Origin of the sequence: Pararhodobacter sp. SW119, assembly GCF_017811755.1 — a bacterium.
Lineage (GTDB): Bacteria > Pseudomonadota > Alphaproteobacteria > Rhodobacterales > Rhodobacteraceae > Pararhodobacter.
In genome coordinates this window covers 1-53,870 of sequence record NZ_JADDJF010000022.1, presented here as the reverse complement: position 1 = coordinate 53,870, position 53,870 = coordinate 1, and the positions used below count along the sequence as shown (strand labels likewise).

The window sequence follows — 53,870 nt, the reverse complement described above, 5'->3', positions numbered from 1 at the left end:
TCTAAAGCTGTCCACTTGCCCAAGTCTTTCTCGTACGGAGTTTTCGACTTCTGCTGTCCGGCCTCAAGATCAAAGAAAGTCGGTGGCGGTGGCTCAACCGCGGATGCGGAAACACTGCGGTGCGCACGCATTGACCGAGGCGAAACCCTGTCCGCATGGGCCATCATCGTCGCCAGCATCAGCCACAGTTGATCTTGAAAGGCTTCGGGAATTTGGTGGAGCCGAGGGGAATCGAACCCCTGACCTCGTCATTGCGAACGACGCGCTCTCCCAACTGAGCTACGGCCCCACAGGTTCGGCGCTGGCGGGTGTTCTGCCTTGCGCCGTCGTCGAAGCCGCGATGCACCGCCGCCCGACAGTCGAGGCGCATAGCACCCTGCGATCCGGTGCGCAAGATGTTCGACGATGCGGATCGGCGCGCGGGGCGGGTGTGGCTGCCTGCCACTTGCCGAGGCGACTGTGTCGCAAGCTTCCCGAGCCGTCGGGGCCGCGCGGACATTCGTGGTTTCAGCTTTCGCCACCGATCAGTTCCGTCGAGATCCGTTGCACGATGGGGCGGGCTTCGGCCTCGGACATGCCGGGCTGAAGTCGCGGATCGTAGTGGATGCGCAGCAGGAGCGTATCCAGTGCGGTGAGGAAGGCGTATTCCTCGTTGTCGTTGAACACCGACGGCCGGGCGAGAACGCTGTCGTTGGCGAGCCCCAGACCTTGTGCAATCTCTTCGTGGTAGCAGGCGAGCCGGGTCAGGTCGGGGTGTTCGGCGCGAATGATCGCGACCGCATCGGAATAGGCGTCGTCGTCTTGCCGCGAGAAAGCGAGCACGAGGCAGAAGGTTTCCCTGGGCATGTCGGTGACCAGGCTCAGGGCGGCGGGATCGATCCCGGGGATGAGCGCGCGCAGCCGCGGCGCGATCGCACGCCGCTCGGTTTCCGAGAGCACGAGGATGTGGAAATTGGCGCCGTCATTGCCTCCCGGCGGCAACAATCGCATCGGATGGCGGGTGATCGACGAGATCCGGTTGACCAGAGAAGCGACCTCGGACCGGTCGTTCGCCCGCTTTGCCGCCGACATGGAGGCGCCGAATTCCAGGCGCAAGCGCACGGGTTCCTCCCAGCGGCGCAGGGGGGCGGCGGTCGAGCGCGCGATGAAGCCGCGCGCAGTGCGCAGGTATTCGTCGCGCAGCGCGATCTCGACATAGATATCGGTCAGTCTTCCGACCGACAGCGCCATCTGGTCCGCGCCGGAATCGGTTCGCATCAGGCCGCGTGCGCGGCGATCGGCCTCGATCCGGCGATAGTATGCGGCGAGTTCCGCCGATATCGCATCCTCGGGCGAGGCCTCTGCGGCCGGTTGCGGCGCCGGGCTGGCGGTCGGAGCGGGGGGCATTCCCAGCGTGCCGCAGCCGGCGAGCCAGCCGAACCCGGCAAGGGCCAGAACGCGCCCCGATACCGCGGCGCCATCGGTGATCTGCCGCGCGCGCGGCCGTTCAGCGGCTGTCACGCGCACTGGCTGCGGCGAGCGACTCGCGCAGCTCGGCCTCCATCTTCTGCAGCTCCTGCTCGGCCGCGGCACGCTTGGTGCGCCCGGCATCCGCGATCTGCAGGCTGTCCTCGATCGTGGCGATCAACGCATCGTTGGCGCGTTGCACCGCCTCGATGTCGAAGGCGCCGCGTTCGATCTCCTCGCGCACCTCGCGGTTGGCCTCGCGCAGGTTGTCGGCATTGGCGGTCAAGAGTTCGTTGGTCAGGTCGTTGGCCGCGCGCACCGCCTGCGCCGCATCGCGCGAGCGCTGGATGGTCAGCGCCTGGGCAAGCTGCGTCTCCCACAGGGGCACGGTGTTGACCAGGGTCGAGTTGATCTTGGTGACCAGCGACTTGTCGTTTTCCTGCACCAGCCGGATCGAGGGCAGCGACTGCATCGTGACCTGCCGCGTCAGCTTCAGGTCATGGACCCGCCGTTCCAGATCGTCGCGGGCGGCGCGCAGGTCGCGCAGCTCCTGCGCCCTGAGGATCTTGTCGTTGTCGTCCGCGGCGTCGACCGCCGCTTCGCGCGCGGGGATCGTCTTGGCGTCCAGTTCCCTCAGCTTCTCCTCGCCGGCGGCGATGTAGAGCGCAAGCTCGTGATAGAAGGCCAGCGTCTTCTCATAGAGCAGGTCGAGCGACTTGATGTCCTTCAGAAGCGCCGTTTCATGCCCCAGCAGGGTCTCGGTGATCTTGTCGATCTGTTGCTGAACATCCTCGTACCGGGCGATGAAGTTCGCGATCGGCGCCGCCTTGCCGGTGAGCCGCTCCCACCAGCTGCGCTGGCGCCGCGCGTCCAGTTCGGTGACGGAAAAGCCGCGGATCGTGCCGACCATCTGGCGCAGGGCATCGCCTGCGGGGCCGACGTCCTTGTTCTTGACGTCGGCCAGCATCGCCTGGCTGATCTGCTGCAACTCCAGCTGCGCGCGCGACCCGAAGCCGATGATCGACCCGGTCTCGCCCATGTCGATCTCGCTCATCCGCGTGCGGATCGCCTCGACCTGGCCGGAATCGGCGCTGTCGAGCGTGATCACTTCGGCGGTCGGCTCGGCCAGTTTCAGACCCGCGGCCTTCTCGATGGCATCGGTCAGTTCCTCGGCTTGCCGGCGTACGTTCTCGGTCATCGGGTCGTCCTTTCAGGGGAGGAAGGCTCGGGAAGGGTGGAATCGTCGGGGATCACGGGGCGCAGCCCTTCGCGTTCAAGACGCTCGCGCAGCACCTCCATCTCGATATCCAGCGCCTGTCGGTCGCTGTCGAGCAGGGTTTCGGTCCGCAGCGTGAAGTTCTGCCGCAGATCGTCGAGGAGCGAGAGGTAGGCCGCGCGCGCCTTTGGATCGCGCTCGCGTGCGTAGAGGTCGGCGAACTTGACCGTCGCGTCCCGCGCGCCCAGCAGATAGACGCCCATGTAGCGCCGCGCCGCGGTCAGCCGGCGCGGATCGTTTTCCACCGCGCGCAGCAATTGGCGCACATGGGTCTGGAATTCGGCCAGCCGCTCCTCGACCCCGCGGTCGCGGGCGCGCAGGACCGCGTCGGACATCGCCGAAAGGTGGCTCTCGGCCTCCTCGACCGCGCGGGCGACCCGGTCGGTCTGGAACTGATCCACGCCTTCCAGCCCCTTGTCGCGCAGCGGGTCGGCCCCGAAGGCGGCGAGGTGCAGTCCCGCCCCCAGCGCCGCAAAGATCACCGCGTTCACCAGCCCGCCCCCGGCCAGTCCCGCCAGCCCCAGCCCGAGGCCCATGGCGGCCGCGCCGAAGATCTTGCGCGGGATCGCCGGACGGCGGGCGACGCGGCGCGCGTCATAGGCATCCTGCGCGATCACCCCCTCGCGCGTCAGCCAGGCCGACAGAAGCAGCAGCGCAAAGACGCCGAGGTTGGCCAGCAGGCCCGCCGGGTCGCGAAAGAAGGCGCTGAAGGCGAACAGGAACGGCAGCACGAAAAGAAGGTTCGTGCGCAGTCCGACCGGGGCGCGCCGGGCCGGCGCCACCGGGGCCTTGGCACCGCCGCGTGCTCCCGGGCTGTAGGTTCCGCCGAAACGCCGCGCCATGCTCAGCCCCCCGTCATCCAGACATAGAGAACCAGCGCGATCAGAAGCGCGTAAGACGTTCTCTGCAGTCCCTGTGTCGACACTGGCCCCGGCCTCCTTGACTGCCACCTGAAAACGGATGGCGGCGCTGACGCCATGCCGCGCCGCGCCGCATGGGCTCAACATATATCCCCGCAAGCGGTTCCTTGAAAGGCCCGCCCTTAGCGGCGCGGGCCACTTTCGCGCGGTTTTCGAGGTGTCGTCACCGCCTGATGGCGTTTTGTTCCGTGCGAGCGTGGCTTCTTGCCGTCGCCGGGTGCCGTCGTGGCTTTGTTGCCGTCGCGCGTGTCGTCGTCCCTGCCGCCGGTGCGGCCTCCGTGGCTTTTGGTGGCCCAGGACCGGAATTTCCCCGCCGGTGCCGGCTCAGCACCCGCGTCGGCGGCGCGGCCCGGCCCGGCGGCGCGCGCCGGACTTGGGCGTTTGCGCGGGGCGGTCGTCCCGGTTGCTTTCCCGGCGCGGGGTTCGGCCGGCGGCGGCGCCGGGATATCGAGGCCGAGCTGGTCGCGCAGGACGCGCGGGCGCACCTCCTCGACCGCGCCGGGGGCCAGATCGCCCAGCTTGAACGGACCGTAGCCCGTGCGGATCAGCCGGTTGACGATCAGCCCCACGGCTTCCATCGCGCGCCGCACCTCGCGGTTCTTGCCCTCGCGGATGCCGACGGTCAGCCAGGCGTTCGCGCCTTGCTGGCGGTCGACCGTCACCTGCATGGGCTGGAAGCGTTCCCCCTCGACCGTGAGGCCCTGGCGCAGCGGCTCCATCCGCGCGTTGTCGGGCGTGCCCTTCACGCGCACCCGGTAGCGGCGCAGCCAACCGGTGGAGGGCAGTTCCAGCCGGCGCTTCAACTCCCCGTCGTTGGTCAGCAGCAGCAGACCTTCGGAATTGATGTCCAGCCGGCCCACCGAAACCACCCGCGGCATTCCCTCGGGCAGCGTTTCGAACACGGTCTGGCGGGCCTTCTCGTCGCGGGCCGAGGTCACCAGGCCCAGCGGCTTGTGATAGAGCCAGAGGCGCGGCGGCTCGGGCGCGGCCAGGGGCTTTCCGTCGACCAGGATGCGATCCTGCGGCGTGACATTCAGCGCCGGGCTGTCGATGCGCTGGTCGTTCACCTGCACCCGGCCTTCCGCGATCATCGCCTCTGCCGCGCGGCGCGAGGCGACCCCGGCGCGCGCCAGCACCTTCGCGATGCGTTCGCCGGCAGGGGCGGCTTGGTCGGGGCGGGGCGGAGGGGACATGGGGCACCGGATCGGGAGGGCTTGCGTTGCGCAGGCTTGCGCGGCGGGGGGGCAGCGGGCATCTAGGCCCCATGAACCGTGTCGCCGCCCCCATGTCAATCGCGCTGCTCGAGGCCCGTGCCGCCGCCGCGCGCGGCGAGGTGCCGGTGGGCGCGGTGGTGCTGGACCCCGCGGGCGGGGTGGTGGCGCAGGCTGGCAACCGGACGCGTGAACTGTCCGACCCGACCGCGCATGCCGAGATTCTTGCCCTGCGCGCGGCCTGCGCGGCGGCCAGGTCCGAACGTTTGCCCGGCCATACCCTGTGGGTCACGCTGGAACCCTGCCCGATGTGCGCCGCGGCGATTTCCTTCGCTCGCATCGCCCGGCTCTATTTCGGCGCGTCCGATCCGAAATCCGGCGGGGTGCTGCACGGGGCGCGGGTCTTTTCGCACCCGCAATGCCACCACGCGCCCGATGTCTACGACGGGATTGCCGAGACCGAGGCCGCGGACCTGCTCCGCGCCTTCTTCGCGAACCGCCGGAACGGCTGTGGCTGATTCCGCGCGCGAAACAGGTCGTCGCGGCGCCGCGCGGGTTTTCGCGGGACAGGCCATCTGCGTCCCGAAACCCTTCCGAACGGCCCCGAGGGGGCGAAATCTCGGCAAACTGCCATACGTTTGCCATACACTTGCCATACGCTTGCCATACACATGCTGGCAGGCAGGAATCCTGCAATATCAAGGGCATGGCGCCTATTCGGGCGCGCGCGGCCAGCCCCCTGCGGACGACGCGTCAAGCTTTCGTCAACCTGCACTGCCGCGCCGCCCGCCGGGATCTCGGGGCCGCATCAGGGCCTCGATGGCAGGACGTGAACCCGGCCGCGAACAAGACAGGAACACGCACTTGGCGTTCCGGCCGGTCTGCGCTAGAGTCGCCTGACGCAGAAGCGGGGCAAGAGCATGAGCAGCGGATCGGGGCCCAGCCTGTCGCAACTGGCGATGGCGCGGGCAGGGCAGGGCGCGCAGGCACGGTATTTCGACGGGCTGAACCCGCCCCAGCGACAGGCGGTCGAGGCGCTGGAGGGGCCGGTGCTGATGCTCGCCGGCGCCGGCACCGGCAAGACCCGCGCGCTGACCGCCCGGATCGCGCATCTGCTGGCCACCGGCACGGCGCGCCCGAACGAGATCCTTGCGGTGACCTTCACCAACAAGGCCGCGCGCGAGATGAAGGCGCGCGTCGCGGCCCTTCTGGGCGAGAGTGTCGAGGGGATGCCCTGGCTCGGCACCTTCCACGCCATCGGCGTGAAGCTTCTGCGCCGGCACGCGGAACTCGTTGGTCTGAAACCCAATTTTACCATCCTCGACACCGACGACCAGATCCGCCTGCTCAAGCAGATCATCGCCGCCTTCAACATAGACGAGAAGCGCTGGCCCGCCCGGCAGATGGCGTCGATCATCGACAACTGGAAGAACCGCGCCTGGCGCCCCGAGTCGGTCCCGGCCGAGGAGGCGAGCGCCTACAACAACCGCGGCACCGAGGTCTACGCCGCCTATCAGGACCGCCTGCGCACGCTCAACGCCTGCGATTTCGGCGACCTGCTGCTGCATGTGGTGACCATCTTCCAGACCCACCCCGACGTGCTGTCGCAATACCAGCGCTGGCTGCGCTTCATCCTGGTGGACGAATACCAGGACACCAACGTCGTGCAGTACATGTGGCTGCGGCTTCTGGCCGGGGCGCACCGCAACATCTGCTGCGTGGGCGACGACGACCAGTCGATCTACGGCTGGCGCGGCGCCGAGGTCGGCAACATCCTGCGGTTCGAGCGCGACTTTCCCGGCGCGCAGGTGATCCGGCTGGAGCAGAACTACCGCTCCACCCCGCATATCCTGGCCGCTGCGTCGAAAGTGATCGCCGGCAACGAGGGGCGGCTGGGCAAGACCCTCTGGACCGACCTGGAAGGCGGCGAGAAGCTGCGCCTGATCGGCCACTGGGACGGCGAGGAAGAGGCCCGCTGGATCGGCGACGAGATCGAGGCCGTGGAACGCGGCATGCGCGGCCTCGAGCCCCTGTCACGCAACACCATCGCGATCCTCGTGCGCGCCAGCCACCAGATGCGCGCCTTCGAGGACCGTTTCCTGACCATCGGCCTGCCCTATCGCGTCATCGGCGGCCCGCGCTTCTACGAACGGCTCGAGATCCGCGATGCGATGGCCTATTTCCGGCTGGCCATCACGCCGACCGACGATCTGGCCTTCGAGCGGATCGTGAACACGCCCAAGCGCGGCCTGGGCGACAAGGGGCAGCAGACGATCCAGAAGGTGGCGCGCGCCGCCGACGTGCCGCTGCTGCAAGGCGCGGCGATCGCGCTGCGCGACGGGCTGATCTCCGGCCGGGCCGCGGGGGCGCTGCGCGGCTTCATCGAGAACATGGCCCGCTGGCACGACGCTGTGCGGCAGGGCACGAACCATATCGAGATCGCCGAGCAGATCCTCGACGAATCCGGCTACACGGCGATGTGGCAGAGCGACAAGACCCCCGAGGCGCAGGGGAGGCTGGAGAACCTGAAGGAACTGATCAAGGCGTTGGAGGAGTTCGAGAACCTGCAAGGCTTCCTCGAACATGTCGCGCTGATCATGGACAACTCGTCGGAGGACACGACCGAGAAGGTCACGATCATGACCCTGCACGCGGCGAAGGGGCTGGAATTTCCGGTGATCTTCCTGCCGGGATGGGAGGACGGGCTGTTCCCCAGCCAGCGCAGCATGGACGAACAGGGCCGCAAGGGGCTGGAGGAGGAGCGCCGGCTGGCTTATGTCGGCATCACCCGGGCCGAGCGGCTGTGCACGATTTCCTTCGCCGCCAATCGGCGCGTCTACGGGCAGTGGCAAAGCCAGCTGCCGTCGCGCTTCATCGACGAACTGCCGGCCGAGCATGTCGACGTGTTGACGCCGCCGGGGCTTTACGGTGGGGGCTACGGTGCGGCGGGTATGCGGCCCCCGGCGCAGATCGAGGCCGGGCTGGAGGATCGGGCGGCGCGGGCCGATGTCTACAACTCGCCCGGCTGGAAGCGCCTTCAGGCGCGGACGGCGACGGCGACCGCGCGCGCGCCTAGCCAGCCCGCCGGCACGGACGTGATCTTTCGTGCCGGCGAGCGGGTGATGCATGCGCGATTCGGGACCGGAACGGTGATCGCGGTCGATGGCGACAAGCTGGCCATCGCGTTCGATCGAGCCGGTGAAAAACACATCGTCGCGCGGTTTCTCAGCCCCGCGGAGGGCGTCGATGATGTGCCTTTCTGAAGCGAGAGGTCACCACGGGGCGTCCTGTGACGATGACTGTCCAAATTTGGACGCTTCGCCAAATAATTGATATAGAAGGCTAAAGATCAGAAATTAACCGCAATGAAAGTTTTGGCCAGAGGCCTGCAGAGCGGGGCCGACGCGGGCGCCCGCGGGGAAAGAACCCCAAGACGTCCGGTTGCCGCCGCAGAAGCTTCGGGGGAGCGTTGCGAAAAGAAAAGGCGCGGCTGCCGAGGGAGGAGGAGGGCAACCGCGCCGATGCCGGCCGACCCAGGGAGGAGGAGGGGCCGTACCGTCTTTTCCGAACAGCCGCCAGGGAGGAGGAGGGCGACCGTCCTTACGAAGGACCCAGGGAGGAGGAGGGGCCCAACGTCTGATGTCGAACCACCCGCGGGCGGTTCGGAATTCGTTCAGGCCTTCGGCCCGTAGGCGGCCTCGTAGGCCACGCGTGTGATCATTGAGCGCGAAAGGCCAAGGTCCGACAACTCGCGCGTGCTCAAGGCGTCCAGTTCCGCGTAGGTCTGGCGGAACCGCTGTGCGCTTTGCCAAGTATCGACAACCGCCGGCAGCATCGACCTGACCTTGTCGAACAAGCCTTCCCGACCGGTTGTCTGCGTCAGATACGCCATTTCGAGTGCTCGCTTCCGTTTCAGACGCAGGCCGTTCAGGTTCTTTGTGCGCCGTGTTGCAGTGAAGATGGACCCGATGCTGCATCCGCACAATCCCTAATTGCTGCATTGCAGCTATGCAGCGGTAACATGGTGACGTTGCGTAAATTTTAACCGGAAATCAGCGTGTTCGCTCATGATCTGACCGGTTCTGCCCGGATCGCGAAGGCGCGGAGGTCAGCTAAATGCCCTTGTCCGCCGCGCGAAAGTGCACAGGTATGGGGCAGATCAAGGCGCATGGGACTTCCGGCGCGAAAGTCAAGGAGACGCGGATGCGCACCCCCTCTGAAACCCGGCGTGAAGATGTGCTCGACGCGCTCAGTCTGGTGCAATTGCCGGATGGCGGAAATCTGGTCTCGCGCGATCTGGTGCGGGCGCTGGTCGTCGAACAGGGCGCGGTACGCTTTGTCATCGAGGCCGAATCGCCCGAAGCCGCCAGAACCCTTGAACCCGTGCGGTCCAGGGCCGAGGCCGTGGTGCGCGATCTTCCCGGGGTGGAGCGCGTCAGCGTGGCGCTGACCGCGCATGCGCCCGCCGCCCGCCGCGCCCCGCCGCCGGGAGAGGCGCCGTCGCTGAAGATTGGCCGCCATCCGACGGCAAGCGCCGGCCCGCAGGCCGTGCCGGGCGTCAAGCGGCTGATCGCCATCGGTTCAGGCAAGGGGGGCGTGGGCAAGTCCACCGTATCCTCCAATCTGGCCGTGGCATTGGCGCGGGAGGGCTGGCGCGTCGGCCTGCTGGACGCGGATATCTACGGACCCAGCCAGCCGCGCATGATGGGCGTGACCCAGCGCCCCGCCTCGCCGGACGGCAAGACGATCATTCCGCTTCAGGCGCACGGGGTCACCATGATCTCGATCGGGCTGATGATGAAAGAGGATGACGCGGTGATCTGGCGCGGCCCGATGCTGATGGGCGCGCTTCAGCAGTTGCTCACCCAGGTGCAATGGGGCGAACTGGACGCGCTGATCGTCGACATGCCGCCGGGCACGGGCGATATCCAGCTGACGCTTTGCCAGAAGTTTCAGGTCACGGGGGCAATCGTCGTCTCGACCCCGCAGGACGTGGCGCTTCTGGATGCGCGCAAGGCGCTGCGGGCGTTCCAGACGCTGAAGACACCGGTTCTGGGCCTGATCGAGAACATGTCGACCTTCATCTGTCCGAAATGCGGACACGAGGAGCATATCTTCGGCGAGGGCGGCGTGCAGCGCGAGGCCGAGAAGCTTGGCCTGCCGTTCCTCGGCGCGCTGCCGATCTCGGTCGAGGTGCGACTGTCGGGGGATGGCGGCGTGCCGGTTGCGGCGACCGACAGTCCGGTCGCCGACGCCTACCGCCGGATGGCGCGTCGACTGATCGAATCGAGCGTCTGACTCCCGCGCGCGGGTCTTGCGGCACCCGCCGCCACGGCCTGTCATCCGATCCTGTCTGGAACCGCATGGCACCGGTGCGATTCGGCCGCCCGCAGCGATTCGATGCGTTGCATGTGGGTTTCGCCGGGAATCTGTTGCGGGGTTGCCACAGACTCGCCCTGGATCATGGTTTCGGGGTGGTTAAGGCACTCGAATTGCCACGGTTTCATCTTGTGGTTGTATTCTGGATTCACTCAACATATAGTTGGTGGGGCGAGATGTGGCGTCCCAGATGCTGTGGAACAAAGGGAAGCCGGCAAGAAAATCGTGGTCGGACCATAAATTCCCATTGCGTACCATGAAGTGCCATGTCATCTTCTGGCTATCGGAAAGCGGACAACAAAAAAACGAACCAAGCAGGTTTCATACAGGCACCCCGCAATCCCGAAGACGAAAGATCCGGCGCGCAAGCGAGCAGAAATCCCCCCCCAGGAGGTTTGCGCAAGCCGGGCACCCAGAGATGGGAACGAGGGCGGCGGTTCGGGCAGTGGCAGCAGCCCGGCCGCCGTTTTCATTGGCGGGGCGGGCAGTGAGGCACAGTCGGCGTGTTGCGCAGATTTCGCGGCGAATATCACCAGAAGGTGGATGCGAAGGGCAGGGTGTCGGTCCCGGCCCTTTTTCGGCGTGTGGTCGAGGCGGGCGATCCCGAATGGCGTGACGGTCTGCGGCCCAACCTGGTCATCGTCTATGGTACCGACCGGCAGAAGCGGCTGGACTGCTTCACCATCGAGGCGATCGAGAAGATCGACCGCCGCATCGACCGGATGAAGATGGGCTCGCCGGAACGCAAGGTTCTGGAACGCATATATCACGGCCATTCCTTCCCGACGCAGGTCGATGACGACGGGCGGATCATCCTGCCCTCGAAGCTGCGCGAGAAACTGGATCTGGGCGAGGCGGCGTTCTTCATCGCCGCCGGCGATCATTTCGAATTGTGGAAACCCGAAACCTACGATGCCGAAGAGCGCGCCAAGGCCGATGCCTGGCTCGACGCGCAGGACGAGGATTTCGATCCGAACATGCTGCTGCCCGATTTGCCTGACGAGCCATGATGGAAGGATGATGCCGACGCGCCGAGGCGACGCCCCGCATGTTCCGGTCCTGATCGGCCCGCTGATCGAGGCGGCGGTGCCGATCGGCGGGCTTTGGCTGGACGGCACGCTGGGGGCTGGCGGTTACGCCCGCGCCTTGCTGGCGGCGGGCGCCGAGCGCGTCATCGGGGTCGACCGCGACCCGCTGGCGCTGGATTTGGCGCGGGACTGGGGCGCGGAGTTCGGAGGACGCCTGCAGCTGGTGCGGGGCAATTTTTCCGAACTCGACATCCATGCCGCCGCGCCGCTGGACGGCGTGGTGCTGGATCTGGGCGTTTCCTCCATGCAGCTGGATCAGGCGGAACGCGGCTTTTCCTTCACGCGCGAAGGTCCGCTGGACATGCGGATGAGCCAGGAGGGCCCCAGCGCGGCCGATCTGGTGAATACCGCATCTGAAGCGACGCTAGCCGACATCCTGTTCCATTTCGGCGAGGAACGGGCATCGCGGCGGATCGCGCGCGCGATCGTCGCCGCGCGGGCTGAAGTGCCGATATCCTCGACCCTGCAACTTGCCGAGATTGTCGCGCGCTGCCTGCCGCGGCCGAAGCCCGGGCAGATCCATCCCGCGACGCGAAGCTTTCAGGCGATCCGAATCGCGGTCAACGCCGAGTTCAACGAACTGGTCGCCGGGCTTGAAGCGGCGGAACGGGCGCTGAAACCCGGCGGCGTGCTGGCCGTGGTGACCTTTCATTCGCTGGAGGATCGCGTCGTCAAGCGATTCCTGCAAATGCGCGCGGGGCAGGGCGGCGGCGGTAGCCGCCATGCGCCCGAGATCACCCCCGATCCCGCGCGGTTCACGCTTCTGACCCGCCGGGCCGTCGCCCCCGACGCGGAAGAGATTGCCGCCAACCCCCGCGCCCGCTCGGCCAAGCTGCGCATCGCCCGGCGGACCGAGGTCCCCGCCGGACCCGTCGACCGCACCGCGCTTGGCCTGCCGCAACCCGTGCTTGAGGAAGACCGCTGATGCGAGGACTGCTCTACCTGCTTTCTGCCTTGAGCGTGATCGGCCTCGCCGTCTGGGCCTACAATGAAAATCACAAGACCCAGCAGGCGATGGCGGAACTGCGCGAGCTGCACCGCGAGATCCAGAGCCTGCGCGAGGCGATCGGCGTGCAACGGGCCGAATGGGCGTATCTGAGCCGGCCCGAGCGCCTGCAGGAACTGACGAAGATGAACTTCATGCGCATGCGGCTTCTGCCGTTGTCGGGCGCACAATACGGACGGATCGAGGAAGTCGCCTATCCGATGCCGGCCGCGCTGGATGATCCGACCGAGGATGAGGAGCCGCCGCTGTGACCCGTGTTCCCCTGCGACCCCTGGCCCGCGTTCTGGATGCCCGCGCGCAAGGGCGCAATCCGCTTTACATCGAGCGCGAGAACCTGCGCCTGCGCCATGAGCAGATGCGCGATGTCGCCCGGCGGCGGGCGGAATGGCGGCTGCTTTTCCTCGCCGCGCTCTTCTTCATGGGCTATGCGCTGATCGCCGCGCGGATGGGCCTCTTGGCCATGACCCCGCCCGAGGAGCCGGCGCGCTACCAGCCCGAGCAGATCGCGGCCCACCGATCCGACATCGTCGATCGCAATGGCCGGCTGATGGCGACGAACCTTGTCACCAACGCCCTTTATGCCGAGATGCGCCATATGGTCGACGGCGAACGCGCTGCCCGGCAACTGGCGCAGATCTTTCCCGACCTGAACGCCGAGCAGTTGACGACACGTCTGACCGACCCCAATCGCCGCTTCGTCTGGCTGCGTGCACGCCTTTCGCCGGAACAGCAGCAAGCGGTGCACGACATCGGCGAACCGGGGCTGCTTTTCGGACGCCGCGAGATGCGGCTTTACCCGAACGGGCGGCTTGCCGCGCATGTTCTGGGGGGCGCCAGCTATGGCCAGCAGGGCGTGACCGCCGCCGAGATCATCGGCGTCGCCGGAATCGAGCACCGGATGGAAGAGCGGTTGCGCGACCCGAGCCGCGCCGATGCGCCGCTGCAGTTGTCGCTCGATATATCGGTGCAAGCGGTCGCCGCAGAAGTGCTGGAAGGCGGCATTCGGATGCTGAATGCGCGCGCCGGGTCGGCCCTGATCATGGACGCGTCCTCGGGCGAGATCGTCACCATGGTCTCGCTTCCCGATTTCGATCCCAACAACCGACCGCCGCCGCCGACCGAGGGCAATCCGACCGACAGCCCGATCTTCAACCACGCGCTGCAGGGGGTGTACGAACTCGGCTCGGTGATGAAGGCGTTCCCGGTCGCGCAGGCGCTGGAGCTGGGCCTTGTGCGGACGGACACGATGGTGGACACCCGCGGGCCGATGCGGGTATCGCGCTTCACCATAAACGATTTCCGCTCGCTGGGGCCGCAAGCCTCGGTCGCCGACGTATTCGTGCGCTCGTCGAACATCGGGACCGCGCGGCTGGCGCAGATGATCGGCCCCGAGCGCCAGCGCGAATTCCTCGACCGGTTCGGCTTTCTCGATATCGCGCAGATCGAACTTGCCGAAAGCGCGCGCGCGCGGCCCATGTTCCCGGAACGCTGGCGGGAACTGTCTTCGATGACGATCGCTTATGGGCACGGGCTGTCCACCTCACCGGTGCATGTCGCCGCTGCCTATGCCGCGCTGGTGAACGGTGGCCGCAAGGTGACGCCAACATTGCTGCGCCGGCCCGACGCGGTGCCCGGAGAACGGCTGCTTTCGGAGCGGACCTCGGCGATCATGCGGCAACTGATGCGCGAGACAGTAACCCGGGGGACGGCCTCGATGGCCGAGGTCGAGGGATACGCGGTCGGTGGCAAGACCGGGACGGCGGACAAGCCCAATCCCCAGGGCGGCTATCACCGGGATCGCGTGATCGCCACCTTCGCGGGGGCCTTCCCGATCCACGAGCCGCGCTATGTCATCATCGTCACACTTGATGAACCGTCCGAGGCATCGGGGGCCGAGGTGCGCCGAACGGCGGGTTGGACGGTCGTGCCGGTCACCGCCGAGATCGTGCGCCGGACCGCGCCGCTACTGGGACTGCGTCCGCAGAGCACGGCAGAGATTGAACGGGCCCTCGCCTTGCGCTAGGGACCTGCCGTGACGGCGGGGGGTGCCGATGACCACGCAGAAAACACTGGACGGATTGGGGCTGCGGGTGCGGCAGGGCGACCCACGAACGCAGATCACGTCGATCACGCTCGACAGTCGCGAGGTGAAACCCGGCGCGCTGTTCGCAGCACTGCCCGGCACGCGCGTCCACGGGGCGGAATTCATAAGGTTCGCGCTGCGCATGCAGGTCGCGGCGATTCTGACCGACCGCGCCGGCGCCGCGCTGGCCGCTGAGGAAATTGCCGCCCATCCCGGTGTCGCGCTGGTCGTGGCCGAGGACGCCCGGGAGGCGCTGGCGCGGGCCGCGACGCTGTTCTTTGCTGCGCAGCCCGACTGCACGGTCGCGGTTACCGGCACGAACGGCAAGACCTCGGTCGTCAGTTTCACGCGCCAGATCTGGACCTCGCTGGGACAGAGCGCGATCAGTGTCGGGACGACCGGGATCGAGGGGGCATGGGAAGCGCCGCTTGCCCATACCACGCCCGATGCGGTCACCCTGCATCGGTTGCTGGCCGAGGCGGCCGCGGCCGGCGTGACCCATGCGGCGATGGAGGCCAGTTCGCACGGGCTGGAACAGCGCCGGCTGGACGGTGTCCGCCTTTCCGCCGCCGGCTTCACCAACCTGAGCCAGGACCATCTGGATTATCACGCCGACATGGAGGCCTATTTCCAGGCCAAGGCGGCGCTGTTCACGCGGCTGCTGCCGCAGGATGCGCCCGCGGTCGTCAATGTCGACTGTCCTTGGGGGCTGCGGCTGGCCGGCCTGATCGACGGGCCGTTGATCCGCGTGGGCGCGGCACGCGATGCCGAGTTGCGCATCCTCGCGCAGAGGTACGAGCCCGAAGGCCAGCATCTGCGGTTTTCGTGGAAGGGCGCCACGCATCAGGTACACCTGCCGCTTGTCGGCGGGTTCCAGGCGGCCAATGCGCTGGTCGCACTCGGTCTGGTGCTTGCCACCGGAAGCCAGGACGACGCGGCCGTTGCCGCGCTGGCCCGGCTGAAAGGTGTGCGGGGGCGGATGCAGCTTGCCGCGAGGCGTCTCAACGGCGCGCCGGTCTTCGTGGACTACGCGCATACGCCGGCCGCGCTGGAAACCGCGCTGAAGGCGTTGCGCCCGCATGTGATGGGGCGGCTGATCGTCACCTTCGGGGCCGGGGGCGACCGCGACCGCGGAAAGCGGCCGCTGATGGGACGCGCTGCCGCCGAGAATGCCGATATCGTCTATGTCACCGACGACAACCCGCGTTCGGAAGATCCCGCCGTCATCCGGCGCGCGATCCTGGCGGCCTGCCCAGAAGGAAAAGAGGTCCCGGACCGGGCCGAGGCGATCCTGCGCGCGGTCGATGCGCTGCTACCGGGCGATGCGCTGCTGATCGCGGGCAAGGGCCATGAACGTGGGCAGATCGTCGGCGATACGGTCTATCCGTTCGACGATCTGGAACAGGCCAGCACCGCCGTCGAGGTGCTGGACCGGAGGGTGAAATGAGCATGCTCTGGACTTCAGACGAGGTCGTTGCCGCGACCGGCGGCACGGCGTCCGCCGAATTCGGCGCGTCGGGGATTTCGATCGATACGCGCACGCTGCAACCGGGTGACCTGTTCGTCGCGCTCTCGGCGGCACGTGACGGGCACGACTATGTCGCAGACGCATTCGGCCGCGGTGCCGCGGGCGCGCTGGTCAGCCGCATTCCGGATGGAGTCACTGGTCCCTGTGTCGTTGTCCCCGACGTGCTGTCTGGCCTGACCGCGCTGGGCGTGGCGGGGCGCGCGCGCGCGACGGCGCGCGTGATCGGGGTCACCGGGTCGGCGGGTAAGACCTCGACCAAGGAAATGCTGCGCGTGATGCTGGCCGATTTCGGCGCGGTGCACGCCGCCGAGGCAAGTTTCAACAATCAATGGGGCGTGCCGGTGACTCTGGCGCGGCTGCCGGCAACTGCCGATTTCGCCGTCATCGAGATCGGCATGAATCATCCTGGCGAGATCGCCCCACTCGCGCGTCTGGCGCGTCCGCATGTGGCGGTCATTACGACTATCGTACCGGCCCATCTGGAGGCGTTCGGCACGATCGAAGGTATCGCGCACGAGAAAGCCGCGATCTACGAGGGGCTGGAGCCGGAAGGAACCGCGGTTTTCAATGCGGATGTCGCGACCGCACCGATCCTGGCCGAAGCCGCAGGTCCGCTCGGGGTGGGCTTTGGCGAAAATGGAAAAGACGTTCGCCTTGCACGGCTGAGGTCCACCCCGGCGGCGCTGGTGATCGAGGCGGAGGTGGATGGCCTTCCCGTGTTGGTGCGGCTGGCCGATGCCGGTGCGCATTTCGCGGTCGGTGCGTTGGCCTGCCTGGCCGTCGCGCGCGCCCTCGGCCTCGACATCGCGCTGGCTGCGCAGGCGCTTGGCCGCTGGTCGCCGCCAAAGGGCCGCGGACGGACCGAGACGATCCGGCTGGACGCGACCGAGGATGCGGCGCTGACGCTCATTGACGATGCGTTCAACGCCAATCCGGCCTCGATGGCGGCGGCGCTTGATCGCCTGGCGACCTTGACCCCCGGCCCCGGTGGGCGGCGCATAGCGATCCTGGGCGACATGCTGGAACTGGGGCTGGAGGAGCGGGACATGCATCGCGCCCTTGCCGATCATCCGGCGATGGAGGGGATCGCGCAGGTGCATTGCGTGGGTCCCCGCATGACAGCCTTGTGGGATGCGTTGCCCGACCACCGTCGCGGCAAGGCGGTCGCCGGTTCGGAAGATCTGATCGTCAGGATTCACGCGTTGATCCGGCCCGGCGATGTGGTGCTTGTCAAGGGTTCGAAGGCGAGCCTCGTTTCGCGTCTTGTGGACGTTCTGCGCAACCTTGGCCACCATACGCCCGGCGAGGGCACGAAAGGAGCTGCCTGAATGCTCTATTGGCTCACCCTCCTGGCGGACAGCTTCATCGGCTTCAATCTTTTCCGCTACATCACCTTTCGTGCCGGGGGCGCGTTCTTCACCGCGCTGGTGTTCGGGTTTGTCTTCGGTCGGCCGCTGATCGAACTGTTGCGGCGGCGGCAGCGTCGCGGCCAACCCATCCGATCCGACGGCCCGGAGAGCCATCTTCTGACAAAGCAGGGCACACCCACGATGGGGGGGCTGCTGATCCTTTCGGCACTGGTTGTATCCACGCTCCTCTGGGCGCGGCTGGACAATGCCTATGTCTGGCTGGTCCTGCTGGTGACCGTCGGCTTCGGGTTGATCGGATTCGCCGACGACTATGCCAAGGTGTCCAAGGGCAACCACAAGGGCGTGTCGGGGCGGGTGCGGATGGCGCTGGGGCTGGTCATCGCCGCGCTGGCGGCGATCGCTGCGATGTTCATCCATCCGCCGACACTTTCGGGGCAACTGGCGCTGCCGCTCTTCAAGGATGTGCTGCTCAATCTTGGCTGGTTCTTCGTGCCATTCGCGATGTTCGTGATCGTGGGCGCGGCGAATTCGGTGAACCTGACCGACGGGCTGGACGGGCTGGCGATCATGCCGGTGATGATTGCCGCGAGTACGCTGGGAGTGATCGCCTATGCCGTGGGGCGTGTCGATTTCACCAGCTACCTTGATGTCCACTACGTCCCCGGAACGGGCGAATTGTTGATCTTCACCGCCGCATTGGCGGGCGGGGGTTTGGGCTTTCTCTGGTACAATGCCCCGCCGGCCGCGGTTTTCATGGGCGATACGGGCAGTCTGGCCCTGGGCGGCGCGCTGGGTGCGATAGCGGTGGCGACCAAGCACGAGATCGTGCTGGGCATCGTCGGCGGCCTCTTCGTGATCGAGGCGCTGAGCGTGATCATCCAGGTGTTCTATTTCAAGAGCACCGGCAAACGGGTTTTCCTGATGGCGCCGATCCACCACCATTTCGAAAAGAAAGGCTGGGCCGAACCGCAGATTGTCATCCGGTTCTGGATCATCAGCCTGATCCTGGCGCTGATCGGCTTGGCGACCCTGAAGATACGCTGAATCCGGACGGTGCGACCGAAGCGGCTGGGCGACGGAAGCGCGAAAAGCGCGTCAGCCTGCGCGCAAACGCTTAAGCAGCGAGCCGTTGCGGCAGTAGGAGGGCGCGACGCTGCTGCCTCCGGCGTGTTCGGCAAGCCAGCCGGGGCAATCGGCGGCACCTGCGCAGGCCGTGCAACTCAGCACCGCGCCGCGCAGCGCTTCCGGCGGCAACTGGCCGCGGAACACCGCCTCGCCGAGATCGACGCCGACGGTATCGGCCATGGTCTGGAACAGGTTGGTATGGTGATCGATTCGAGCAAGAAATCCCATCGAGGCCTCCAGCGATTGTCGATTGTTGTTGCAATTGCAACCAATATCATCGCCAGCGCCGGTGCTCCTTGATCTGGATCAAGTCATTTCGATCCGCCGCGGGCGGGTCGGATGTGCTTTTTCAGCCGTGAGGGCTGTGCTGCCTTGCGGTTTCGGTAGGGATTGGCCGCCGCCTGGCTGCGCAGGAACAGGCGGATCGGGGTGCCGGGCATCCCGAAGCTTTCGCGCAAGCCGTTGACCAGGTAGCGTTCATAGGCTTTCGGCAGTTCCTGTGGGTTCGAGCACATGATCACGAAACCCGGTGGCCGGGTCCGGGCCTGGGTGATGTAGCGCAGACGGATGCGCCGGCCGCCCGGGGCAGGGGGGGGGTGCGCCTCGGTCATTGCGGCAAGCCACTGGTTGAGCCGGGCGGTGCCGATGCGCCGGTTCCAGATCGCATGCGCCTGGACGATGGCGTCGTGCAGGCGGTCGAGGCCGCGACCGGTCTTGGCCGAGACTGTGATCAGCGGCGCACCCTTGAGCTGGGGCAGCGCTCGCTCGAATTGCTGGAGCAGCGCCTTGAGCTTCTCCTGCTTGTCGCTCTCCAGGTCCCATTTGTTGACCGCGATCACGACGGCCCGCCCTTCGCTTTCTGCCAGATCGGCGATGCGGAGATCCTGGGTCTCGAACGGGATCGCGGCGTCAAGCAGGACAACCACCACCTCTGCGAACTTCACCGCGCGAAGCCCATCGGCGACCGAAAGCTTTTCAAGCTTCTCTTGCACGCGGGACTTGCGCCGCATCCCGGCGGTATCGAACAGCCGCATTGGTGTGCCGGCCCATGAAAAGGGCAGGCTGATCGAATCGCGGGTGATGCCGGCCTCGGGCCCGGTCAGCAGCCGGTCTTCGCCGATGATGGTGTTGATCAGCGTGGACTTGCCCGCGTTCGGGCGACCGATCACCGCGACCTGCAGCGGGCGTTTGGCCGTGGGGGCCCAGTCGGGGGCGTCTTCGCCGCCGGTGTTGTCGATCTCGCTGCCTTCGGGGACGGTGACATCGGTCACTGGGGCTTCGGCTTCGGTGCGTTCGATGAAGGTTTTGGCCAGCGGGCGCAGCGCGTGATAGAGGTCGTCCATCCCCTCGCCATGTTCGGCGGACAGCGGGATCGGCTCGCCCAGGCCCAGCGACCAGGCATCGAGGACCCCGGCCTCGCCTGCGCGCCCCTCGGCCTTGTTGGCCGCGAGGATCACGTGGTGCGCGCGCTTGCGCAGGATCTCGGCGAAGATCTCGTCAGCAGGCGTCACGCCGGTTCGGGCGTCGATGAGAAAAAGGCAGATATCCACCATCTCGACCGCGCGCTCGGTCAGGCGGCGCATCCGGCCCTGCAGGCTGTCGTCGGTGACGTTTTCCAGGCCGGCGGTATCGATCACGGTGAACCGGAGGTCTGCGAGTCTTGCCGTGCCTTCGCGCAGGTCGCGGGTAACGCCGGGTGTATCGTCGACCAGCGCCAGGCGCTTGCCCACCAGTCGGTTGAACAGCGTGGACTTGCCCACGTTGGGCCGGCCGACAAGGGCCAGGGAAAAACTCATCGCGCCCTCCGAGGGGTCGGGGTGGAACAGACCGAGGCAGATAAGCCCGTTGGCGGTCGGTGTGAAGGGTCGCGGGTCAGCGGAATGCGTGCAAGACGCCGTTGCGGCCCAGCACATAGAGGGTACGGTCGGCGACGATGGGGGCTGCGGCCGCGCCTCCGGGAATCTCCAACCGCGTCACCTCGCCGCCCGATACCGGATCGAAGCCGCGCAGCATGCCGTCACCGGACGCGATCCAGAACCGCCCGCCGGCCAGGACAGGGCCGTGCTGGGGATATATCTCGGCGCGGCGGCGCGGCCGCTCGGTCGTGTAGAGCGGCAACTCGACCGCCCAGATCGCACTGCCGTCTGAGGCATCGAGGCGCATCAGGCGGTTTTCGTCGGAGACCAGGAAGACGGAGTTGCCGATCGGCCAGACCGGGCCGTAGGCGGCTTCGCGCGCGCTCCAGTCGCGGGTGCCGGTGCGGGCGTCCAGCGCCATCACACGGCCGGACTGGTTGGCCGCAAAGACCCGTCCGCCGGCGACGACCGGGTCGCCGCTGATCGCGGAAATCTCGGCATAGGCGGCGCCGGCGCGGCGGCCGACGACGGCGGTATCCCAGACGATGGCGCCGGTGGCGCGCCGGACGCCCAGCAACTCGCCCGCGCCGGTCGGCATGATTGCCAAGTCGCCGCTGATCGCCGGGGCGGGGCCGCGCGCCAACAGCGAGGCGCTGCGCGCGCCGGCGATGGACCAGTCCACCCGTCCGTTTGCCGTGTCGATCGCCCAGAGCGTGCTGTCGCTTATGCTGACGAAGACGCGGTCGCCAGCGACGGCGGGTGCGCCGGTGACCGGCGCGTCGAATTGCTGGCGCCACATCTCGGCGCCCGTCGTCGCGTCGAGGACGGCAAGAAACCCGTAGGCCGAGGTGACGTAGAGCCGGTCGCCCGCCACGGCCAGCCCGCCGCCGGATGCGCTGGTCGGGCGCTGACCGGCCGGGGTAAGGTCACGCGCCCAGAGAACCGCACCATTGGACGCGGTCGCCTGCACGCGTGCGGCGGCGTCCAGCGTGAAGATACGCCCGCCGGCCGCGACCGGGTCGGTCTGAAGCCGCGTACGTCGCGCGTCGCCCTGACCGATCGGCGCCGACCAGGCAAGCTGCGGGCTGGGCGAAAGTGCCGGATGTTGCGGGCGGCTGCCGTTCTCGCCCTGGCGGTGGGTCCAGGCGGCATTCGCGACCTGTGCCGGCAGGCTGATCGGGCGCGCCTCGTTCACCACAGCGCTGCCGCCGCCCCATGGGGCGCGGATATCCACCCGTTCGCCGGGCAGGATGAAGTCGCGCGAGCAACCGGCGAGTGCGCCGAGGATGCCCATGATTGCCGCCAGTCTCACCAAGGTCACGCCGGTGTCCCCTTCGCCCTGTCCTGCTTTCCGGCTTGCCGGAAATGTCCTGTGCCTAGCCCAGATCGCTTTCGACCTCGCCGCCAAGCACCACAATCAACTGTGTCACGCGCCGGCGCAAGTCCGCCGTCAGGTCGGGTTCCGACAGCAATGCCTCGAGTTGCGCGCGCGCGGAAGCGCGGTTTCCGGCCTCGAGTTCCAGAAGCGCGAGTTGTTCCAGCGCCAGCGGCCGGAAGACCTGTCCGGGTGCCGCGAGCCCGGTCAATGTCGCCTCGCGCTCGTCCCGCGGGATCTGATCGCCGCCGAGGATCGTGCGCTTCAGGGCCGCGAGTTGCCGGTAGCTTTGCGGCAAGGCGGAATCGTCGGCGACGCGCTGCAAGGCCGGCAGCGCCGCGTCGGTTTCACCGCGCTCCATGGCGTCGGCGGCAAGAAGCAGGTTCAGCACCGCGGCCCGCTCCGATGCGTTGCTGCCCGACTGCGTCGAGGCGAGCGCTTCAAGCAAGCTGCGCCGCTCTGCAGGTGCAGGGGTCTCCAGCGCGGCTACGACGGAATCGCCCAGGGCTTGGGCACGCGCCTCGGCCTGGGATTTCGACCATTCGTTCCATGCCGCGAAACCGACGATGCCGATCACCGCCACGATCACGATCCAGCCATAGCGGCGCATCAAGGCAAACAGCCGATCGCGCTTCAGCTCTTCGTTGACTTCGTCGATGAAACTGTCGGGATTGCTCACGCGGCCTCTCCGTTGCTGGCGCCTGTCTGTTTGCGCGCCATTCATTCCGCCTTTGACGCTGTATCCGCGCCGGCGTTCCTCTTAGCGCGAACGGCCGGGTCTTGCCAAGCCCGGCACAGGTGCTACGACGATGACCAAAGCCCTTGTTCACGCGGGCTTTGCGCGGAGTGGACGTTGCGGCACGATTGCGATTTTCGGCGATTCCGGGTAATCCAAGTGCTAGAAGCGCGGCGTAATGTGTTCAGGTCCTTGATTTAGGCTCCGCTTGGCACGACATGGCGCTTGTTGAATCGCGCCGACCGAGGCGGTGCCGGATCGTGGTTTCCTGCGAGAATCGACCCGGACAGCCGAGTGGAAAGTGACTCCGATGCGCCTTGCCCCCTTGATCACAGCGATCGTCGTTCTGGCCTCGCTCTATCTGATGATCATGGAGCGCCCGACGCTGCTGGCGTTGGCGGGCGTCGCGCCACCACAAAATGAGGCGAACGAGGCGGATACGGCGGCCGAGCCAGCGCAAGAGCGCGTCAGCGTTGTTGTCGCGCGCGTTGTCGAGCGGGAGCTGGACGCCGCAATCGTTCTGCGCGGGCGCACCCAGGCCGCGCGGCAGGTCGAAGTCCGGTCCGAAACCTCCGGGCTGGTGATGTCCGAGCCCCTGTCGCGCGGGTCCCGGGTGAAGGCGTCACACGTGCTGTGCGAACTCGATCCTGGAACGCGCCGGGCAACGCTGGCGGAAGCCGAAGCGCGACTGGCTGAAGCGGAGATCAACTATACCGCTGCCAGTCGCCTGCGCGACGACGGCTTTGCGGCCGAGACCCGTGTCGCTGGCGCAGAGGCTGCGCGGCGTGGCGCGGAAGCGGCAGTGGAAGCCGCGCAGCGAGAGTTGGAGCGGCTGAAGATTCGGGCTCCGTTCGACGGAATCCTGGAAGTCGACACTGCCGAGCGCGGCAGCTTGCTGTCGCCCGGTGCGCTGTGCGGCACGGTGATCCAGCTCGATCCGATGCTGCTTGTCGCGTTCGCTGCCGAGGCGCAGATCGACCAGTTGTCCGTCGGCGCTGAAGCCGGCGCGCGCTTGTCGAACGGAACCGATGTGGTTGGACGGGTGACGTTCCTTGCGCGTTCGGCGGATCCGGCAACGCGTACCTTTCGCGTCGAGGTGACCGTTCCGAACCCGGATCTGACGATCCGCGACGGCATGAGCGCGGACATCCTGATCGCCGCCAGCGCCAACCGCGGACACCTGGTGCCCGGCTCGGCGCTAACGCTGGACGATGAGGGGCGGCTGGGATTGCGGCTGGTGGACCCGGAGGATCGGACGTTATTCGCGCCGGTCCGGGTCTTGCGCGACACCGCAGACGGGTTCTGGGTGGCCGGTCTGCCCGAGGTCGCCGATGTCGTGGTCGTCGGTCACGAATACGTCACCGATGGTGTGGTGGTGAATCCGGTGCGCCGCGAAGACGGGGAATAGCGTGATGCTGCGCATCATTGACTGGGCCGCAGCGCATGCACGCATGGTCCTGGCCTTCGTGGCAATGACGCTTGTGCTGGGCGCTCTGGCCTATACGAGCCTGCCGAAAGAGGGCGAACCCGATATCGAGGTGCCCGCGCTGTTCATCTCGGTGCCCTTTCCCGGCATTTCGGCCAGCGATTCCGAAACGCTGCTGGTCCGGCCGATGGAACAGGAACTGTCGGGCATCGACGGGTTGAAGACCATGTCGGCCACGGCCGCGCAGGGATTCGCCGGCATGGTGCTGGAATTCGAGTTCGGCTGGGACAAGAACGCCACCATCGCCGACGTGCGTGACCGGATGGGCCGGGCCGAAGGCAAGTTCCCCGAGGGCTACCAGACCTATACGATCAACGAATTCAACTTCTCGGAATTTCCGGTCGTGATCTTCGCCGTCGCAGGTGACGTGCCCGAACGCACGCTGCTGCGCGCCGCCCGTGAGTTGCAACGCGTGATCGAGGGGTTGGATCCCGTCCTCTCGGCCGAGATCGCCGGCGTGCGGGACGAGATGATCGAGGTGATCATCGAACCTTTGCAACTGGAAGCCTATAACGTCACCGCGAACGAGTTGATCCAGGCGGTCACGCTGAACAACCAGTTGGTCGCGGCGGGAGAGGTCGAAACCGACAGCGGGCGTTTCTCCCTCAGCCTGCCCGGCAACTTCCGCGGTGCAGAGGAAATCTATGCGCTGCCGATCAAGTCGGATGGCGACCGGACGGTGACGCTGGGCGATCTGGCGACGATCCGTCCGACCTTCGAGGATCGGGCCGGCACCGCGCGGTTCAACGGCACGAACGCGCTGGCCATCCAGATCGTCAAGCGCAAGGGCTTCAACCTGATCGATTCCGTGCAACTCGTCCGTGACACGGTCGAGGCGCAAGTTGCCGACTGGCCCGACGAGATGCGCGAAGCGATTACCGTGACCCCGGCGCTCGACCGCTCGAACCAGGTGCGGGCGATGATCGGCCAGCTTGAAGGCTCGGTTCTGACGGCGATCGCCCTGGTGATGATCGTCGTGCTTTCCAGCCTCGGCACCCGGTCGGCGCTGCTGGTGGGATTCGCCATTCCGACGTCGTTCCTTCTCTGCTTCATCCTGCTCGGCATCATGGGCGTGACCATCTCGAACATCGTGATGTTCGGCCTGATCCTGGCCGTGGGGATGCTGGTGGACGGGGCCGTGGTGGTTACCGAATACGCCGACAAGCGGATCCAGGAGGGCGACGGTCCGATGATAGCCTATACGCGGGCCGCCAAGCGGATGTTCTGGCCGGTCGTGGCGTCGACCGCAACGACGCTTTGCGCCTTCCTGCCCATGCTCTTCTGGCCAGGCGTGGCCGGGGAGTTCATGGGAATGCTGCCGGTCACGCTGATCTTCGTTCTGGCGGCGTCGCTGGTCGTCGCGCTGGTGTTCCTGCCTGTTCTGGGCGGGGTCACCGGGCGAATTGCGCGTCGCTTCAATCAGGGTACGGAAGCGCTGCGCCGGCTGCCCTGGGTGTTGCGACTTCCGTTCCTGTTCCTGGCGCTGGCACTTGTTCTGGGCGGTGCGATGGTATTGCTCAATCCCGCATTGCTTGCGCAAGGGCTGGAGAATGCCGGTGGTGCGACGCGCTTTCTCCCGGGTGGGCTGATGATGGTCATCGGCGCGATCCTGCTGACCATATCGGCCGGCGCCCTGGCGATCAGGCAACCGCCGGCCATGGTGCGGGCCGGGCACCGGCGCACGCTTTTCGGACGCTTCGTCGCGCTTGTGGTCGCCAATCCGGTCATGCCTTTCGTCACCATCGGCGCCGTCGTCTTCGTGGTCTTCCAGATATTCACCTTCTACGGCGAGAACAATCAGGGCGTCGAATTCTTCGTCGATACCGAGCCCGAACAAGGCATCGTTTACGTGCGGGCACGCGGAAATCTCTCGCTGGTCGAGAAGGATGCCCTCGTGCGCCAGGTCGAGGCGGTGGTTCTGGAAGAGCCCGGCGTCGCGGCGAGTTTCGCCTTCGCGGGCGATGGCGGGCTCAACGCCAACACCGCGGGTGCCCAGTCCCCGCGCGACGCGATCGGGCAGGTCCAGTTCGAACTTCTGGACTGGTCGCTGCGCGAGGACCGGCCCGACTTGCGCGGCCAGGCCGTTCTGGACCGGATGCAGGCGGCGTTCGACCGCATACCGGGGATCTTCACCGAATACATGATCATGACCGGAGGTCCTGCGGGACAGAAGCCGCTGCACCTGCGCCTGACCGGCGAGGATTTCGACACGCTGGACGCGGCAGTGCAAACGGTCCTCGGGCGCATGCGTGAAATCGCGGGGATCATCGACATCGAGGATACGCGGCCGCTGCCGGGGATCGACTGGGAGATCCGTGTCGATGTGGGCCGCGCCGGCCGCTTCGGGGCCGATGTGGCCACGGTGGGCGGCATGGTCCAGCTTGTCACGCGCGGGTTGATGCTGGACACGATGCGCGTCGACACCTCGGACGAGGAGATCGACATCCGCGTGCGCCTGCCCGAGGGCGACCGGCTTCTGGCGACGCTGGACACGCTGCGGGTGCAGACACAGGCGGGAATGGTGCCGCTTTCGAATTTCGTGACACGCGAGGCGGTACCGTTGAGGGCGCAGATCGATCGGGTGAACGAGCGGCGCTATTACGACGTGAAAGCCGCGGTTGCGCCTGATCTGGTCAGCATCAACGATGCGCAGGGCGAGACGCAGCGCGTGCTACGGCGCGACCAGATCGATCCACGCGCGCATCCGGAGGGGTCGGACTTGGCGCGCGCCGCGGCGGCCTTGCGCGAGGAAGTTCGCGCGGCGGACCACCGGATCGTCCCGATCAACGCGAACGAGCGGATCGAGACCCTGACGCGCTGGCTTTCCACCGAGGCTCCGCTACCCGAGGGTGTCGGCTGGGAATGGACCGGGGAACAGCAGGACCAGCAGGAAAGCGCCGAGTTCCTGACGCTCGCCTTCAGTGCTGCCCTGGGGTTGATGTTCGTCATCCTGCTGGCCCAGTTCAACAGTTTCTACAATGCGGTGCTGGTGTTGCTGGCGGTCATCCTGTCCACGGCGGGCGTGCTGATCGGCATGCTGGTGATGAACCAACCCTTCTCGGTCATCATGACGGGGACAGGCGTGGTGGCGCTGGCGGGGATCGTGGTCAACAACAACATCGTGCTGATCGATACCTACCAGTCCTACGCGAAGATCATGCCGCGGATCGAGGCGATCATCCGCACCGCCGAGGCACGCATCCGGCCGGTTCTGCTGACCACGATCACCACGATGGCGGGGCTGACGCCCATGATGCTGGGCGTCTCGATCGACTTCGTGAACGGCGGTTACGGCGTCGACCACCCCGCGGCGATCTGGTGGAAGCAACTGGCCACCGCCGTGGTCTTCGGGCTTGGCGTGGCGACGATCCTGACGCTGGTGCTGACGCCGTCGCTTCTGGCTGCGCGCGTTTGGCTGGGCGACGGGGTGCGGGCGCTCGCACCGCGGATTGCGGCGCTGCGTCCGGGACGCGCGCGCGAGGACCGGGCCCTGGCGCAGCGCTCACATCGTGTACGCAACGCCGAGATCATTTGGGATCCGCAAGCGGTTCCCGCTTCCTTGTTGGTGTCCGGCAAGACCGAACCGGATACGGATGCGGACACCAGCGCGTCGGGCAATCCGCTACGTGCAGCCGAGTGACAACGCGACCGACCCGGTCAGTCGAGGGATCCGGACAGCCAGGCGCGGATCAGGTGATGCGCGATCGCGCCGCGGCGGGGGGCCTTCACCTCGGGGTGGAGGCCGGCGTTCACTGTCACCATATCTTCGCGCGTAAGCCAGCGCGCATCCTCGAGTTCGTGGTCAAGCGTGATCTTGTCGCTCTTGGCTTCGGCCACGAACCCCAGCATCAGGGAATTCGGAAAGGGCCAGGGCTGTGCGGCGATGTAGCGGACGTTGGCGACGTGGATGCCGGTTTCCTCCAGAACCTCGCGGCGCACGGCGGTTTCCGGCGTCTCGCCCGGTTCGATGAAGCCGGCCAGCGTCGAATACATCCCTTCCGGCCAGCCGGGCGAGCGCCCCAGCAGAACGCGATTTCCGTGCCTTACCAACATGATGGCGACCGGATCCGTGCGCGGGAAGTGGTGCGCGCCGCAGGCGGGGCATTTGCGCTGCCAGCCGCCCTGGTGCAACTCGCTAGGCGCGCCGCAGGCTGAACAGAAGCCGTGCGTGCGGTGCCAGTTGACCAGCGCGCGGCCGGTCGCGGCGAGCGCACCCTCGGCCGGATCGAGGCGGGTCATGGCGCCGCGCAGGTCGACGAAGCGGTGATCGGCGGGCAGTTCAGGATGGCGATATTCCTTTGAATCGAAGAACATAGCCATCGCCGCGCGGTCGAGGCCCGGGGGCTCCCAGGAGGAGATATCGGCGGCGAGGCGGGGGTGATCCTGGTGGCGGCCAAGGAACAGGCGTTCGTCGTGGGCGTGGTCGAGGACCGGATGCCCGGCGTCCAGCCAGCCGAGGGTGTCGCCGGCCAGAAGGACACGGCCGCGCCAGAGCGGAAGAACCTTCGCGCCCTTCTCAAGTTCGGCATGTAATGCGCTGTCATCGCAGCGAATTTCCGTCTGTCGGTCATCCCACGTCCCGCTGAAAACCACGCCCTGCATGCCAGTCCTCCGATACCCGCGCCCCTCTATGCCGCAGCCGGCAGGCGAAGGCCAGCAGCGCCGCCCGGGTTGCCCGGGAGGGCTGCTGGCAGGGTGCCGGAAAGTGTATGGCAACGGGCTGGCAAGCGTATGGCAAGCGTATGGCAGTTCCGAACGCTGCTGCAGGGTTCTGGTAACGCCTGAGCCCGCTGTTGATGGGCTTTGGGTGAGGCGGGCAAGGGGGCGCTGCCCCCCTCTTGGCTGCGCCAATTCACCCCCGGGATATTTTCGGACAGAAAATGCCGGAGGGGGTGGGGATTGCCCGCCCTTGGCGGCGCGGCCTCTTTTCGCCGCGCGCGAAGCGCGCGGCGCCCGGCCCAACGCGAGGAAGGTTGTGCGCATAGCGCACAGCCTGACGAGGGGCGGGAGAACCTCCGTTGCCCGCTCAGCTGGGGCGCGGAGGCGGGCGTCAGGAACGGAGCTTTCCGGTCTCTTGATCGCAGGTAGGGGATGATGCCCCTTGGCACGCATCCGTGCCGTGATAGGCATGCCGCCATGCGGATCCTCTACGTCATGGCGACCGAACTCGAATACGGCCCGCACCTGCGCCGGCGGATCGCGCCGCTGATCTGTGGCGTCGGGCCCGTCGAGGCGGCGGTCACAGTTGCCGCTGAACTGGCGCGACGCCAGGCCACGGGGGCGGCGCCGCGTCTGGTCGTCTCGCTCGGCTCTGCCGGGTCGCGCACGCTTGTCCAGACCGAGGTCTACCAGGCGAGTACCGTAACCTACCGGGACATGGACGCAAGCGCGCTGGGTTTTCCGCGCGGCCAGACCCCGTTTCTGGACCTTGCGCCCGAGTTGCCCGTCGGCCCGCAGCTGGCGGGCGTGCCGCAGGCGCGCCTGTCTACCGGCGCCAGCGTCGTGTCGGGGGCGGCATACGGGGCGATTGATGCCGACATGGTGGACATGGAAACCTACGCGATCCTGCGGGCCTGCCAGCGCCACGGGATTCCGCTGCTGGCCCTGCGCGGCATTTCCGACGGGGCCGAGGACCTGCGGCAGCTCAAAGACTGGACGCAGTACCTGGAGGTCATCGACGCAAAGCTGGCCGCGCTGGTAGACCGGATCGAGGACGAGGTGGCGAAGGGGCGGTTTCCGTAGGGCGTGGCGGCACGAGAACGCGTGGCGCAGGAATCCGCGCCGCCGCGCCCGATGCCAGCGCTTTCCCGAAGAAGGACGGAGCGGAATCGATGGACACCGGGCAAGCGATGGCGCTATGGATTCGTCTCATGAAAATCGATGTTCACCAACCGCATTCCCACCAGACCTATCTGACCGCGCCCGACGCGCTGCAGGAGGGGCTGCGCCTGGGCGGCGGCGGCATCTGGCGCTGGCGGATCGACAGCGAGGTGCTGGAATGGACCTGCAACCTGGAAAGCGTCCACCAGCTGCCGCCGGGATCGTTCGACGGCACTCTGGCTAGCTTCCAGCGCGATATCCACCCCGAGGACGTGCAGCAGGTCTGGGACAAGATAAGCACGAGCATCGAGACCGGGGCGCCCTATCGCGCGGTCTATCGCACGGCACCCCGGCCGGGGGCGCCCGACATCTGGATCGAGACCTCGGGCGGGGCCACGACCGACGCCGAGGGTAACCGGTACCTGACGGGGATCTGCCTTGATGTCTCGGAGCGCGTGCGCAACGAACGCCAGCTGGAGCGGCGGCTGGCCGAGCAGAACGCCGTGGCGCGGTTCGGCTCCTTCGCGCTGAACGAGGAGTCGTTCCAGAAGGTCCTGGACGAGGCTGTGCGGGTCGCGGCCGAGGTGTTGCAGGTGCCGCTGACCAAGATCCTCGAATTCACCGAGTCGGCCGAGTCGCTGGTCCTGCGGGCCGGGATCGGATGGGCCGACGGCCTGGTGGGGCGCGGTGAGGTCGGCATCGACCGCGAGTCGCAGGCGGGATACACGCTGGTGTCGAAAAACCCGGTCATCGTCCGGGATCTGCGCGCGGAGACGCGGTTCAGCGGCCCGAAGCTTCTGCATGACCATCAGGTGCGCAGCGGGCTTTCGGTCATCATTCCCGGCCCGACGAGCCGGCCTTTCGGGGTCTTCGGCATTCATGCGCGCGACCTGCGCGACTTCGATGCGACCGATGCCGAGTTCCTTCAGTCGCTGGCGAACATCGTCGCCGGGGCGGCCCGGCAGGTGGCGGCGGCGGAGAACCAGCAACTGCTCTTGCGCGAGATGGCGCACCGCGTCGGAAACCTCTTGCAGCTGGTCAGCAGCATCGGCGCGCAGACCTTCAATGCCGCGCCGGATATCGAGGTGGCGCGGCGGTCGTTCAGCGCCCGGCTGAGCGCGCTGGCGCGGTCGAACTATGCCGTTTCGCGCGGTGGCTGGACCATGACGCGGTTTCCCGAACTGTTCGAGGAAGCGCTGAAACCGTTCGGCGACCGGATCTCCGGCACGGGGCGGGACGTGTTGCTGCCGCCGCAACTGAGCTTCGACATGGGGCTTGTCCTGCACGAGCTGGCCACGAACTCGGTCAAGTACGGCGGGCTGGGGCGCAACGACGGGAAGGTCAGCGTCACCTGGTCCTACGGCCGGAACCCGGACGGCGCGCGCCAGTTCCGGTTCGTCTGGGAGGACCCGTCCCCCGGACAGGAAGCGCCGGTCGCCGGGACCGGTTTCGGCTCGAAGCTGATCGCCGCGCTGATCGAGGGCAAGTGGAACGGCACCGTCACCGTGGACGACGGCCCCGGCTTCCGGGTCACGCTGGAGGTGCCCGTCGCCGATTGACCGGCGCCGGGACTGGGGATTGGCAAGGTCTGTGGCGGCGGGTGTCGGGCTGTGACCGGGGCGCGCAAGGGGGCGCTGCCCCCCTCTTGGCTGCGCCAATTCACCCGCGGGATATTTTCGGACAGAAAATGCCGCAGGGCGGTGGTTATGACCGACCTTGGGCGGCGTAGCATCTTTTCGCCGCGCGCGAAGCGCGCGACGCCCGGCCCAACGCGAGGAAGGTTGTGCGCAAAGCGCACAGCCTGACGAGGGGCGGGAGAACTTCCGTCACGCTTTCCGAGGGGGAGGGGGGGAGAGTGGGGCGCTGGCCCTAATCGCTGCGATCCTCGGCTTCGACGGCGCGGTGGATGGCGGCGAAAAGAACCTCCCAGGCCGGTTCCTGCGGCAGGATGACGTGATTGGCGCTGTCGAGTTGCACGAACTCGGCGCCCGGTATCCGCGCGGCGAGCGTGAGGCCCTGTTCGAGGGGATGCACCGCATCGGCGCGGGCGTGCAGGACCAGGGTCGGCACGCGCACCCCGCTCAGCCGCCCGGCGACCGAGAAATGATCCGTCGCGCGGCGCAGCCGCGCCGCCATCTCGGCATCGGTGCAGAGCCGTTGCAGGTCGGCCAGCGAGTCGATCTGCGCCTTGGTGCCGTCCGGGATGAAGATCTCGACGAAGGCGCGCACGAAGGCGGAGCCGGGCCGGCCCCAGCCTTCGCGAATGAGGGTCACCAGCGCCTCGCTCATTGCCGCGCCGCCGTCGCTGTCGCGCAGCGCGCGGCCGCGTTCGAAGCCGCCATGCAGGATCAGCCGGGAGACGCGGCCGGGATGGCGCAGCACGTATTCGATGGCGATCGGCACGCCCTGCGACGTGCCGTAGAGCGTGAACCCGTCGAGCCCGGCGGCATCCGTCACCGCCGTCAGGTCGTCCACCATCGCGCCGAGCGACAGATCCTCGGGCCGGCGATCCGACAGGCCATTGCCGCGCTGATCGTAGCGCCAGAGGGTGAAGTGCTGCGAGAATTCCTCGAGGAGCGGCCGCCAGACCGGGCTCTGCCAATCGTGTTCCAGATGCGTCAGCCAATGTCCCGCGCGCAAGAGGGGCGGACCACTTCCGCTGCGCGCCCAGGCGATGCGCGTGCCGTCGGCCGAATGGCAGAAACCGATCGTCTGATGCGCGGTTGCCGCGGCCGGTGGGCGCGGGCCCTGGGCGCGGGCCTCGCCCACGAAGCGGAAACCCCGGCGCGGGACCGTGCGGATCCAGACCTGCCGGGTCCCGTCATCGCCGATGGCCGCGCGCGCCGCGCTGATGCGTGAACTGATCGCGGCGTCCGAGACGATCCGTCCGCCCCAGACCTTTGCGATCAGGTCGTCATGCGTGACCAGGTCCCCGGCGCGCGAGATCAGCAGGTGCAGAAGGTCGAAGACCTGCGGCTCCACGGGTCGAGGCTCCCCCGCGACCTCCAGCGTGAAGGTCTCGGGGCAGAGGACGCAATCGCCGAACTGATATCGCATGGTGAAAGGATACCATCGCCGGCGTGACGCACAAAGCGGCCTTGCGCGCGCGGCGGACGAAATCAGGCAATCCGCAAGGGTTTCTCAAGACTACCGCAAGGTCGGGCTCAAGCGCCGGGCCGCGCGCGATGCGAAACTGTCCGTACAGTTCAGGAGGACATGCGATGACCCCCGACGATCAGACCCACGCGACCCAGATCCGCCGCCGTTCCGACGGCACCATCGATTTCGACCATTACGAAGCCATCGCCCGGCGCCTGCGCGCCGAGGATCAGCGCAAGGCGCTGGCGCGGATGGAGCCGCCGATTGCGCGGCTGCTTCGCGCCGTCGGCTCTCAGCCGTCGGCGCGAATACGGGCGTTGTTCGGGTCGTAGGGGCTGTCGGGGGCGACTTCGGCATCCCACAACTCGCGCAACATCCTCACCTTGAGCTTCGTGCCGGGGGTGGCGTCGTCGGGGGTGACGTAGCCCATGCCGATCTGCTTGCCGAAGGCCACCGAGTAGCCGCCCGAGGTGAGGCGTCCGACCTTCCTGTCGCCGGCATAGAGGGCTTCGCGGCCCCAAGGGTCGGCGTCGGGCGGCCCGTCGATCAGCAGCGTCACGCAGGTCGAGCGGATGCCGGTCTCCTCCATCGCCGCTTTGCCGTGAAAGTCTTTCGAGAGGTTCACGAAGCGCGGCAGGTCGGCCTCGAGCGGCGTGGCGTCGCGGCCGAGTTCGTTGCCGAAGGCGCGGTAGCTTTTCTCCTGCCGCAGCCAGTTCTGGGCGCGCGCGCCGACGAGCCTCATGCCGACGCCCTCGCCCGCCGCCATGATCTGGTCGAAAAGGTAGTTCTGCATCTCGATCGGATGGTGGAGTTCCCAGCCCAGTTCCCCGGTATAGGCCACGCGGATGGCGCGGACGGGGCACATGGCCAGTTCGATGGGGCGGTACGAGAGCCAGGGGAAGCGCTTGTTCGAGAGCACCGTGGCCGGGTCGGCGTCGCGGACGAGCGGGTTCAGGAGTTCGCGCGATTTCGGCCCGGCAATGGCGAAAACGCCCCATTGCGTGGTGACGTCGTGGATGTCGATGGAGGCGCCCTCGCGGGTGCTGAAATCCGCGGCCGCCTTGTGCAGGAAGTCGGCGTCATAGGCGGTCCAGGCGCCGGCGCTGACCAGATAGTATTCATCCTCGGCCAGCCGGACGATGGTGTATTCGGTGCGCACGGTGCCGGCGCCGGTCAGCGCGTAGGTCAGGTTGATGCGCCCGACTTTCGGCAGCTTGTTGCAGGTGAACCAGTCCAGGAAGGCGGTGGCGCCGGGGCCGCGGACGAGGTGCTTGGTGAACGCGCTGGCGTCGATCAGGCCGACGCCCTCGCGGATGGCTTGCGCCTCCTCGACCGCGTATTGCCACCAGCCGCCGCGGCGGAAGGAGCGCGCGGCGTGATCGTCGAAGCCTTCGGGGGCGTAGTAGTTGGGCCGTTCCCAGCCGTTGACCTGGCCAAACTGCGCGCCGCGCGCCTTGACGCGGTCGTAGCAGGGGGCGGTGCGCAGCGGGCGGCAGGCGGGGCGTTCCTCGTCGGGGTGGTGAAGGATGTAGACATGGTCATACGCCTCCTCGTTCTTGCGGGCGGCGTAGTCGGTGGTCATCCAGTCGCCGAAGCGGCGCGGGTCTAGCGAGGCCATGTCGATCTCGGCCTCGCCCGCGGTCATCAGCTGCGCGAGGTAGTGGCCGGTGCCGCCGGCGGCGGTGATGCCGAAGCTGAACCCCTCGGCCAGCCACATGTTGCGCAGGCCGGGCGCGGGGCCGACGAGGGGGTTGCCGTCGGGCGTGTAGCAGATGGGGCCGTTGTAATCGTCCTTCAGCCCCACTGATTCCGAGGACGGAATGCGGTGGATCATGGACATGTATTCCTCCTCGATCCGCTCCAGATCGAGAGGGAAGAGGTCGGCGCGGAAGCTCTCGGGCACGTCGTAGAGGAAGCGGGCGGGGGCGTTGCGCTCGTAGGGGCCGAGGATCCAGCCGCCGCGTTCCTCGCGCACGTACCATTTCGCGTCGGCGTCGCGCAGAACGGGGTGTTCGGGGTTGCCCGCCTTGCGCCAGTCGCGCAGGGCGGGGTCGGGTTCGGTGACGATGTACTGATGCTCCACCGGGATTGCGGGGATCTTGATGCCCAGAAGTCGCGCGGTGCGCTGCGCGTGGTTGCCGGTGGCGGTGACGACATGTTCGGCGGTGATTTCCACCTTCTCGTCCGAGGGGACGAGGTTGCCGCCCCGTTCCACCATCTTCGTGCAGGTCACGACCCATTCGCTGCCGGTCCAGCGGTAGGCATCGACCTGCAGGCGGCGGTGAATCTCGGCGCCCAACTGGCGGGCGCCCTTGGCCATCGCCTGCGTGACGTCCGCCGGATTGATGTAGCCGTCGGTGGGGTGGTAGATCGCGCCCTTCAGATCGTCCGTGCGCACCAGCGGCCAGCGGTCCCTGATCTGCGCGGGGCTCAGCCATTCGTGTTCGATGCCGACGGTTTCGGCGGTGGCGGAATAAAGGCGGTATTCGTCCATCCGCGCGTCGGTCTGGGCCATGCGCAGGTTGCCGACGACATAGAAGCCGGGGTTGAGGCCGGTTTCGGCCTCCAGCGTCTTGTAGAACTTCACCGAATAGTCGTGGATGTGGCTGGTGGCATAGCCCATGTTGAAGAGCGGCAGAAGCCCCGCCGCGTGCCAGGTGGAGCCCGAGGTCAGCTCGTCACGCTCGATCAGCATCACCTCCCAGCCGGCCCGCGCCAGGTGATAGGCGATGCCGGTGCCCACCGCACCGCCGCCGACGACAAGGGCTTTCACATGGGTCTTCATGGCGCGACTCTCCGGATTGTTTGGCGCACCATGCAGGTTGCGGCGCCCAAGGGTCCGGTGGAGCCGACGCGTGATCGTGCAAAAGCGACACCGATGCTGGCCACCGGTCCCGGCCAAAGGCACTTGATTTCCCCGCGGGGCTGGCATAGCACGCGATCAGGCACAGGGGTATAGCTCAGTTGGTAGAGCATCGGTCTCCAAAACCGAGGGTCGGGGGTTCGAGTCCCTCTGCCCCTGCCAGAAAACACAATGACTTTCGGAATTTCAGGGCGGATCGTCATCGATCCGCTCGTGGCGGCGTCCGGGAACCTGTCCTCCGGTTCCGCATGGGTGCGTCCGTCCGCGGCCGCGCGATCCGTTGCGCGCGATCCGGGTATTCGGACCTGCCCGCTCGCGCGGGGCGCTGGCCTTCGCCTGCGCGAAACGGTAGGGTCTTGGGGGCAGGGTTCATCCTTTCGAATTGAGCAGGGCGTGGCGCAAGGCGGTCCGGACACTTTGAAGAACGCCGGTCGGGACAGCAGCGCTCGGCCAGCGCCGACCGGGAGTGGGGCGGTTAATGAAAAACGCGCCGATGCGCGCGTGCCGGAGCCGGAGAAGAAAAGCGACACCGCTGTCGCAAACCCCAAGCCCGCGCTTCGGGTCGGCGACCCCGGCGGTGGCGTCGATACGAAGCCGCCGCTTTCCAGCACCGGGCCGCCAGCGAAGCGCGTGACGCGCCAAGGCTACGTGCAGCGGAATCGTGGTTTCCTGCTGAGCCTCGTCCTGCTGGTGCTGCTGCCGGTCCTGGTCAGCGCGACCTATCTGGGGGTCTTCGCGCGCGATCAGTTCGCGTCGAGCACCGGGTTCACCATCCGCCAGGGCGAGACCGAATCGGCCAGCGAGATCCTTGGCGGGCTGTCCCAGCTCGTCGGCGGTGGCAGCGCCGGCAATGCCGATCTGCTGTTCGAATTCCTGCAGAGCCAGGAGATTGTCGAGCGAATAGACGCGCAGGTCAGCCTGCTGGAACATTATGCCGCGACATGGCCGCAAGATCCGGTCTTCTCGATCTGGCCCGATGCGACCATCGAGGACCTGCACTGGTTCTGGCAGCGGATGGTGCGGGTCAACTACAACAAGAATTCCGGACTGATCATGGTGCAGGTGCGCGCCCGCGACCCCGGGACGGCGCGCGACATCGCGCAGCGGATCGTCGCCGAGAGCGAGGCGATGATCAACATGCTGAACGAAACCGCCCGGCGCGACAGCATGACCAATGCCGCGGCCGATCTGCAGGAGGCGCTTGAACGCCTGCGCAACGCCCGCGAGGAGATGGTCGGCTTCCGGGCGCGGACACAGATCCTCGACCCGATTGCCGACATCGAGGGCCGCATGGGGGTCCTGAGCAATCTGCAGCAGCAGCTGGCCCAGTCGCTGGTGGATTTCGATCTGCTGGCGCTTTCCGCCGACGCGACCGATCCGCGGGTCCGCCAGGCCGCGCGCCGGATCGAGGTGATCCGCGACCGTATCGTGGACGAGCGGCGCACGTTCGCGGCGCAGGACGTGACGGTCGACAATACCGATTATCCGCAGCTTCTGGGCCAGTACGAGAGTTTGCGGGTCGATCAGGAATTCGCCGAACAATCCTACCGCGCCGCCCTGACCGCGATGGATGCCGCGCGGACGAATTCGGAGCGGCAGCAGCTTTATCTGGCGACCTTCATCCAGCCGACCCTTGCGCAACGGGCCGAGTATCCGCGCCGGTTGTTCCTGATCGCGATGACGGCGCTTTTCGCAGGGCTGATCTGGGCGGTTCTGGCGCTGGTCTATTTCAGCCTGCGGGATCGCGGCTGACCCGGCGGGGCAGCGGTCAGGGCGTGGATCGGCCTGAGGGGCCGATGGCGCGCGCCTCGATCACGACGAAGGCCTGCGCCCAGGGATGATCGTCGCTGATCGACAGATGAACCACCGCCTCATGGTCCGGCGGGGTCATCGCCTGCAGGCGCTTTGCCGCCCAGCCGGTCAACACCAGATGCGGCTGGCCGATGTCCCGGTTGCTCACCGACATGTCGCGCCAGCCGACACCCATGCGCAGCCCGGTCCCCAGCGCCTTGGCGCATGCTTCCTTCGCGGCCCATCGGCGCGCAAGGGTGGCGGCGCGTCGCTGCCTTCGGTTGGCGGTCTCGATTTCCTCGGCGGTGAAGACGCGGTTGATGAAGCGGCTTCCGAAGCGCGCGAGCGTCGCCTCGATCCGTTCGATGTTGGCCAGATCCGCGCCGATGCCCAGGATCATTGCGCGCCTCCGTGCGAACCGAAGCGGGTGGACCAGCACGGCAGCAGATCGCCCGGTTCGGGATGGGCCAGATAGACCGCGCGGGCGATGGCCCGGCTCGTGCACAGGGCCGCGGCGTGCCCGAGTGCAAGCGCGCCACGCTCGGGCAGGGGGTGCAGGCCGGTCGCGACGCCGAAGACCAGGTCACCATCGTGGGGCGTGTGGGCCGGCACGATTGCGCGGGCGAGCCCGTCATGCGCGGCCGTGGCAAAGCGCGTGGCCTGTGCCTTGTCCAGCGTGGCGTCGGTGGCGACGATGCCGATTGTCGTCGCCTCGCCCAGACGCTTGACCTGGAACGGCGTCATCGGCAGTTGTTCGCGCGCCGGCCCGAGGCCGCCGAATTCCGCGCCGACCTCGAACGGGGCGGCCCAGAAATGCGGGCCCGCGCCCATGGTGACGCCCCCCACCGCGTTCACCGCGACCAGCGCGCCGACCGTTATCCCGCTCGGCAGGCGCAGCGAGGCCGACCCCAGCCCCCCCTTCAGTCCGGCGACCGTCGCACCGGCTCCGGCGCCGCAGGTTCCGAGTGCGAAATCCAAGTCTGCCGCCTGCATGGCGGCGCGCCCGAGCGCGGGATAGGGGGTATCGGTCCAGGCCTTGTCGCCGCCGTTGAGCAGGTCGAACAGGATCGCCGCGGGCACGATGGGCACGCGCGCATCCCCGACCGCAAAGCCGCGGCCAAGGGTGCGCAGTTCCGAAACCACGCCGCCCGCCGCGTCCAGCCCGAAGGCGGACCCGCCCGAGAGGACCAGCGCGTCGACGGCCGGAACCATCTTGTCGGGCGCCAGCAGATCGGTCTCGCGCGTGCCGGGGGCGCCGCCCATGACATGCACGCCGGCCACCATCGGCGCATCGCCCAGAAGCACGGTCACGCCGCTTTTAAGTCGCGCATCCGCGGCGTTGCCGACCGAAAGACCGGCGACATCGGTGATCAGGTTGCGCGGGCCGGGCACGATGGTGTCAGCCGACATGAATCCTCCCTTCCGTTTGACGCAAGCCTATACACGGCGGCCGAAAGGCGGAAGGCGCCATTCTGCGGGGTCGGTCACGGCGCGGCCATTGCATCGCAGCGGAGGCGCGGGCATATAGGCGCGGACGCAGACGGGTGGCCAATGAACTATCTGGAATTCGAAAAACCGCTGGCCGAGATCGAGGGCAAGGCCGCCGAGTTGCGCGCCATGGCGCGCGCCAACCCCGAGATGGATGTCGAGAAAGAGGCCGAGGCGCTGGACCGCAAGGCACAGCAGCTTCTTGCCGATCTCTATCGCCAGCTTAGCCCCTGGCGGAAATGCCTGGTGGCGCGCCACCCTGACCGCCCGCATTGCAAGGACTATATCGACGCGCTTTTCTCCGAATACACCCCCTTGGCCGGCGACCGGAATTTCGCCGACGACCATGCGATCATGGGGGGGCTGGCGCGGTTTCATGATCGGCCCATCGTCGTGATCGGGCAGGAGAAGGGCTCGGACACGAAGAGCCGCATCGAGCGGAACTTCGGCATGGCCCGGCCGGAAGGCTACCGCAAGGCGATCCGGCTGATGGATCTGGCGCATCGCTTCAAGTTGCCGGTGGTGACACTGGTCGACACGCCCGGCGCCTATCCCGGCAAGGGCGCCGAGGAACGCGGCCAGGCCGAGGCGATCGCGCGCTGCACGCAGAAATGCCTGGAGATCGGCGTGCCGCTTGTGTCCGTGGTGATCGGCGAGGGGGGCTCGGGCGGGGCGGTGGCGCTGGCCACGGCGAACCGCGTCCTGATGCTGGAACATTCCGTCTATTCGGTGATCTCGCCCGAAGGTTGCGCCTCGATCCTGTGGAAGGACGCCGAAAAGATGCGCGAGGCGGCCGAGGCGCTGCGGCTGACGGCGCAGGACCTTCTCAAGCTGGGGGTGAGCGATGCGATCATCCCCGAACCGTTGGGCGGGGCGCAGCGCGACCGGCAGGCGGCCATCAAAGCGGTTGACCGCGCCCTGAACGAGGTGCTGGAGCGGTTGGTGAAGAAGGATGCGCCGGCGTTGATCGCCGACCGTCGACGCAAGTTCCTTGAGATGGGTCGCAAGGGGCTGGCGGCCTGATACCGGGCGCCGGCGCTGGTGCGCTCAGGCGCATGACGCCCTTCGCAATGGCCGCCGCGAGCGGAAGGCGCCGATCAGGCGTTGCCCTTTCCAGCGCCGTGTCTTAGGTCTTTGCCTGCCCAGGACACGCCCGGAGGTTCGATGCTGTCGCTTCTGCAAATCGTCTATCTGATCCTCGATGTGCTGTGGTTCATCGTGCTGGTGCATGTCGTGCTCAGCTGGTTGATCAATTTCCAGGTGCTGAACCTGCGCCAGCCGATCGTGGCGCAGATATGGGATGGCCTGAACCGCCTGCTGGAGCCGATCTACAGCCGAATCCGGGCCTTTCTGCCAGACATGGGCGGGATCGACCTGTCGCCGCTGGTGTTGCTGCTGGCGATCTATGCGCTCAGGATCGTGATCCAGAACAACCTGCACGCGCTCGTCTGACCGATCCCTTGTGCCCGTGTCGTTGACCCCGGAACAGGCACTGGCGCGCATCTTCGGATTTTCCGGCTTTCGCCCGGGGCAGGAGGAGATCGCGCGCGCCGTGATCGCGGGGCGCGACGTGCTGGCGATCATGCCGACCGGGGGCGGCAAGTCGCTCTGCTATCAGTTGCCGGCGCTCTGCCGCGAGGGGCTGACAGTCGTGATCTCACCGCTGATCGCGTTGATGCGCGACCAGGTGCGCGGGCTGCAGGAAGCGGGCGTGGCGGCGGCGGCGATGACCTCGGGCAACACGCCGGAGGAAAACGCCGAGATTGCCGCGGCGCTTGCGGAGGGGCGGTTGAAACTCCTCTACATTGCGCCGGAGCGTCTGGCGTCCACGGCCAGCACGGGCATGCTCCAGCGGGCCGGCGCGACGCTGATCGCGGTCGATGAGGCGCATTGCGTCAGCCAGTGGGGCCACGATTTCCGTCCCGACTACCTGCGCATCGGCGAGTTGCGGCGCCGGCTGGGCGTGCCGCTGGCGGCCTTTACCGCGACCGCCGACGCCGCGACGCGCGACGAGATCGTCGCCCGCCTCTTTGGCGAGGCGGCGCCGCAGGTCTTCCTGCGTGGCTTCGACCGGCCGAACATTCGCCTCGCTTTCGCCGTCAAGAACAGCCCGCGCAAGCAGATCCTCGCCTTCGCCGACCGGCGGCGCGGGCAGTCGGGCATTGTCTATTGCGCCACCCGCGCGCGCACCGAAACGCTGGCCGCGGCGCTGGAGGCCGAGGGGCACGCGGCGCGCGCCTATCACGGCGGGCTGGAAGATTGGGAACGCCGCAAGGTCGAGGGGATGTTCCAGGTTGACGAGGGGCTGATCGTCTGCGCCACCGTTGCCTTCGGCATGGGCGTCGATAAGCCCGATGTGCGCTGGGTGGCGCATGCCGACCTGCCGAAGTCGATCGAGGCCTACTACCAGGAGATTGGGCGCGCCGGCCGCGATGGGCTGCCGGCCGATACGCTGACGCTCTACGGCCCCGACGACATCCGCCTGCGGCGCGCGCAGATCGACGAGAGCCCCGCACCGGCGGAGCGTCGCGCCGCCGATCACGGGCGGCTGAACGCGCTGCTGGGTCTCGCCGAGGCCACGCGCTGTCGGCGGCAGGTGCTTCTGGAGTTCTTTGGCGAGACGCCCGAGCCCTGCGGCAACTGCGATCTTTGCGCGACGCCGGCGCGGCTGTTCGACGCGACCGAGCCGGTGCGCAAGGCGCTGTCGGCGGTGCTGCGGACGGGCGAGAGCTTCGGCGCGGGGCATCTGATCGACATCCTGACCGGGAATGCGACCGACAAGGTGAAGCAGCGCGGGCACGACCGGTTGCCGACCTTCGCCGTGGGGCGCGAGTTGCCGCGTGCCGGCTGGCAGGCGGTGTTCCGGCAGATGATGGGCCGCGATCTGGTCCGCCCCGACCCCGAGCGGCACGGCGCGCTGCGGATGACCGAAGCCGCGCGCCCGGTGCTGCGCGGCGAGGAGGCGGTGCATCTGCGCGAGGACAGCATGAGCGAGGCGCGCACGCGGCCCGAACCGAAGGCGCTGGTCGCGGACGAGGACGCGCCGCTGCTGGCCGCGTTGAAGGCGCATCGGCGCAAGCTGGCGGAAGCGGCGAAGGTGCCGCCCTATGTGATCTTCAACGACCGGTCCCTGATCGAGATGGCCGAGAAGCGGCCGGCGACGCTGGATGCCTTCGCCGGGATCACCGGCGTGGGCGCGACGAAGCTGGAGCGTTATGGCGCGTCTTTCCTGGAGGTGATCACGCGCGAGGCGGTCGACCTGCCGCACCCGGCGCGGCGGAAGCTGGCGGGCGGTGCGGGGGCGGGGCTCTATGACCGGCTGGAGGCGGCGGCGCGCGACCTGGACCGGGGATCGGACGGCAGGGAAAAGCCGCTGAGCTGCTCGCCCGCGCAACTGGCACGGATCGCGAAGGAGCGGCCGCGCGACCTGGCGGGGATCGAGCGGGTCCTTGGCGAGAAGCGGGCGGAGCGGTTCGGTGATGCGTTCCTGGAGGCGTTGCGGGCGTCCGATTGAGACCGCCAGGAGGCCCCAAGCAGGGGTAAATCGACGATTTGCTGGCCCGGTCCAAGCTTGGACAAACGCGTAACCTTCTGATTGTGCTTGAAAAGTGAAAAAATCTTAACCTGATTTCAACCACCTCCCGCCACTGCCCCGCCGGCCGGATGCAGACCGCCTCAAGGCTGGTGAATATAGCTGCCGGGCGCGGGTTCCAGCGGCGGGTAGCCGGCCTCGGGCCTGCCCGTCTCGGGCGGCGTCGTGGCGCCGGAGCTGTGCGAAAGCAGCCAATCGCCCCATTCCGGCCACCACGAGCCCGGCTTTGGCGGGTGCATGGCGAGGCAGTTGTCGGCGTCGCGGTAATGCGCGCCGGGCGGGCGGTGGCCGATGCGGTAGTGCCGCCCCTTGTGGCCGGGCTCGGACAGGATGCCGCCGTTGTGCCCGCCCTTGGTCAGCAGGAAATGCAGGTCGCAGTCGGTGAAGAGCGCGGTCTTGTAGACCGAGCGCCAGGGCGCGATGTGGTCGGTCTCGGTGCCGATCACGAACATCGGCACCGCGATGTCCTTGAGCGCGATCGGCCGCCCCTCGACCGCGAAGCGCCCTGCGGTGATGCGGTTTTCCAGGAAGATACCGCGCAGGTATTCCGAATGCATCCGCGCCGGCATCCGCGTCGTGTCGCCGTTCCAGACGCCAAGGTCCGAGGGCAGGTCGGATTCGCCCAGGAAATAGCGGCGCACGGCGCGCGACCAGATCAGATCCTCGGACCGGATGGCGGCGAAGGCGCCGGCCATCTGCGGCCGGTCGAGATAGCCCCGCGACCACATCATGTCCTCCAGAAAGGCGACCTGGCTTTCGTCGAGGAATAGCAGCAACTCGCCGGCCTCGGCGAAATCGACCTGCGCGGCCATCAGCGTGACCGAGGCGATACGGTCGTCGCAGTCGCGCGCCATCTTGGCCACGGCGATAGCCAGCAGCGTGCCGCCCAGGCAATAGCCGTTCACATGCACTTTTACATCCGGCACGATGGCGTTGACCGCCTCCAGCGCCTCCATGATGCCGCGGCGGCGGTAGTCTTCCAGCGCCAGATCGGCCTGCCTGCCGGTCGGGTTGCACCAGGAGATGCAGAAGACCGTGAAGCCCCGACCCACAAGCCAGTTGATCAGCGAATTCTGCGGGCTGAGGTCGAGCACGTAGTATTTCATGATCCACGCGGGCACGATCAGCACCGGTTCGGCCTGGACGGTTTCGGTCTGCGGCGCGTACTGGATCAACTCCATGATATCGTTGCGCCAGACCACCTGCCCGGGGGTGCAGGCCAGATGCCTGCCCAATTCGAACTCGGGCGGGATGGGCTTGTGCTCCTGCGTCAGCGTGCGGACCGCGTCCTCGACGAAGTGCCCGGCGCCTTCGATCCAGTTGCGCCCGCCCGATCGCGCGGTCGCCTCCAGCATCTCGGGGTTGGCGAGCGGGAAGTTCGCCGGCGACACGGTGTCCAGAAGCTGGCGGGCAAGAAAGCCCGTGCGCTCGTTGTTCTGCTTGCGCAGGCCGCGCAGGTCGGCGGTGGCGGCGTCCCACCAGTCATGCACGGCGAGAAAGCCCTGCTGCCAGAGCCCGAAGGGCAACTGGTCCCAGCCCTCGTGACGCCAGCGCGTGTCCGAGGGTTTGAGCGGGAAAGGTTTTTCCGGGGCCTGGCCCAGCATCGTCTCGGCGCCGTAGCGCGCGAGTTTCATTGCATTGGTCTGCGCCCGCCCGATCAGTTCCAGCTGCCGTCCCGGCGCGCGGGCAAGATGCATCGCCCAGTCGGCCCAGGCGTCGATCATCGCGTGCGGGGAAAGCCCGGCGGTGAAGGGCGCGATGGCCGCCATCGCCGCCCGGTCGAGCGTCTGGTAGGAATGTTCCTGCGCGCGGGGGCGTTGCGGGGCCGGCTGGGTGACCGGCGACGCGGCCGGAACGGGGGCTGGCTTGACGGTGGCACGTGCGTCGGGCGTGGGGGTGGGGCGTTTGGGTCGCGATGTCTTGGCCTTGGGCATGTCGTTTACTCCGCCGCTTCGGCGCTTTTCGGGCGCAGGGGTGGGAAATCCTCGGGGGTGATCGTCTCGCGTTCAAGAAGGAGGGTGGCGCCCGCTTTCAGGTCGTTCGCGCGCTCGCGCAGCAGCGCCAGGGCGCGCGCATAGGCGGCGTCGAGCAGCCCGCGCACCGCCAGGTCGACCTCGCGGGCCGTCGCCTCGGAGTGGTCGCGCGGGCTGAAATGCGTGCGGTCGTCGCCCAGAAAGCCGCCGCGCTCCGGCTCCAGGACCGCCTGGCCCAGGTCTTCGTGCATGCCGAAGCGGGTGACGATCTGACGGGCGATGTCGGTGGCGCGCACCAGGTCGTCGGCGGCCCCGGTCGAGACTTCGTTGAAGCGGATTTCCTCGGCGGCGCGGCCGGCGAGCAGCATGACCATGCGGTTTTCCAGTTCCGACCGCGTGATCAGGAAGCGGTCCTCGGTCGGCCGGGTCATGGTGTAGCCGAGCGCGCCGATGGTGCGCGGGATGATCGAGACCTTGTGCACCGGATCGGCGCCGGGCAGGGTGGCGGCGGCCAGCGCGTGGCCCATTTCGTGCCAGGCGACGGTTTCGCGTTCGCGCGCGTTCAGCAGCCGTCCCTTGCGTTCCATCCCGGCGACGATGCGCTCGATGGCCTGGGTCACGTCCGTCATGTTCACCCGCTCGCCGCCGCGGCGGGTGGCCTGGATCGCAGCCTCGTTTACGAGGTTGGCCAGTTCCGCGCCGGTGAAGCCCGGTGTCAGCCCGGCGACCGCCTCGATATCCAGCGCGGGATCGACGGTCACCTTGCGCAGATGCACGCGCAGGATCGCGGCGCGGCCGGTCTTGTCGGGTCGGTCGACGACCACCTGACGGTCGAAGCGGCCGGCGCGCATCAGGGCGGGGTCCAGGATCTCGGGCCGGTTGGTAGCGGCCAGCAGCACGATCCCCTCGCGCGGGTCGAACCCGTCTAACTCGGCCAGAAGCTGGTTGAGGGTCTGCTCCTTCTCGTCATGGCCGCCGCCGAAATTGCCGATCCCGCGCCGCTTGCCGAGGGCGTCCAACTCGTCGATGAAGATGATGCAGGGGGCGGCCTTGCGCGCCTGATCGAAGAGGTCGCGCACCCGTGCCGCGCCGACGCCCACGAACATCTCGACGAATTCCGAGCCGGAGATGGAAAAGAACGGCACGCCGGCCTCGCCGGCGATGGCGCGGGCAAAGAGGGTTTTGCCGGTGCCCGGCGGGCCGGTCAGCAGGATGCCCTTGGGGATGCGCGCGCCGAGGCGGCCGAACTTCTCGGGCTCCTTGAGGAAATCGACGATTTCCTTCAGCTCCGCCTTCGCCTCGTCGACGCCGGCGACATCGTCGAAGGTCACGCCGGTGTCGCGCTCGACATAAACCTTGGCCTTGGACTTGCCGACGTTCATCATGCCGCCCAGCCCCTGACGTTCGGCGAAGCGGCGAAAGACATAGAGCCAGACGAACAGGATCAGCGCGATCGGCACCACCCAGGACAGCACCATCGCCAGAATCGTGTTCTGCACCGTGCCGTCGAATTCGGCGGTCGACCGCTCCAGCCGGCTCGTCAGATCGCCCGGCACGATGTTGGTGACGAAATGGGTGTTGCCGCCCACCGGGTCGCGATAGCGCCCCTCGATCTGCTCGGCGCGCACGGTCACCGTGGCGATGCGGTCGGCCTCGAGGTGTTCGAGGAAGGTCGAGTAGGGGATACGCTCGGTCACCGAGGCTGTGGAGAGCCAGCTCTGGAACGCCAGCAACGCAAGAAAGGCGGCGATGAAATACCAGGTGTGATACTGCTGCTGCTTGTCCATGTCCCTGCCCGTGCTCCGCCGCCGGGGCCCAGTCTATGCGCAGCGATGCCCTTCGCGACTTGACGCAGGTCAAGGGTTGGTCGGCGGCGGGGCAACGATGGCCTTGTGCCGCGGCTGTTCGAACTCGCTGACATCCTGCGCCAGAAGGACCGAGATCGGCCGCGTCTGGTCGAACGCCGCTAGGATGATCGCCAGCATCGAGGTCAGCGGCACCGCCAGGATCGCACCCGGCACACCCCAGAAGGTCGTCCAGAAGGAAAGCGCCACCACCACGACGAAGGGCGACATGTTGACCTTGCGCCCGATCATGCGCGGCTCCAGCCAGTTGCCGACGAACATCTGCGCGCCGGTCAACAGCGCCGCCAGCGACACCACCGTCGCGATCGAGCCGAACTGCACCACCGCCATCAGCACCGGAAACGCGACCGCGATGAGCGAGCCGAAATAGGGGATGTAGTTCAGCACGCCGATCAGCAGGGCCCAGAACAGCGCGTGATCGACGCCAAAAGCCCATAGGATCCCGAAGGAAATGGCGCCGATCACGAAATTGATCAGCGTCTTCACCGCCAGATACTCGCTGATCCGCGCGTTGATCGAGCGGATCACCGCCATCGTGCGCTCTGCCTGCAGCCGGTCGGGCAGCGCCACCGACAGCTTGTACGCAAAGCCCGAGGCTTCGGCGAAGAGAAAGACGGCGTAGACCACGATCAGGATCAGAAACCCGGCCAGCGCCCCCACCGACCCGGCGACGCCGCCGATCAGCCGCTGCATGTCGATGCGCCCGATGGTCATGTCCTGGATCGTGCGCCAGTCCGGGTTGCCCTCCAGCCCCAGCAACTGCATGCCCCGGGCGATCATCTGTTCCAGGTTGGCCTGATACTCGGGCGCCTGCGTGAGCAGGTCCCGGACGGTGACGATCACCACGCCGTTGAACGCGGTCAGGATCACGGTGAAGGCCAGAAGCAGGATCAGCTTGCGCAGGATCTGCGGCATCCAGGTCGTCGCGCGGAACCGTCCCAGCGCCGCCGAGGCCGAGGTGATGATATAGACCGACAGCACCGCCACGACGATCGGCATCAACAGCCCGCGCCCGATCGACAAGAGCCAGAAGATCATCAGCGCCAGCGCCAGCCCCAGGGTCAAGGCGGTCAGGCGGCGCAGGGAATCGGCAGAGTCGGGCATTCGGGCGTTCCTGCCGGGGATCGGTGGGCCAGCATAGCGGGGCGCGGGCCGCCAGCGCAAGGCAGCCGCCGGCCGCGCCGGCCCTGCGGTCTTTTCATTCCGCCAGCGGCGCAATATGACAGGCGCGCGCTACCGTCAGTCCGCTGAGCGAGGCAGGATGCAGACCATCACCACGACCGAGGCGCTTGCGGCCTTCTGCGCCGAAGCTGCCGGCGAACCCTATGTCACCGTCGATACCGAGTTCCTGCGCGAGCGGACCTATTACTCGAAGCTGTGCCTGGTGCAACTCGCGCTGCCCGTGACCCCTGCCGACAATGCCAATGACCGGGCCGTGCTGGTCGATCCGCTGGTCGACGGGATCGACCTCGCGCCGCTTTTCGATCTGATGCGCAACCCCGCGGTGACCAAGGTCTTCCACGCCGCTCGCCAGGATGTGGAGATCTTCTGGATCGACGGCGGCGTCATCCCGCAGCCGCTCTTCGACACGCAGATCGCCTCGATGGTCTGCGGCTTCGGCGAACAGGCCGGCTACGAGACGCTGGTGCGCAAGATCGCGCGCGCCAATCTCGACAAGACCTCGCGCTTCACCGACTGGTCGCACCGCCCGCTGACCGATGCGCAGAAACGCTATGCGCTGGCCGATGTCACCCATCTGCGCGTGATCTACGAGCATCTCGCCGCCGAGCTGGAACGGAACGGGCGCGCCCACTGGCTGGCCGAGGAGATGGAGGTCCTGTCCTCGCCCGAGACCTACATCACCCGCCCCGAGGACGCCTGGCAGCGGATCAAGACGCGCGGCCAGTCGGGCAAGTTCATGGCCGCGGTAAAGGAACTCGCCCGTTTCCGCGAGGAAATGGCGCAAAGCCGCAACATCCCGCGCTCGCGCGTCTTCAAGGACGACGCGATCCTCGAGATGGCCTCGACCCGCCCCGACAGCCACGAGGCGCTGGGGCGCTCGCGGCTTTTGCTGCGCGAGGCGCGGCGCGGAGAGATCGCCGACGGAATCCTGGCTGCGGTCCGCGCCGCCCAGGCGATGCCGCCCGAGGACTGGCCGGTGCCGCTCAACGGCCAGAACGCGCAGATGCAGGTCAACCCGGCGCTGGCCGACCTTCTGCGCGTCCTGCTGAAGGCAAGGTCCGAGGAGTCGGGCGTCGCGCAAAAGCTTATCGCCAACGCCGCCGACCTCGACGCGATCGCGGCGGGCCAGCGCGATCTGTCCACGTTGCGGGGCTGGCGGGCGGAACTTTTCGGCAATGATGCGCTGCGGCTCTGTCGCGGGGAACTGGCGCTGACCGCCAAGGGCGCGCAGGTCCGCACGATCGAACTGCCTGTCTGAACTGTCCTTCGCTGCCGGCCGGCGCGGTCCGACCGCAGTCGGTCAGCGACGGACGCGGCGCTGGTTCTGGGCCCCGATGACGACAATCTCGCGGACCTCGTCGAGTTCCGCCTGACTGAGCGTGGTGGCCACCGACACCGACCGAGATTGCGGGGTCGAGGTGCGCGTCGTCCGCACCGGCGAGGCGATGCGGAATTCGTAGACGACCACCCCGTCGATCGGGCGCAGGCTGGTCTGCGGCACCAGTTCGGCGTCCCACCAGCCCTGCGTCGGCGTCAGCCCCTCGGCGCGCACGATGGCGCCGGTGCTGGTCCGCTCGATCGCCAGCGACGTGACCTGCGCCACCAGCGCCCGGTTGTCGATGAACTGCGTCGTCGGTCCCAGCGTCGCGGGTTCGCTGCGCGAGGTGCCGAACCAGTTGAACGGATTGAAGCGCGAGTCGCGGACCGTGCCGCAGGCCGACAGGGCCAGGGTCAGCGCAAGCGCGGCGATCAGCGGTCTGGTCATCCTCGGTCCCTCTTCCGGCCGGGCGCTTCTTTACCCGGTCACGCCCGTCCTGCCTAGCCCATCGCGGAGGCTTTGAAAAGACGGGCCGGGCAGGGCGCTGGGGACTGGACCTTTGCGCCCCCGCGACCTACCTCTGGAAGTGATTTCAGGGGGAACGGATGGCCCAGCCGGAATTCGACGACCTTGCCGAGACCTTCGACTTCCTCGACGATTGGGAAGACCGCTACCGTCATGTCATCGAGATGGGGCGCGATATGGAACCCATGGAACCCGCGCTGAAAGTTCCGGTCAACAAGGTCGATGGCTGCGCCAGCCAGGTCTGGGTCTTTCCGCGGATCGAGGGCGAGGGCGCACATGCCCGGTTCGATTTCCTGGGCGATTCAGACGCGATGATCGTGCGCGGGCTGATCGCGGTGCTGCACACGCTGTTCGCCGGCCGGCCGGTGGCCGAGGTTCCCTCGATCGACGCGCTGAAGGAACTTTCCCGCCTGGGCCTGCACGACCACCTGTCCGCGCAGCGTTCGAACGGGGTGCGGGCGATGGTCGAGCGGTTGCAGTCCGTGGCGCAGGCGCATCTCGACCGCGCCGAGGCCTGAGCCAGCCCCGACCCGGCCGACCCCCGCGCAAGTTTACTCCGCCGCCAGCGCGTTGCGCACCGGCGGGCGCGTGTCCTCGGGTCGGTAGCGCAGGATCGCCTCGACCAGCAGCGGCTTGCGGATCGGCTTCGTCAGGTAGTGATCGAGGCCCGAGGCGATGATTTCCTCGCCATCCCCCTCCATCGCATGCGCGGTCAGCGCGACGATGGGGATCTGCGCGCCGCCCGGAAGCTGGCGGATCGCCCGCGTCGCCTCGCGCCCGTCCATCCGCGGCATCGAGATGTCCATGAAGATCAGGTCGGGGCGGTGCTTCTGGAAGGCCTCGACGGCCTGCTCGCCATCCTCGGCAAAGCTCAACTCGACATCCAGCCCGGCCATCATCCGCGACAGGACCAGCCGGTTGGTGCGGTTGTCCTCGGCCGCAAGGATGCGCATGCGCCGCTCGTCGTCGTCCGACGCCTCGGCGACCGGGCCCGCGGGCTCGTTGGCGGCGCGTTCGGGGGCCGGACCCGCCTGCCCGGTGGTGCCGATCTCGTGCAACTGACGCAGCAGTTCCCGACGCAGAAGCGGCTTTTGCAGGATCGCGCGCATCTCCGCCAGGCCCGGATGCCCCTGCGCCGCTGCCGGGTTCGACGTGAAGAGGACGATCGGCGTCGTGGTCCCCTGCGCGCGCAGCCGCACGGCCAGATCGAGCCCGCTCATCCCCGGCATCTCGTGGTCGGTGATGATCAGGTCGAACCCCGGCTCGGCGCCGCATACGGTGCGCGCCACCGCCGCCAGCGCGTCGCTGCCCAAAGCGCAGCTTTTCACCTGGAGGCCCTGCGCTTCGAGCTGGCGTTCCAGGATCGTGCGGTTGACCAGATGGTCGTCGACCACCAGGATCCGGTTCAGCCTGATCGGCTCGGCGGTCAGCGCCGGGCCCTCCTCGGCCAGCGGCAGCGTCAGGCTGAAGCCGAAGCACGACCCGCGGCCCAGTTCGGACTCCACCCAGATCTGCCCACCCATCATCTCGATCAGGCGCCGGGTGATCGCCAGGCCCAGCCCGGTCCCCTCGAACTTGCGGTTGGCCTGGTCGTCGACCTGGCTGAATTCGGCAAAGATCTTGTCCTGGTTGTCCGGCGCGATGCCGATGCCGGTATCCTCGACGGTGACGTGCAATTCGTGGCCGCCGGCGCGCTCCACCCCGGTCACGCGGATCAGGACATGCCCCTTCTCGGTGAACTTCACCGCGTTGCCCACCAGGTTCGTCATCACCTGCCGCATCCGCCCCGGATCGGCCATGAACCGCGTCGGCAGGAAGAGGTCGTAGTCGAGGATCAGGTCGACCGCGCGCCCCCGCACCCCCGACTGCAGCAGGATCAGCACCTCGTGGATGCAGCGCTCCAGATCGAAGGGTTCGGGCTGCAGCGCCAGCCGGTCGGCCTCGATCTTCGAGAAATCCAGAACATCGTTGATGATGCCCAGCAGCGCCTCGCCCGACGACCGGATGGTCTCGGCACAAAGGCGCTGGTCCTCGTTCAGGCCGGTGTCGCACAGAAGCTCGGCCATGCCGACGACGCCGTTCATCGGCGTGCGGATCTCGTGGCTCATGTTGGCCAGGAACGCCGACTTGGCGCGGTTCGCCGCCTCCGCCCGCAGACGCGCCTCTTCCAGTTCGGCGGCGTGGCGGGCGCTTTCGGTGATGTCGCGCGCCAGCGTGACGATGTCGCCGCCGCGGGCGCGCCGGTCCATCAGCCGCACCATCCCGCCATCGGCCAGCGAGATCTCCTGCGCCGGGATCTTCTCCTGCATCCAGCGCGCGCGCATCATCTCGATCCAGTCCTCGGGGCGGGTGTCGCCCAGCACCACGCGGCCCTCGCAGGCCAGCAGTTCGGCAAGCCGGCCGTAGCTGATGCCGGGCTGCACCTCGGCGATGCCAGAGAAGACGCGCAGGAAGGACTGGTTGGCGACGACCAGTTCCTGGCGGCTGTTGAAGACGGCAAAACCGTCGCGGATCGTGTTGATCGAATCCCACAGCCGCCGCTCGGCCATCAGCGCGGTCTGGTTCGCCGCCTCCAGGTCGCTGCGCACGCGCTGGCTTTCGTCTTCCAGCGCGGCGGTGCGGCTGGCCACGACCGAGGCATCGCGCAGTTCCAGCGACCTCGTGTTGAGCAGCCGCTGCGCATGGCTCAGCTCGTCCTTCAGCGCCTCGATCTCGCGCATCCGGAACTGCAGCAGACGCTCGGCGGCAAGCCGGGCGCGGCGTTCGCTGGTCAACTTGTCCAGAAGCGTCATGCTCAGCGCGTCTTTCAGAACCCCGATGCGCGCCGACCGCTCTCCGGCACGGTCAGTCGCCCGGTCACGATTGCGCCCGAGCGTGAAAACGCCCTTAATCCTGACAAGTCACAAAGCGAGGTCGCGGTTCCCGCCGACCCGCACAAAATAATCCCGCTTTCGCGCGTGACGTCGCGGAAAGAGATTTGTTTTTCAGCGGATTAGACAGAAGATGACGGATCGGCCCCGCGTTGACCGCGGGGCTAGCCGGCCGCAAGCGGCTGCAAAACCTTCAAATGCTGCCTATCTTGCGCCTCTCAGGCGCGTTCCAGCGCCAGCGCAATACCCTGTCCGCCACCGATGCACATGGTCACCAGCGCGCGCTTGCCGTCGATCCGCTCCAGCTCATAAAGCGCCTTGACGACCAGGATCGTGCCGGTCGCGCCGACCGGATGACCCAGCGCGATCGCGCCGCCGTTGGGGTTCACCTTGGCCGGGTCCAGGCCCAGCCCCTTGTTGACCGCCAGCGCCTGCGCGGCAAAGGCCTCGTTCGACTCGATCACGTCGAACTCCGCGATGTCGAGGCCGAAGCGCTCGCACAGCTGCTGCACCGCCGGCACCGGGCCGATGCCCATCACCTCGGGGCGCACGCCGGCGACCGCATAGCCCAGGATCCGCGCCCGCGGCTTCAGGCCGGCCTTCTCCGCGGCCTCGGCGCGCGCCAGCACCACCGCCGCGGCGCCGTCGTTGATGCCGCTGGCATTGCCCGCGGTGACGCTGCCCTCCTTGCGGAAGGCCGGCCGCAGCCCGGCCAGCGCCTCGGCCGAGGTCTTCTTGGGGTGCTCGTCGGTGTCGAAACTGACCTCCCCCTTGCGGGTCTTCATCACGAAGGGCGCGATCTGGTCCTTGAACCGGCCCTCGGAAATGGCGCGCGCGGCGCGGTTCTGGCTTTCCAGCGCAAAGGCGTCCTGTTCCTCGCGCGTGATCTGATGCTCGGCGGCGACGTTCTCGGCGGTCACGCCCATGTGGCCGGTGCCGAACGGGCAGGTCAGCGCGCCCAGCATCATGTCCAGAACGGCGGTGTCGCCCATCTTCTGCCCGAAGCGCTGGGCGGGCACGATATAGGGCATCCGGCTCATCGCCTCGGCGCCGCCGGCCAGCGCGAAATCGGCATCCCCCATCGCCAGGGCCTGCGTGGCCGACACGATCGCCTGCGCGCCCGACCCGCAAAGGCGGTTGACGTTCATCGCCGGCGCGCTGTCGGGGATGCCGGCCTGCATCGCGGCGACGCGGCTGAGGTACGCGTCGCGCGGCTCGGTATTGCCGACATGACCGAAGACGACGGTGCCGATCTGCCCGCCCTCGACGTCCGCGCGCTCCAGCGCGGCCTTGGTCACGTGCGTCGCGACCTCGGACAGGGGCGTGCCGGCAAGGCTGCCGCCGAAGGTGCCGATGGCGGTGCGCGCGCCGCTCAGGATGACGATCTCGTCCATGTCAAAACCCTATTGCTGAATGTTCCCTCCGCCTCTATAGCGCGCGCGGCCGGTCGGGGAAAGCGCCGCGACGCGTTCCCGCAGGTTCTCCCGCCCCTCGTCAGGCTGTGCGCTCCGCGCACAACCTTCCTCGCGTTGGGCCGGGCGCCGCGCGCTTCGCGCGCGGCGAAAAGAGGCTCCGCCGCCAAGGACGGGCTGGCCCTTC

42 protein-coding genes and 2 tRNA genes are annotated in these 53,870 nt (G+C 67.6%); 23 read left to right on the top strand and 21 right to left on the bottom strand.

Annotated elements, in window-relative coordinates; translation table 11 throughout:
* Positions 1 to 192, top strand: a 192-nt coding sequence (locus IM708_RS13255) for a hypothetical protein (protein WP_209427049.1), incomplete at its 5' end; no start/stop codon positions are given.
* A 21-nt stretch (positions 193 to 213) separates the two neighbouring features.
* On the opposite strand, the gene IM708_RS13250 is transcribed toward IM708_RS13255, so the two are convergent.
* The 5 genes from IM708_RS13250 to IM708_RS13230 form a co-directional block, all read right to left on the bottom strand.
* Positions 214 to 289 (bottom strand) — tRNA-Ala (locus IM708_RS13250).
* Between the two features lie 218 nt (positions 290 to 507).
* Complete coding sequence (locus tag IM708_RS13245; RefSeq protein ID WP_209427048.1) at positions 508 to 1,500, bottom strand: DUF2927 domain-containing protein; 993 nt, start codon at positions 1,498 to 1,500, stop codon at positions 508 to 510.
* Positions 1,487 to 2,644, bottom strand: a complete 1,158-nt coding sequence (locus tag IM708_RS13240; RefSeq protein ID WP_209427047.1) for a toxic anion resistance protein — start codon at positions 2,642 to 2,644, stop codon at positions 1,487 to 1,489. Before IM708_RS13240 ends, IM708_RS13245 begins: the two co-directional genes overlap by 14 nt.
* A complete protein-coding gene (locus IM708_RS13235; RefSeq protein WP_209427046.1) occupies positions 2,641 to 3,564 on the bottom strand; it encodes a 5-bromo-4-chloroindolyl phosphate hydrolysis family protein in 924 nt (307 codons plus the stop codon). Before IM708_RS13235 ends, IM708_RS13240 begins: the two co-directional genes overlap by 4 nt.
* Positions 3,565 to 3,764: 200 nt before the next feature.
* Positions 3,765 to 4,835 (bottom strand): pseudouridine synthase, encoded by a 1,071-nt coding sequence (locus IM708_RS13230; RefSeq protein ID WP_209427045.1) that lies wholly within the window; start codon positions 4,833 to 4,835, stop codon positions 3,765 to 3,767.
* 71 nt (positions 4,836 to 4,906) lie between these two features.
* Here IM708_RS13230 and IM708_RS13225 point away from each other — a divergent pair, with 71 nt between their 5' ends.
* Both IM708_RS13225 and IM708_RS13220 read left to right on the top strand, forming a co-directional pair.
* On the top strand, positions 4,907 to 5,371 hold the full coding sequence (locus tag IM708_RS13225; protein ID WP_245243178.1) for a nucleoside deaminase: 465 nt from the start codon (positions 4,907 to 4,909) through the stop codon (positions 5,369 to 5,371).
* 402 nt (positions 5,372 to 5,773) lie between these two features.
* The gene (locus IM708_RS13220) at positions 5,774 to 8,116 is read left to right on the top strand and encodes a UvrD-helicase domain-containing protein (protein WP_209427044.1); all 2,343 of its coding nucleotides are present in this window, start codon (positions 5,774 to 5,776) and stop codon (positions 8,114 to 8,116) included.
* A 410-nt stretch (positions 8,117 to 8,526) separates the two neighbouring features.
* Here IM708_RS13220 and IM708_RS13215 read toward each other — a convergent pair whose 3' ends face one another.
* Positions 8,527 to 8,745, bottom strand: coding sequence for a DUF1127 domain-containing protein (locus IM708_RS13215; protein WP_209427043.1), 219 nt, complete (start codon positions 8,743 to 8,745; stop codon positions 8,527 to 8,529).
* A gap of 311 nt (positions 8,746 to 9,056) precedes the next feature.
* On the opposite strand from IM708_RS13215, the gene IM708_RS13210 reads away from it, so the two are divergent.
* From IM708_RS13210 to mraY, 8 genes are all read left to right on the top strand, one after another.
* Positions 9,057 to 10,151, top strand: a complete 1,095-nt coding sequence (locus IM708_RS13210) for an Mrp/NBP35 family ATP-binding protein (RefSeq protein ID WP_209427042.1) — start codon at positions 9,057 to 9,059, stop codon at positions 10,149 to 10,151.
* Between the two features lie 584 nt (positions 10,152 to 10,735).
* Positions 10,736 to 11,242, top strand: coding sequence for a division/cell wall cluster transcriptional repressor MraZ (gene mraZ / locus IM708_RS13205; protein ID WP_209427041.1), 507 nt, complete (start codon positions 10,736 to 10,738; stop codon positions 11,240 to 11,242).
* A 10-nt stretch (positions 11,243 to 11,252) separates the two neighbouring features.
* Positions 11,253 to 12,245: a 16S rRNA (cytosine(1402)-N(4))-methyltransferase RsmH gene (gene rsmH / locus IM708_RS13200; protein ID WP_245243177.1), complete on the top strand. Its 993-nt coding sequence runs from the start codon at positions 11,253 to 11,255 to the stop codon at positions 12,243 to 12,245.
* On the top strand, positions 12,245 to 12,577 hold the full coding sequence (locus tag IM708_RS13195) for a cell division protein FtsL (RefSeq protein WP_209427039.1): 333 nt from the start codon (positions 12,245 to 12,247) through the stop codon (positions 12,575 to 12,577). The genes rsmH and IM708_RS13195 overlap by 1 nt, the downstream gene beginning before the upstream one ends.
* Positions 12,574 to 14,349, top strand: a complete 1,776-nt coding sequence (locus IM708_RS13190) for a penicillin-binding protein 2 (RefSeq protein WP_209427038.1) — start codon at positions 12,574 to 12,576, stop codon at positions 14,347 to 14,349. Before IM708_RS13195 ends, IM708_RS13190 begins: the two co-directional genes overlap by 4 nt.
* 28 nt (positions 14,350 to 14,377) lie before the next feature.
* Positions 14,378 to 15,856 carry a UDP-N-acetylmuramoyl-L-alanyl-D-glutamate--2,6-diaminopimelate ligase gene (locus tag IM708_RS13185; protein ID WP_209427037.1) on the top strand — a complete coding sequence of 493 codons (1,479 nt, stop codon included), beginning with the start codon at positions 14,378 to 14,380 and terminating at the stop codon, positions 15,854 to 15,856.
* Positions 15,853 to 17,265 carry a UDP-N-acetylmuramoyl-tripeptide--D-alanyl-D-alanine ligase gene (gene murF, locus IM708_RS13180; RefSeq protein WP_209427036.1) on the top strand — a complete coding sequence of 471 codons (1,413 nt, stop codon included), beginning with the start codon at positions 15,853 to 15,855 and terminating at the stop codon, positions 17,263 to 17,265. The genes IM708_RS13185 and murF overlap by 4 nt, the downstream gene beginning before the upstream one ends.
* Positions 17,266 to 18,351, top strand: a complete 1,086-nt coding sequence (gene mraY / locus IM708_RS13175) for a phospho-N-acetylmuramoyl-pentapeptide-transferase (protein WP_209427035.1) — start codon at positions 17,266 to 17,268, stop codon at positions 18,349 to 18,351.
* Between the two features lie 51 nt (positions 18,352 to 18,402).
* Here the strand turns inward: mraY and IM708_RS13170 are convergent, their stop codons facing one another.
* The 4 genes from IM708_RS13170 to IM708_RS13155 form a co-directional block, all read right to left on the bottom strand.
* Entirely contained in the window at positions 18,403 to 18,660 is a 258-nt protein-coding gene (locus IM708_RS13170; RefSeq protein WP_209427034.1) for a DUF6455 family protein, read from the bottom strand.
* A gap of 83 nt (positions 18,661 to 18,743) precedes the next feature.
* A complete protein-coding gene (gene der / locus IM708_RS13165) occupies positions 18,744 to 20,228 on the bottom strand; it encodes a ribosome biogenesis GTPase Der (protein ID WP_209427033.1) in 1,485 nt (494 codons plus the stop codon).
* A gap of 76 nt (positions 20,229 to 20,304) precedes the next feature.
* Entirely contained in the window at positions 20,305 to 21,609 is a 1,305-nt protein-coding gene (locus IM708_RS13160; protein WP_348524972.1) for a PQQ-binding-like beta-propeller repeat protein, read from the bottom strand.
* 55 nt (positions 21,610 to 21,664) lie between these two features.
* Positions 21,665 to 22,342 carry a tetratricopeptide repeat protein gene (locus IM708_RS13155; protein ID WP_209427032.1) on the bottom strand — a complete coding sequence of 226 codons (678 nt, stop codon included), beginning with the start codon at positions 22,340 to 22,342 and terminating at the stop codon, positions 21,665 to 21,667.
* Positions 22,343 to 22,769: 427 nt separating this feature from the next.
* Between IM708_RS13155 and IM708_RS13150 the strand changes: the two genes are divergently transcribed.
* Together IM708_RS13150 and IM708_RS13145 are read left to right on the top strand one after the other, a co-directional pair.
* Positions 22,770 to 23,807 (top strand): efflux RND transporter periplasmic adaptor subunit, encoded by a 1,038-nt coding sequence (locus IM708_RS13150; protein WP_348524971.1) that lies wholly within the window; start codon positions 22,770 to 22,772, stop codon positions 23,805 to 23,807.
* 4 nt (positions 23,808 to 23,811) lie between these two features.
* A complete protein-coding gene (locus IM708_RS13145) occupies positions 23,812 to 27,525 on the top strand; it encodes an efflux RND transporter permease subunit (RefSeq protein ID WP_209427030.1) in 3,714 nt (1,237 codons plus the stop codon).
* A gap of 17 nt (positions 27,526 to 27,542) precedes the next feature.
* Here the strand turns inward: IM708_RS13145 and nudC are convergent, their stop codons facing one another.
* Positions 27,543 to 28,487 (bottom strand): NAD(+) diphosphatase, encoded by a 945-nt coding sequence (nudC, locus tag IM708_RS13140; protein WP_209427029.1) that lies wholly within the window; start codon positions 28,485 to 28,487, stop codon positions 27,543 to 27,545.
* A gap of 534 nt (positions 28,488 to 29,021) precedes the next feature.
* On the opposite strand from nudC, the gene IM708_RS13135 reads away from it, so the two are divergent.
* Complete coding sequence (locus tag IM708_RS13135) at positions 29,022 to 29,627, top strand: 5'-methylthioadenosine/S-adenosylhomocysteine nucleosidase (protein ID WP_209427028.1); 606 nt, start codon at positions 29,022 to 29,024, stop codon at positions 29,625 to 29,627.
* Between the two features lie 128 nt (positions 29,628 to 29,755).
* On the top strand, positions 29,756 to 31,264 hold the full coding sequence (locus IM708_RS13130) for an HWE histidine kinase domain-containing protein (RefSeq protein ID WP_209427027.1): 1,509 nt from the start codon (positions 29,756 to 29,758) through the stop codon (positions 31,262 to 31,264).
* 310 nt (positions 31,265 to 31,574) lie between these two features.
* Here IM708_RS13130 and IM708_RS13125 read toward each other — a convergent pair whose 3' ends face one another.
* Positions 31,575 to 32,762, bottom strand: a complete 1,188-nt coding sequence (locus tag IM708_RS13125; protein ID WP_209427026.1) for an alpha/beta fold hydrolase — start codon at positions 32,760 to 32,762, stop codon at positions 31,575 to 31,577.
* A 164-nt stretch (positions 32,763 to 32,926) separates the two neighbouring features.
* Here IM708_RS13125 and IM708_RS13120 point away from each other — a divergent pair, with 164 nt between their 5' ends.
* A complete protein-coding gene (locus IM708_RS13120; protein WP_209427025.1) occupies positions 32,927 to 33,136 on the top strand; it encodes a hypothetical protein in 210 nt (69 codons plus the stop codon).
* On the opposite strand, the gene IM708_RS13115 is transcribed toward IM708_RS13120, so the two are convergent.
* Positions 33,097 to 35,589 (bottom strand): FAD-dependent oxidoreductase, encoded by a 2,493-nt coding sequence (locus IM708_RS13115; RefSeq protein ID WP_209427024.1) that lies wholly within the window; start codon positions 35,587 to 35,589, stop codon positions 33,097 to 33,099. The genes IM708_RS13120 and IM708_RS13115 overlap by 40 nt on opposite strands.
* Before the next feature lie 164 nt (positions 35,590 to 35,753).
* On the opposite strand from IM708_RS13115, the gene IM708_RS13110 reads away from it, so the two are divergent.
* Together IM708_RS13110 and IM708_RS13105 are read left to right on the top strand one after the other, a co-directional pair.
* Positions 35,754 to 35,829, top strand: a tRNA-Trp gene (locus IM708_RS13110).
* A 339-nt stretch (positions 35,830 to 36,168) separates the two neighbouring features.
* Positions 36,169 to 37,419 (top strand): sugar transporter, encoded by a 1,251-nt coding sequence (locus tag IM708_RS13105; RefSeq protein ID WP_209427023.1) that lies wholly within the window; start codon positions 36,169 to 36,171, stop codon positions 37,417 to 37,419.
* A gap of 16 nt (positions 37,420 to 37,435) precedes the next feature.
* On the opposite strand, the gene acpS is transcribed toward IM708_RS13105, so the two are convergent.
* Both acpS and IM708_RS13095 read right to left on the bottom strand, forming a co-directional pair.
* Entirely contained in the window at positions 37,436 to 37,858 is a 423-nt protein-coding gene (gene acpS, locus IM708_RS13100) for a holo-ACP synthase (protein WP_209427022.1), read from the bottom strand.
* Positions 37,855 to 38,868: a P1 family peptidase gene (locus tag IM708_RS13095; RefSeq protein ID WP_245243176.1), complete on the bottom strand. Its 1,014-nt coding sequence runs from the start codon at positions 38,866 to 38,868 to the stop codon at positions 37,855 to 37,857. The genes acpS and IM708_RS13095 overlap by 4 nt, the downstream gene beginning before the upstream one ends.
* 141 nt (positions 38,869 to 39,009) lie before the next feature.
* Between IM708_RS13095 and IM708_RS13090 the strand changes: the two genes are divergently transcribed.
* From IM708_RS13090 to recQ, 3 genes are all read left to right on the top strand, one after another.
* Entirely contained in the window at positions 39,010 to 39,969 is a 960-nt protein-coding gene (locus IM708_RS13090) for an acetyl-CoA carboxylase carboxyltransferase subunit alpha (RefSeq protein WP_209427021.1), read from the top strand.
* Positions 39,970 to 40,110: 141 nt separating this feature from the next.
* Positions 40,111 to 40,398, top strand: coding sequence for a YggT family protein (locus IM708_RS13085; protein ID WP_209427020.1), 288 nt, complete (start codon positions 40,111 to 40,113; stop codon positions 40,396 to 40,398).
* A gap of 16 nt (positions 40,399 to 40,414) precedes the next feature.
* Entirely contained in the window at positions 40,415 to 42,460 is a 2,046-nt protein-coding gene (gene recQ / locus IM708_RS13080; RefSeq protein ID WP_348524970.1) for a DNA helicase RecQ, read from the top strand.
* 161 nt (positions 42,461 to 42,621) lie between these two features.
* Here the strand turns inward: recQ and IM708_RS13075 are convergent, their stop codons facing one another.
* From IM708_RS13075 to IM708_RS13065, 3 genes are all read right to left on the bottom strand, one after another.
* The gene (locus tag IM708_RS13075) at positions 42,622 to 44,472 is read right to left on the bottom strand and encodes an alpha/beta fold hydrolase (RefSeq protein ID WP_209427019.1); all 1,851 of its coding nucleotides are present in this window, start codon (positions 44,470 to 44,472) and stop codon (positions 42,622 to 42,624) included.
* Positions 44,473 to 44,477: 5 nt separating this feature from the next.
* Positions 44,478 to 46,298, bottom strand: a complete 1,821-nt coding sequence (gene ftsH / locus IM708_RS13070) for an ATP-dependent zinc metalloprotease FtsH (protein WP_209427018.1) — start codon at positions 46,296 to 46,298, stop codon at positions 44,478 to 44,480.
* Positions 46,299 to 46,367: 69 nt separating this feature from the next.
* On the bottom strand, positions 46,368 to 47,480 hold the full coding sequence (locus IM708_RS13065) for an AI-2E family transporter (RefSeq protein WP_209427017.1): 1,113 nt from the start codon (positions 47,478 to 47,480) through the stop codon (positions 46,368 to 46,370).
* A 157-nt stretch (positions 47,481 to 47,637) separates the two neighbouring features.
* Here IM708_RS13065 and rnd point away from each other — a divergent pair, with 157 nt between their 5' ends.
* The gene (gene rnd / locus IM708_RS13060) at positions 47,638 to 48,816 is read left to right on the top strand and encodes a ribonuclease D (RefSeq protein WP_209427016.1); all 1,179 of its coding nucleotides are present in this window, start codon (positions 47,638 to 47,640) and stop codon (positions 48,814 to 48,816) included.
* A gap of 42 nt (positions 48,817 to 48,858) precedes the next feature.
* Here the strand turns inward: rnd and IM708_RS13055 are convergent, their stop codons facing one another.
* Positions 48,859 to 49,323, bottom strand: coding sequence for a hypothetical protein (locus IM708_RS13055; RefSeq protein ID WP_209427015.1), 465 nt, complete (start codon positions 49,321 to 49,323; stop codon positions 48,859 to 48,861).
* Positions 49,324 to 49,481: 158 nt separating this feature from the next.
* On the opposite strand from IM708_RS13055, the gene IM708_RS13050 reads away from it, so the two are divergent.
* Positions 49,482 to 49,919, top strand: coding sequence for a SufE family protein (locus tag IM708_RS13050; protein ID WP_209427014.1), 438 nt, complete (start codon positions 49,482 to 49,484; stop codon positions 49,917 to 49,919).
* Positions 49,920 to 49,952: 33 nt separating this feature from the next.
* Here the strand turns inward: IM708_RS13050 and IM708_RS13045 are convergent, their stop codons facing one another.
* Both IM708_RS13045 and IM708_RS13040 read right to left on the bottom strand, forming a co-directional pair.
* Positions 49,953 to 52,193 carry a response regulator gene (locus tag IM708_RS13045; RefSeq protein WP_209427013.1) on the bottom strand — a complete coding sequence of 747 codons (2,241 nt, stop codon included), beginning with the start codon at positions 52,191 to 52,193 and terminating at the stop codon, positions 49,953 to 49,955.
* Between the two features lie 296 nt (positions 52,194 to 52,489).
* Positions 52,490 to 53,665, bottom strand: a complete 1,176-nt coding sequence (locus tag IM708_RS13040) for an acetyl-CoA C-acyltransferase family protein (protein ID WP_209427012.1) — start codon at positions 53,663 to 53,665, stop codon at positions 52,490 to 52,492.
* Positions 53,666 to 53,870: the final 205 nt, after the last annotated feature.

Bases quoted from the DNA above. Each gene is read 5' to 3' on its own strand.
- IM708_RS13240 (WP_209427047.1), bottom strand. From the start codon at position 2,644: ATGACCGAGAACGTACGCCGGCAAGCCGAGGAACTGACCGATGCCATC.
- IM708_RS13235 (WP_209427046.1), bottom strand. From the start codon at position 3,564: ATGGCGCGGCGTTTCGGCGGAACCTACAGCCCGGGAGCACGCGGCGGT.
- IM708_RS13230 (WP_209427045.1), bottom strand. From the start codon at position 4,835: ATGTCCCCTCCGCCCCGCCCCGACCAAGCCGCCCCTGCCGGCGAACGC.
- IM708_RS13225 (WP_245243178.1), top strand. From the start codon at position 4,907: ATGAACCGTGTCGCCGCCCCCATGTCAATCGCGCTGCTCGAGGCCCGT.
- IM708_RS13220 (WP_209427044.1), top strand. From the start codon at position 5,774: ATGAGCAGCGGATCGGGGCCCAGCCTGTCGCAACTGGCGATGGCGCGG.
- IM708_RS13215 (WP_209427043.1), bottom strand. From the start codon at position 8,745: ATGGCGTATCTGACGCAGACAACCGGTCGGGAAGGCTTGTTCGACAAG.
- IM708_RS13210 (WP_209427042.1), top strand. From the start codon at position 9,057: ATGCGCACCCCCTCTGAAACCCGGCGTGAAGATGTGCTCGACGCGCTC.
- rsmH (WP_245243177.1), top strand. From the start codon at position 11,253: ATGCCGACGCGCCGAGGCGACGCCCCGCATGTTCCGGTCCTGATCGGC.
- IM708_RS13195 (WP_209427039.1), top strand. From the start codon at position 12,245: ATGCGAGGACTGCTCTACCTGCTTTCTGCCTTGAGCGTGATCGGCCTC.
- IM708_RS13185 (WP_209427037.1), top strand. From the start codon at position 14,378: ATGACCACGCAGAAAACACTGGACGGATTGGGGCTGCGGGTGCGGCAG.
- murF (WP_209427036.1), top strand. From the start codon at position 15,853: ATGAGCATGCTCTGGACTTCAGACGAGGTCGTTGCCGCGACCGGCGGC.
- mraY (WP_209427035.1), top strand. From the start codon at position 17,266: ATGCTCTATTGGCTCACCCTCCTGGCGGACAGCTTCATCGGCTTCAAT.
- IM708_RS13170 (WP_209427034.1), bottom strand. From the start codon at position 18,660: ATGGGATTTCTTGCTCGAATCGATCACCATACCAACCTGTTCCAGACC.
- der (WP_209427033.1), bottom strand. From the start codon at position 20,228: ATGAGTTTTTCCCTGGCCCTTGTCGGCCGGCCCAACGTGGGCAAGTCC.
- IM708_RS13150 (WP_348524971.1), top strand. From the start codon at position 22,770: ATGGAGCGCCCGACGCTGCTGGCGTTGGCGGGCGTCGCGCCACCACAA.
- IM708_RS13145 (WP_209427030.1), top strand. From the start codon at position 23,812: ATGCTGCGCATCATTGACTGGGCCGCAGCGCATGCACGCATGGTCCTG.
- nudC (WP_209427029.1), bottom strand. From the start codon at position 28,487: ATGCAGGGCGTGGTTTTCAGCGGGACGTGGGATGACCGACAGACGGAA.
- IM708_RS13135 (WP_209427028.1), top strand. From the start codon at position 29,022: ATGCGGATCCTCTACGTCATGGCGACCGAACTCGAATACGGCCCGCAC.
- IM708_RS13130 (WP_209427027.1), top strand. From the start codon at position 29,756: ATGAAAATCGATGTTCACCAACCGCATTCCCACCAGACCTATCTGACC.
- IM708_RS13125 (WP_209427026.1), bottom strand. From the start codon at position 32,762: ATGCGATATCAGTTCGGCGATTGCGTCCTCTGCCCCGAGACCTTCACG.
- IM708_RS13120 (WP_209427025.1), top strand. From the start codon at position 32,927: ATGACCCCCGACGATCAGACCCACGCGACCCAGATCCGCCGCCGTTCC.
- IM708_RS13115 (WP_209427024.1), bottom strand. From the start codon at position 35,589: ATGAAGACCCATGTGAAAGCCCTTGTCGTCGGCGGCGGTGCGGTGGGC.
- acpS (WP_209427022.1), bottom strand. From the start codon at position 37,858: ATGATCCTGGGCATCGGCGCGGATCTGGCCAACATCGAACGGATCGAG.
- IM708_RS13095 (WP_245243176.1), bottom strand. From the start codon at position 38,868: ATGTCGGCTGACACCATCGTGCCCGGCCCGCGCAACCTGATCACCGAT.
- IM708_RS13090 (WP_209427021.1), top strand. From the start codon at position 39,010: ATGAACTATCTGGAATTCGAAAAACCGCTGGCCGAGATCGAGGGCAAG.
- IM708_RS13085 (WP_209427020.1), top strand. From the start codon at position 40,111: ATGCTGTCGCTTCTGCAAATCGTCTATCTGATCCTCGATGTGCTGTGG.
- IM708_RS13075 (WP_209427019.1), bottom strand. From the start codon at position 44,472: ATGCCCAAGGCCAAGACATCGCGACCCAAACGCCCCACCCCCACGCCC.
- ftsH (WP_209427018.1), bottom strand. From the start codon at position 46,298: ATGGACAAGCAGCAGCAGTATCACACCTGGTATTTCATCGCCGCCTTT.
- IM708_RS13065 (WP_209427017.1), bottom strand. From the start codon at position 47,480: ATGCCCGACTCTGCCGATTCCCTGCGCCGCCTGACCGCCTTGACCCTG.
- rnd (WP_209427016.1), top strand. From the start codon at position 47,638: ATGCAGACCATCACCACGACCGAGGCGCTTGCGGCCTTCTGCGCCGAA.
- IM708_RS13055 (WP_209427015.1), bottom strand. From the start codon at position 49,323: ATGACCAGACCGCTGATCGCCGCGCTTGCGCTGACCCTGGCCCTGTCG.
- IM708_RS13050 (WP_209427014.1), top strand. From the start codon at position 49,482: ATGGCCCAGCCGGAATTCGACGACCTTGCCGAGACCTTCGACTTCCTC.
- IM708_RS13045 (WP_209427013.1), bottom strand. From the start codon at position 52,193: ATGACGCTTCTGGACAAGTTGACCAGCGAACGCCGCGCCCGGCTTGCC.
- IM708_RS13040 (WP_209427012.1), bottom strand. From the start codon at position 53,665: ATGGACGAGATCGTCATCCTGAGCGGCGCGCGCACCGCCATCGGCACC.